Raw genomic sequence first — 57,671 nt, 5'->3', positions numbered from 1 at the left:
CGCATCAACAGCGCCCTCGACCCGCAGCGTTTTGCCCACGCCTGGCAGGCCGTGGTGGCGCGGCATGAAGCCTTGCGTGCGTCGTTTTGCTGGAACGCGGGCGAAGGCATGCTGCAAATCATCCATCGCCCAGGGACTGCCGACATTGACTACCAGGATTGGAGTTGCGAGCCCGAAACGGGGCACGAAGAGCGTTTGCAGGCGTTGCTCAAACGCGAGCGCGAAGCCGGTTTTGATCTGCTCAATCAGGCGCCGTTTCACCTGCGGCTGATTCGTCTGGGGCAAGCGCGCTATTGGTTCATGATGAGCAACCATCACATCCTGATTGATGCGTGGTGCCGTTCGTTGCTGATGAGCGACTTCTTTGAAATCTACAGCGCATTGGGCGAAAACCGTGCGCCGCAACTGGCCACGGCGCCGCGCTATCGCGAGTACATCGGTTGGTTGCAACAGCAAGACTTGCAGCAGGCCAACCACTGGTGGCAACGCAACCTGCAAGGGTTTGAACAGACCACTCATATCCCCAGTGACCGGCCTTTCTTGCGCGAACATGCGGGCGAAAGCGGCGGCATGCTGGTCGGCGATTGCTACACCCGGCTTGAGGTCAGCGACGGCGTGCGTCTGCGCGAACTGGCGCAGCAACACCAACTGACCATCAACACCTTTGCCCAGGCGGCCTGGGCGCTGGTGTTGCGTCGTTTCAGCGGCGAGCGTGACGTGGTGTTTGGCGTCACCGTGGCCGGGCGCCCGGTGCACATGCCGCAGATGCAACAGACCGTCGGGCTGTTTATCAACAGTGTGGCACTGCGGGTGCGGATGCCTGACGACGACCAGCCGCTGAGCGTACGGCAATGGCTGAGTGCCTTGCTGGAACACAACATGGAACTGCGCGAGTACGAATACGTGCCGCTGGTGACTATTCAGGAGCGCAGCGAACTGCCTAAAGGCCAGCCGCTGTTTGACAGCCTGTTTGTGTTCGAAAACGCCCCGGTGGATATGTCGGTACTGGATCGTGCACAGAGCCTGAACGCGACCTCGGACTCGGGCCGCACCCACACCAACTTCCCGCTGACCGCCGTGTGCTACCCCGGCGATGACCTGGGCTTGCACCTGTCTTACGATCAACGCTTCTTTGATCGCAGCAGCGTCGAACGCCTGTTGAGTGAATTCAAGCGCTTGCTGCTGGCCTTGATGGATGGCCTGCATGGCGACATAACCGAGCTGCCATTGCTGGGTGAAGCCGAACAGCAATTTCTGATCGAGGGGTGTAACCAGAGCCTGCGTGCGTACCCGTTGCAGCACAGCTATGCCGAACTGTTTGAGGCGCAGGTGGCGGCGCATCCGCAGCGCATCGTGGCCCGTTGCCTGGATCAACACTGGAGCTACAACGAACTCAACCAGCGCAGCAACCGTTTGGGCCACGCATTGATTGGCGCGGGTGTGCGGGCTGATCAGCCGGTGGCCCTGCTGGCTGAGCGCGGATTGGACTTGCTGGGCATGATCATCGGCAGCTTCAAGGCCGGGGCGGGCTACTTGCCGCTGGACCCGGCGCTGCCGGGCTCACGCCTGAGCCGCATCCTGGAACTGAGCCGCGCGCCGTTGCTGGTGTGCACCCACGCTTATCGCGAGCAGGCCGAGGCCTTGCTCGACGAATCGGGTTGCGCCGTGCGCCCGCGTTTACTGGTGTGGGAAGACGTACAGGCGGGCAGGTTGGGTGAACACAACCCGCAGGTCTATAGCCAGCCGGACAACCTGGCCTACGTGATTTACACCTCGGGCTCCACCGGGCTGCCCAAAGGGGTGATGGTCGAACAGCGTGGCATGCTCAATAACCAACTGAGTAAAGTGCCGTATCTGCAATTGAGTGAGCACGACGTCATCGCGCAGACCGCGTCCCAGAGCTTTGACATTTCGGTGTGGCAATTCCTCGCTGCGCCGCTGTTTGGCGCGCGGGTCGACATCGTCCCCAACGCCATCGCCCATGACCCGCAGGCCTTGCTGGCGCAGGTCAACGCCCATGGCATCAGCGTGCTCGAAAGTGTGCCGTCGCTGATTCAAGGCATGCTGGCCGTCGAGCGGATTCAACTCGATAGCTTGCGCTGGATGCTCCCGACTGGCGAAGCCATGCCGCCTGAACTGGCGCAGCAATGGTTGCAGCGCTATCCCGAGATCGGACTGGTGAATGCCTACGGCCCGGCCGAGTGCTCGGATGATGTGGCGTTCTTCCGCGTCGACCAGGCATCGACCCAGGGCAGCTACTTGCCGATCGGAACCCCGACCGACAACAACCGCTTGTACCTGCTCGATGACGCGCTGCAACTGGTGCCGCTGGGCGCAGTGGGTGAGCTGTGTGTGGCGGGCACTGGCGTTGGCCGCGGCTACGTCAGCGACCCGCTGCGCACCGCCACCGCTTTTGTACCCCACCCGTTTGGAGCACCGGGCGAACGCTTGTACCGCACTGGCGACCTGGCGCGCAGGCGTATGGACGGGGTGCTGGAATACGTCGGGCGCATCGACCATCAAGTGAAAATTCGCGGCTACCGGATCGAACTGGGAGAAATCGAAGCGCGTCTGCACGAACAGCCGGAACTGCGCGATGCAGCGGTCAGCGTGCAGGAAGGCCTGAACGGCAAATACCTGGTGGGGTATCTGGTGGCGTCACAATCGGCCCTCAATCCAAATGAGCGACTGGATCGGATCAAGCAGCGCTTGCGCAGCGAATTGCCGGAATACATGGTGCCACTGCATTGGCTGTGGCTGGAAAGGCTGCCGCTCAACGCCAACGGAAAACTCGACCGCAAGGCATTGCCCGAGGTGGAAATCGGCCAGTTGCAGCGCGACGACTACCTGGCACCGCGCACGGAACTGGAACAGACCTTGGCCCACATCTGGGCGCAAGTACTGAACGTGGAGCAGGTAGGGGTGAACGACAACTTCTTTGAGTTGGGCGGGCATTCATTGCTGGCGACACAAATTGCTTCACGGGTGCAGAAAGTGCTGCAACGCAATGTACCGCTGCGGGCGATGTTCGAATGCAGTTGCGTGGCCGAGTTGGCGGTGTATATCGAAGGGCTGGAAAGCAGCGAAATCAACGAGGAGAAAGTTGATCGGTTGAATGATTTGATGGCCGAGCTGGAAGGGTTGTGATGCTTTTAAAGCCTCTCTCGCCAAGGGCACAGGTACTACTCTCTGACACAGCGCAGTCATCCTTTGTGGGAGCGGGCTTGCCCGCGATTGGAGCGCCACTGGGCCGGTTACATATCCGTTGCTGCGGTAACGGCGACTTAAGGTTGCGCCCTTACGGCACGTCCCTTTTGGAAGGCCTGTACGGACCGGAGACATGGTTGACGGGGCCTTTTTCAACTGCACGTTGCAAGTTGTTCGCTTCTCGCTACGCTTGGCATCTCGACAGCAAGCCAACGGAATTGTGAATGGAACACACTTATTACAGTGGCGGATGCGTTTGTGGCTCGATCCGTTATGAAGCCCGGGGCCCTGCAGAAAACGCTCATACCTGCTCATGCAAAACCTGCCAGCGGCATACCGGCTCACCGACCGTCGTGTGGGTGGAGTTTGCGCAAGAACGGGTCAAGTGGGTAGGGGCTGGAGGTGTTCCTTCGGTCTTCAGAACCTCTGATTACTCCAGCAGAGCCTTTTGCCCAACGTGCGGAAGTTCGATTGGCGCAATCGATGATGAGCCAACGATTGCATTACTGATTGGCGGCTTTGATGACAACAACGGCGCCGCGCTGGCGCCGTTGTACCACTCGTTCGAGGATATCCGACCACGCTGGTGGCGTTTGACGTCATTAACCCCGTAGTCGCTGTCGAGGTACGAGGCTGCGATAGTTACTTTGGCCCCAAAATCTTCACCAATTTATCCGGCGATGGTGCGCCTTGCTGCTGTTGCAGGTTGCCGTCTTCATCCAGATAGAAAATCGCAGGCGTTGCAGAGACATCCAGGTCAGTCATCAACTGGGCGTTGGCATCCAGTTTGGCCTGTACATCTGCCGGGATTTTGCTCAGTGCCTTGAGGGTGCTGGCCTTGCCGGCTTTCTCATGTTCATGCAGGGCTTGTTGCGGGTCTTTGGCGGCCAGCAGCGCGGCAGATTTGCCCGGGCTGTCTTCGCGGATAATTCCGACCATGATGTGGCGCAACTGCACCTTGCCCGAGTCTACCCATGGGCGGGCCTGTTCCCAGAACATGTTGCAATATGGGCAGTTCGGGTCGCTGAACAGGTAAACGATGCGCGGTGCATCCTTTTTGCCATCTTCGATCCAGTTGCTCTTTTCCATGTTGGCCCAGACTTGCTTGGCCATTGGCTCATACACCAGCTTTTGCAACGGGGCCAGGCTCAGGTCTTTGCCGTCGGCGTCATACAGGTTGCCCACCAGCACATTGCCGTCCGGGGTCAGGTACAGCGCCATGCCTCGGTTTTGATATTGCGCCGCGTAACCTTTCAAGCCGCTCGGAGCATCAAAGCTGCCGACGATTTTTGCCCCCTTGGCTTCGATTTTCTTGATGGCCGCAGGCAATTCTTCGGCCTGCAGCAAGGGCGATTGCAACAGGGCCGCTCCGAGCAGTGCGGTCAGACTGAGGGTTAACAGTTTGCGGTCAGGCATGTTTGCGTATTCCTTGCTGGGTCAGCCTGCTGGGCTGACTTTGAGTGTTCTTTATTAAAGCTTTCCATCGCCTGTGCCAGGCTGGCGTCAGACAACTCGCCAAGGTGGCTGCGCAGCAGACGACCGTCAGCGCTATAGAAAAGAGTCGTCGGCAAGGCCATGGAGCCGACTTTTTGCGCCAGTTGGCCACCGCTGTCGAACAGCACGTTGCTCAGGTTAAGCCCCTGGGTTTCAAGAAACGTGCTGACGCTTTGCATGCTTTCGCCCTGGTTGACGAAGAGGAACGTCACATCTTGATTCTGATTCTGCGCGTTTTGCAGCACTGGCATTTCCCGCCGGCACGGTGGGCACCAGGTGGCCCACAAGTTGATGACCAGCGGGCCGCCCTGATAACTGCTCAGTTGCACGGACTCGCCATTGGCGTTGCGCAAGGCGATTTCAGGCAGGCGCGTACCTTGTTCGTAGAGGCTTGAAGAAATGCTGGCCAGCAACCAGAACACCAAGCCGCTGCTCAAGCCCCAGGCCAAGGGTCGGCGCAAGCCCGCGCGGCGCCAGCCCCAGAGCACGGCACCGGCGACCACCGCCAACAGCCCCGGCCAGACCATAAAGCCGCCGTCGCGCAGATCGAGCATTTTTAGCGGGTTGTTTTGAAAGTGCTGCCAAAAGGCGAGTACAAACCCGATACGCGCCACCAGCAAACCCAGCAAAAACAGACCGAACAGCACTGACTCAGGGTTCTCGCCGCCACGTTTGGCGACCTGCCAGCCCACCAGCGTCGCCAGGGCGAGAGCCAGAATCAGCAGCAGGTGGTGAATTGCCAAGGCAAACGAACCGATGGTCAGGGTGAGCATTTAAGGAAGTTCCCGAGTGGCGTTCCAGTTTTTCAAAAAGGTCTCGGCGTTGACTTCGCCGGTAATCCGCTGTCCGCGACGCTCAATACCGTTGGGTCCGATCCAGACAAAGCTGGGCGGGCCAGGCACTTGATAACGGCTGAGCAGTTCGCGGCTGGCGACATTATCGGCGGTCACGTCGAGACGCAACAGCCGCACGCCTTGCAAGGCTTCTTGCACCTGCGGTTTGGAGAACACCTGTTTTTCCATGACTTTGCACGACACGCACCAGTCGGCGTAGTAGTCGAGCAATACCCATTGCCCTTCGGCCTTGGCGCTGGTCAGTTCACGCTCAAGGCTGGCCGGATTGCTAAGGGTCATGAAGTCGCCATGGGCCGGGCTGACAGTGCTGCCGACTACGGTTTTGGCGGTATACACCTGCAACGGTTGCCACAGGTCAGTACCGCCTCCTGCCGCGCCCACCAGCATCAGGCTGCCCCAGATCCCGGCCAGCAGACTCAGCGGACTAAACAACGGTTTGGCCCGCAGAAAATGCTGGGCTTGTTGCCACAGGCTGCTGGCGAGAATAATCAGCAGTACGCCCCACAACCCAAGCCACAACGCTTCACTGAGAACCGGGCGCACCAGCAGCAAGGCGGTGCCCAGGAACAGGAAGCCGAACAGACCTTTCATCAGGTCCATCCAGGCCCCCGGCTTGGGCAAGAAACGGCTGCCCACGGTTACCAGCAACAACAACGGCATACCGATACCGACACCCATCACAAACAGCACCAGCCCACCCTCGACGGCATTGCCGCTTTGCGCGATGTAGAGCAGGGCGCCAGCCAGTGGGGCGGTCATGCACGGGCCGACCAGCAGGCCGGACAAGGCCCCGAGAATGCCCGCACCCAACAGGCTGCCGCCTTTGCGGCCCCGGCCAGCGCTTTCGAGGCGGTCGCGCAGGGCTGAAGGCAGCTGCAATTCAAAAAAGCCAAACATGGGCAACGCCAGCACCACGAACAGTGCGGCAAAACTGCCGAGCAACCAGGGTTGTTGCAGCAGTGCCTGCAAGTTGGCGCCGAGCAAGGCCGCCAGTACACCCAAGCCTGCATACACCAGCGCCATGCTCACCACATAGCTGCCCGCGACTGCAAAACCACGTCCGGCGCTGGCGCCGCTGCCGACTACCAGACCTGCCAGAATCGGCAGCATCGGCAGTGAGCACGGGGTGAAGGCCAACAGCAGGCCTAGACCGAAAAACAGCAATAAACTCCAGCCCAGTGAACGTTGTTGCAGGCTCGCTGCCAGTGACTGGTCCTGGGCCTGGCCTTGCGCGGCAACGGGCTGTGCCCCGCCCAAATCAACCATCTGGCTTTGCGGCGGGTAGCACAACCCGGCATCGGCGCAGCCTTGCCACGTCACTTTGACCTGGCCGCTGGCACCTGCCGGAATCACGACCTCGACAGCATCGCGGTACACCTGCGAGGCGCCGAAAAACTCATCACTGTGCTCCTGTCCCTGGGGCAGGACCGGCGTGTGCGCCTCGTCCAGCCCGTCGAACTTGAAGCGTTTTTGGTACAGGTAGTATTTATCGGCAATCTGCCATTGCAGGCGGGTTTCGCCCGAGGGTAAGGGTTCGGTGCTGAATGCAAAGGCCTTGGCTACGGGCAAAAAATCGGCTTGTTGTCCAAAAGGGTCATTATTGGCTTGGGCATGGCTTAATGCCGCCACCCACAAAAATACAAAAGTAAACAAACGATACATGCGCGCAGCCTTGATCTTTACGAATAGGCAATACCTTGGGGGCCATTGATTAACCGAGTGTTAATACGGGCGCGAAACTGACAACAGCTTTAGGCTCTCTACGATATATCTGCGCTTGGTTCTGCGGCGTTGAAGACAGGTTCGGAATGCTCATTTACAACACGTAAACCCCACTTCCTCGCCTGTTTCGCCTTGCCTAACCTTCGCTCGAAAACATTTCGTACAGAACCTAAACAAGGCACGCCCGCATACGGAATTCGGAAACCAGAGGGAACTCGCTATTCCAGTCATGGGCAAGTGCTTTGGCTGTTTCTATCTGCTCAAGGGTCAGGTTTTTGCTGAGCCGCTGGACAATGCCTTGAACATCGTACGGGTCATGTTCGCGACCCTCTATCTGGCTGATGAGCCATAACAGACCAAACCCCTTCAGTTCGTCGGCGGCAAACCCGCTATCGAGGTCATTGTGTTCTGCATCGCCATTGAACCCGCAAAGTGCCATAGCATAGCGGGCCACAGCATTCACACTGCCCGCTTGCGCCTCTTTAACACGCCATAGCTGAATCAGGTCGAAGTTGGCGCGGTGTTCTATGCGGTTGGCGTACCAGAACATGGCCGGTGGATAGCCGCCCAAGGCAGAGGCTTTCAAAGAATCAGTGATGTGTACGTGCATGTCGACAGGCGTGTTAGACGGGGCAGGGCTGTTGTCGTAGAACTCCGCAATCAAGTACAGCGCGACGGCATTGCCCGTCTCTGCTGAGCGCTTCAACCAATGGGTATTTTTGGTCAGCGCGTACATGTTCAGCAGGGCTTCGGGATCATCCTTTAGTACTCCGCTATCAAGTTGCAGGGCGGCTCTTTCGTTCCAGACCGCTCCACCAAGGCGCAGCATGGCGTCAATGTTGCCTTGCTCGGCAGCCGCTTGGTAGTGAGTCATGTATTGCGCTTTGAAGGCGTTTTGCAGTTCGAGGATCTGGCTATTTGCCTGGGCAATAAACAGTTCGCTTTCAGGCCCCTTAAGGTCAGCTTGTTCAGTCTGCTTGATGCTGTGTTCTAACGCTTCGATGCTGACCAGCATGGCAGACGGGTCGCGCTCAATAATGCTGCCAAGGACGAACAGGGCTTCGTCATCGAGTTTGGCGTCCGGTGCTTGCAGAAAATGCAGCGCTTGTTTATAGCTGCCCAGCTCATAGAGACGCATGCCTTTGTCGCGAGGTGTGTCCGCAGGCGAAAGCCCTTCAAAAAGCCATGCAGAAAGATTATTTGGTAGCGACATGAAAAATACCCTTTAAGAAGATCAAGTCCGATTTGCGTTATGCAGGACGTAGGGTAGGGTTCTTGTCCAAAGGGTGTGCACTACATATATATGGCACCAAGCGTTGCAGTGCCCTACATAATCCGCCCTTAATCTCATGGTTTCTTAATCGGCACATTTACGCGGGTATCAGCATGCACGTACTGGTTTGTGAAGACGATGAACTGATTGCCAGCGGCATTGTGGCTGGGCTTACGGCGCAGGGGCTGACGGTTGAACGTGTCGGCACTGCCAGCGCCGCACGGGCCATGCTCAAGGCTGCCGAATTCGATGTGATGGTGCTGGACCTGGGCTTGCCTGACGAAGACGGTCTCAAACTGTTGCAACAATTGCGTCAGCAAGGCTTAGAACTGCCGGTGCTGGTGCTGACGGCCCGGGACTCGGTGACCGACCGCGTTAATGGCCTGCAAGCCGGGGCCGATGACTACTTGCTCAAACCCTTTGATCTGCGCGAACTGGCCGCCCGCTTGCACACCCTATTGCGCCGCGTGGCCGGACGGAGCGTCAATTTGATCGAGCATGGCCAGCTCAGCTACGACCCCAGCAGTCGCGAGACCTTGCTGGCAGGCCAACCGGTGGACTTGTCGCGTCGTGAGCAGGCGCTGCTGCACGCCTTGCTGCACAACCGCGGGCGGGTGCTGTCTGCCGAGCAACTCAAAGACAGCATCTACGGCTTTAGCGACGAACTGGAGAGCAATGCCCTGAACGTTCATATCCACCACCTGCGACGCAAGTTGGGCAATGGCATCGTTGAAACCGTGCGCGGCCTGGGTTATCGCCTGGGCGCTGCTGACGGTGCCAAGCAGCCATGATGAGCATGCGTCTGCGTTTGAGCCTGACCATCGGCTCGGCGTTTGTGCTGATCTGGGCATTGGCGGCTGCCTGGATGCTCAGCGACTTGCGTCAACAAATGATGTTCTCGCTCGATCAGCGTCTGGTGGCTTCGGCACGCATGGTGGCGGGGCTACTTGAGCAGTTGCCGCAATTGCCGGTCAAAGGCGAGGGCACCCATTTCAGTGCCGAACAGTTGACCATCCCCGGCGGCATGGCGTGTCAGGTCAGTTCGTTGCGCGGCGAAGTGCTGGCCCGCAGCCACAACACCCCCGACCAGCCAATGAAATCGGAGGCGGCCGGATTTCATGACCAGATGATTGACGGTGCGGTCTGGCGAACCTTCACTCTGGACCGTGGCGATGTGCGCATTACCACGGGCGACCGGCAGGTCGAGCGCGAGGCCTTGAATCTCTCGGTGCTGCTTGCGGCCTCGGTGCCGGTGGGCATGGCGCTGATTGTGTGTTTGCTGCTGTTGTGGTTCGGCATCGGGCAGGGGCTGGCGCCGCTTAATCGCATGCGCGATGCCTTGATGCGCCGCGATGCCGACTCGCTGCAACCCTTGCAGATCAACCCGTTACCCAGCGAGTTGAAACCCTTGCTGGACTCGCAGAACCAATTGTTTGCCCGCATCGCCAACGCCATCGAGCGCGAACGGCGACTGACCGGTGACGCGGCCCACGAGTTGCGCAGCCCGCTGACAGCGATCAAGACCCATCTGCAAGTCGCGCGCATGACCGACGGCGCGGCGCGCGATCAATCTCTGGCTCACGCCGAAGCCGGGGCGGATCGTTTGCACCGCACTCTCGAACAGTTGCTGCTGTTGGCGCGGGTTGAAGGCAGCTTGTCGTTTGATGACGGCGTGCAGTGTTCAGCCGAGCAAGTGGCGCGTCTGGCGATTCACGATGCTGCGAGTGGCGCATCTGATCGGGTTCGTTTGCAACTGGCCGACAACGTGCCGGACAACGCCCTGAAAGTGCCGTCGGTGCTGGCGATTGCCGCTCTGCGCAATTTGCTCGACAACGCCTTGCGCCATACTCCAGCAGACACTCAGGTTGAACTCACCTTGCGCGCAGAAGGCAGCAACGTATTTTTCGTGGTGCGCGACCACGGCCCCGGCCTGACGCCCGAAACCTTGCAACATATGACTCAGCGCTTCTGGCGCAATGGCAACAGCAACGGTTGTGGTTTGGGGCTGGCGATTGTGCAGGCGATTGTTGAGCGTTGCGCGTGTGATTTGAACTTCGACAGCCAGCCCGATGGCTTACGGGTTGAATTGCGTATGCCATTGCAAACAGCCTGAACGGGGTTATTACCTGAACTAACTCGCAGTCTTGGTCGTGCGATGGCGACGCATCCAGTCAGGGCCCGGCACGCCGGTTCGATTGCGCTCCAATGGCATGATTTCACGCCATGGAGCGCAAACCCCATCTCTACCAGCCTCGCATCTCGCTGAATCCTTTGAAAAAAGCGCTTTTCTGGAGTGATTTCATTCCGCTAGCATGCACCCCTCTGATGGAAAACCGTCGCCCCAACCGTGTTTGCAGGCTTGGCATAGAACATGCCGGTATCCCTTGTCCGAAGCGCTAAACCCTGTGTTTAGGGCTTAGAGGATTCGCGCACAAGAGCAAGATGAGGAAGCACCATGAAGCAATCCACGCTTGATCACCGACCTGACGGTGAAGAGCCTGAGCTCAAACGCAGCTTGTCCAATCGCCATATTCAGTTGATCGCCATTGGTGGCGCCATCGGCACTGGCCTGTTTATGGGGTCAGGCAAAACCATCAGCCTGGCCGGTCCTTCGATCATCTTTGTCTACATGATCATCGGCTTCATGCTGTTCTTCGTCATGCGCGCCATGGGCGAATTGCTGTTATCCAACCTCAAGTACAAGTCATTCATCGACTTCTCGGCTGACCTGTTGGGGCCAATGGCGGGATATTTCACTGGCTGGACCTATTGGTTTTGCTGGATCGTCACCGGTATCGCCGATGTGATCGCCATTTCCGGCTACACCCAATTCTGGTTCCCGGATATCCCGCTGTGGCTACCGGCACTCGGCTGCGTGGCGGTGTTGCTGTCGCTGAACCTGATTACTGTGAAGATGTTCGGTGAGCTTGAATTCTGGTTCGCCATGATCAAGATCGTGGCCATTTGCGCACTGGTCTGCACCGGCCTGTACATGGTGATCACTGCTTACCAGTCGCCTGCCGGAAATACGGCGGCCTTGAGCAACCTATGGACCGACGGCGGCATGTTTCCCCACGGCGTCATGGGTTTTTTCGCTGGCTTTCAGATTGCCGTCTTTGCTTTTGTCGGGATTGAACTGGTCGGGACAACCGCCGCCGAAACCAAGAACCCGGAACGCAACCTGCCACGGGCCATCAACTCCATTCCGCTGCGCATCATCATGTTCTATGTCTGTGCGCTGATTGCCATCCTGGCCGTGACCCCTTGGCGTGACGTGGTCGCCGATAAGAGCCCGTTCGTTGAATTGTTCGTTCTGGCTGGCTTGCCTGCCGCTGCGGGGATCATCAACTTTGTGGTGCTGACGTCTGCCGCGTCTTCGGCCAACAGCGGGGTGTTTTCAACCAGCCGCATGCTGTTCGGCCTGGCGATTGATGGCGATGCGCCGAGCACGTTCAAGAACCTGTCCAAACGCGCTGTGCCTTCCAACGGATTGATCTTTTCCTGCACGTGCCTGTTAGTGGGTGCGCTGGTGATTTATCTGGTGCCGAACCTGATGGACGCGTTCACCCTGATCACCACGGTCTCGGCAACCCTGTTCATGTTCGTCTGGACCATGATCCTGTTGTCCTACCTTGCGTACCGCAAACGCAGCGATCACCTGCACCGTGCATCGATCTTCAAAATGCCGGGCGGCAAAGTCATGGTCTGGGTCTGCCTGGCCTTCTTCGCCTTCATCCTTGCGTTGCTGGCCCTTGAAGACGATACCCGTGCTGCGCTGTACCTGGTGCCGGTATGGTTTGTGGTGCTGGGCGTGGCTTATCGCTTTGTACGCCGCAATAAGTTGTAACGCCTACAGGAGATTTGCGCTGGCTCGCTAAATCCTCAGTGCGCTGATGCGTTTCCAAAACAGGAAAGTTTTGGTCAATCTCATCAGCGTATTGAGGGTCCCAGGAATGTCAGTCGCTACCAGCCTTGTTGAAGATCATTCGGTTGAAACGCTGTACACGTTTGAAGAGTCCCCGTTGCTGGCTCGACAGAGCCGTCAGGAGTCCAACGCTCGCAGCTATCCTCGACGCCTGCCACTGGCCCTCAAACGGGCCAAGGGTTTGTACGTCGAGGACGTCGAAGGCCGACGCTTCATTGACTGTCTGGCTGGCGCTGGCACCTTGGCGCTGGGGCACAACCACCCGGTGGTGATCGCGGCGATCCAGCAAGTGCTGACCGATGAGCTGCCGCTGCACACCCTTGACCTGACCACGCCGGTCAAAGACCAGTTTGTACAAGACCTGTTCGGCCTGCTGCCTGCTGCTTTTACCTGCGAGGCGAAAATCCAGTTTTGCGGGCCGACCGGCACCGACGCCGTGGAAGCCGCGCTGAAACTGGTCCGCACGGCGACCGGGCGTAACACCATCGTGTCCTTTTCGGGCGGCTATCACGGCATGAGCCAAGGCGCCCTGAGCCTGATGGGCAGCTTGGGCCCGAAAAAACCATTGGCTGCCTTGCTCAATAATGGCGTGCAATTCATGCCGTACCCCTACGACTACCGTTGCCCGTTCGGGCTGGGCGCAAAGCCGGGTGTGCAAGCCAATTTGCACTACCTGGAAAACCTCTTCAGTGACCCCGAAGCCGGGGTGCAATTACCGGCCGCGGTGATCGTCGAAGTGGTGCAGGGCGAGGGCGGGGTCATCCCGGCAGACCTCGACTGGTTGCGCGGTTTGCGCCGCATCACCGAGCAAGCGGGCGTGGCGTTGATCGTTGACGAAATCCAGAGCGGTTTTGCCCGTACCGGCAAGATGTTCGCCTTTGAGCATGCGGGCATCATTCCGGACGTGGTGGTGCTGTCCAAAGCTATTGGCGGTAGCTTGCCGCTGGCGGTGGTGGTGTATCGCGAATGGCTCGACACCTGGCTGCCGGGGGCGCATGCCGGGACCTTCCGAGGTAACCAGATGGCCATGGCTGCGGGTTCTGCGGTGATGCGTTATCTCAAGGAGCACAACGTTGCCGCGCACGCGACGGCCATGGGTGATCGTCTCAGCGAACACCTGCATATCCTGCAACGCGATTTTCCGCAGTTGGGTGATATACGCGGCCGGGGCCTGATGCTCGGGGTCGAACTGGTGGACCCGGCGGGCAAGCTCGATGCCCTTGGCCACCCGCCAGCGTTTGCCCGACTGGCGCCGCTGGTGCAGCGAGAATGCCTCAAGCGCGGATTGATTCTGGAACTGGGCGGGCGTCAGGGCAGCGTGGTGCGTTTCTTGCCGCCGCTGATCATCACGGCCAGTGAAATCGACCAGGTGGCGGCGATCTTTGGCAATGCCATGGCGGCAGCCATTATCCAGCTCTAATTTCTGGCCGTGATCAAACGTTAGATTGATACCCCTTACAGCGACGGAGACCCGCACATGAGTTCAGTATTTGACCGCGACGACATCCTCTTTCAGGTAGTGGTCAACCACGAGGATCAATACTCGATCTGGCCTGATTACAAGGCCATCCCCAATGGCTGGCGAGCGGTGGGTAAAAGTGGCCTCAAGCCTGAGTGCCTGGCGTATATCGAAGAAGTCTGGACCGACATGCGGCCGCTGAGCCTGCGCCAGAAAATGGATGCAGCGGCCACACACTAAAGACACGCCTGCTGTCTGCTCTTTGTAGGAGCGAGCTTGTCTCGCGATCTTTTGATCTTTTAAATGATCGCTCGCAAGCTCGTTTTTATAGCTGGAAGTAAGGCCTGTTTCTTCCGCGAATTACAGACGTGTCCTACATCCGCTCCCGCGCCCATCCTTTAGCGTTCACCCCTTTGTGTCGAGGCTGCTTCCTTTGAAGTAAGCCCGTACGTCAGAGGAGTCATGGATGCCCGCAATTGCTCGCGACACTACGTTCAGTCTGACCCTCAATGCAGACGTTCACCCGGTCCAGGTGCTGGCATTCAGCGGTGACGAAGCGATCAGCAGCCCCTTCTCGTTTGACGTTGAACTGGTGTGTGATCGCGCTGATCTGGACCTCGAAGCGTTGCTGCACACCTCGGCCTTTCTGGGGTTTGATCGACAGGGCCATGGCGTCCACGGGCAGATCTATCGCATCGCTCAAAACAGCCCCTGCAAGCGCTTGAGTGTCTATCGTCTGACGCTGGTCCCGCGTTTGGCTTACCTTGAGCACCGCACTAATCATCGTATTTTTCAGAACAAGACCGTGCAGCAGATCATCGAAACCCTGCTCGAAGAGCACGGCATTCTCGGCACGATTTACGGCTTTACCCTGCAATCGACCTACACGCCGCGTGAATACTGCGTGCAGTACGGCGAATCAGACCTGCACTTCATCCAACGGCTGTGCTTTGAGGAGGGTATTCACTATCACTTCAAGCATTCGTCCGACGCCCATTACTTGCAGTTCGGTGATGGACAGGCGGCTTTCACTCCGCTGGCGCGGGCGACGCCCTTCGTGCAAAGCGGTGGCATGGTGGCCGAAGAAGCGGCAGTCGACCGCTTTGATCTGCGCCTGAAGACCTGGACCAACAGCACCCTGCGTCGCGATTACGATTTCAAGACGGCCAGTCGCACGCTGCAAGCCGATAGCCGCGCCGACTCCAATCGGCGCCCGCTTGAGCATTACACCTACCCCGGCCGCTTCAACAACGACGCACACGGCGAACGCCAAAGCCAGAGAAGCCTGGAGCAGCATCAGAGCGATGACCGTCAGGCCAGCGGCCACAGTGATCAGCCGAGCTTGAGCAGCGGCCATTTTTTAACCCTGAGTGAGCACCCTTACAGCGACTGGAATGCGCCGTGGTTGTTGACTCACGTCCATCACGAAGGCAAGCAGCCGCAGGTGCTGGAAGAGCAGGGCGGTCAATCGCAGATCGAGCATTCACTGGACTTTGCCCAGGGCTACCGCAACCGCTTTCTTGCCACTCCCGAGAACGTGACCTACCGCTCGGCTGTCGTTTTCGACAAGCCGCGCCTCCATGGCAACCAGACGGCTCGGGTTACCGGGCCAGTTGATCAGGAAATCCACTGCGATCAGTTCGGCAGAATCAAAGTCAGCTTTCATTGGGATCGCAGCGGGGCGGACGACGACAGCAGCAGTTGCTGGCTGCGTGTCGCCTCCAGTTGGGCAGGTGACAGCTACGGCGCGGTGACCATCCCCCGAGTGGGGATGGAAGTATTGGTCAGCTACCTCGAAGGAGACGTCGACCAGCCGCTGGTGTCGGGCTGCCTGGTGTCGAGCATGACCCCGAGCGCACTCAAGTTGCCGGCCGAGAAAACCCAAAGCGTCTTTCGCAGTCGCAGCACACCGGGCGGTGGCGGCTACAACGAGTTGCGCATCGAAGACCGCACAGGTCAGGAAAAAATCTACCTGCACGCCCAGCGCGACATGGCGCAACACATCGAAAACGACAGCCACGTGCAGGTCGACGGCAAGCGTGAAGAGACCATCGTTGGCAACAACGTGGTGGAGCTTGGGGCAGAAGACCAGCAGACCATCAGTGGCGACCGCAAGGTTGAAATCCAGAGCAATGACTTCACTACCGTCGCCATGACCAGCCACACCCGCGTCGGTCTGGTGATGGCGATTGAAGCCGGGGTGCACGCGCACATCAAAGCCGGGGCCACGCTGGTGGTGAACGGCGGCGCGAGCATGACCCTGATGGCGGGTGGGCAACACCTGATGCTGACCCCGCTTGGTATCTATAGCAGTACGCCAATCTTGCCCGGCGGCGTGCCGATACCGGGCTTACCTGCGTTGTTGGCGGTGACAGATTCGGTGGAAGAAATGACCGCCGCGGCGCTCGAGTCTCAGCAACAAGCCTTTCTCAGCGCAAGTGCCAAAAAAGCACCCGTGTGCCTGGCCTGCCAAACACTCAAGGAGGGTCAAGCATGACTCGCGCCTACCTGTTGCTCGACAGCAACCTGATCCCAAATCTCTATCCGCGCCTGTTTGAGCTGGCCAAAATCACCGTCACACATTCGCTGTATCTGACCACCTGCTACGCCGAGATGGCTTCTTTTGGCCCGGTGTTAGTCCCCGTTGAGCCGGGCAGTGCCCTGGCGAGCACCTTTGTCGACGAATGGGAGACCAGGGCAGGCATCTGGCTGGAATCTGACGCCAATGAGATCCACGTGGTTGAGCATCTGCGCAGCCTGATCCATGTCCGGCTGGAGGGCGATGTCAGCGCTTTTTTCCGCTACTACGACCCGTGCATTACCCGGCTGTGGCTGGCGGATATGGCCGAGGCCGAGCGTGATCGGCTGATGGGGCCTGTGCGCTGTATCCGATTGCCCGATGGGTTTGTTATCCATCAAAAAAAACCTGATCAGCCGTGCGGCCACTATGCGGCAACGCCTTGGCTGAGTTTGAGTGCACAAACGTTGGAACACCTTTGTAAAGCCCAGCGTGAACTGTTCACGCAACACCTTGTTGCCCATTGTCAGCGTTACTTTCCCCATTGTTTGCAGGGCCTTGATGCGCAGGCACAGCAGGCGTGGGCGCAGGGTTGTCAGCGTAATGCGGCGCGTCAGGGCTACAGCGCAGACGACGAAGTGATGGCCTGGGCAAGTGTATATGCGGCCTTTGGCGATGAGTTTCCCGACGGGCAGGGCCACGAAGTGTATCGCCAGTTGCTGAGCCAGCGCGATGCATCGCCTGAGCGGCGTCTGGAACAGGTGTTGGACGAATTGATTTCGCAGTTTTCGCCCAAGGAGAGCGCAGTATGAGCTTCGATAAAAGCCTTGCCACAGTGGTCAATCTGGCTGAAGCCAGACGCGCAGCCAGTGCCCGCGAACACGTCGACATCAACAGCACCGTGCAGCAATGTCCGGCCAGTCAGCCGCAGATCTTTGTCGTCCCGGTGCGTTACGCCCTCAGCGAAGAGCCCGTCAAACACTCGGAGTTTCAGTTTGGGGTCAAGGCTGTAAGCCATCCGGCTTTCCAACCGGGGGTAGAGACCCAAAGCCACCCGATGGCCGCCCGTCTATTACGGTCGGGCTTTGTCTATGTGTGGCAGGGCAAGGGGCCACTTCAGCGCTACACCATGGCCCAAAACCACCTGCTGCGCGTACAAGAGCTGGAAGACGATGACACCGTCGTGAATTTTGGCACCTTGAGCGGTATCGCGTTGGACAAGCACCAGGACGCCTGGATGCTCTACAGCGAAATTCCGTTGAACTCGACCTATTGCGAACAACTCACCGAGCCAGAAATTCGCGCCCAACGCATGCGCCGTCTTGATTTACGGCAGGTTGCGAACACCCTGCAAGCGCCGCACTGCGTGCCGCTTAAAGATGCCAAAAGCGTGATGGGCGAGTTGATCCCCGAGCTATATGACATGGCGCTGGCGATCGATTACCAGCGCAATCAGTCCACACTGCAAACCTGTGCGGATGAACTGGGCAAGGAGGCGATCAAAGACCCAACGCCCGACACGATCAAAGCCTATACCGACACCCAGCGTTGGCTCAGCGAACGCGCGAAAATCGCCGCCAAGTACCCTCCGGTTCCGGCTGAAATACCCGCGCCGGGCGAGTGGAGTGCCGTGCCATGGGCACCGACCACAGCCCAAAGCCTGATGGAAATCGCCCATACCCAATCACGCGGCTTGTACACCGTGCTGGCGTGCTTGGACGATGATCTCGGGGTACTGCGCGACATTAACCACGAACAAGAACAAGTAGAATCGCGGCACGAAAAATGGCAAGCCGATAACAACTTGCGGCTGAGTATTGGCGGCTTTGTTCGCAGCTTGATTACAGAAGATCCCAGCGAAGTTGTCGGGATGTTGATTTACCGCTACCGAGAGCAGGACATTGAACTGACGCGTGAGCAAGCGCAAATGCTGCTCAATGCGCGCACCCGACTGGAGCAACTGGCGAGAGAGCGCTACACCGCCAACATCCGACGCGGCACCACCCACAGCAACGCAGAAGCCGACACCCGACTGGCTGAAATACAACTTCGCGAACAAGCGGCAGTCGCGCCGATCCGCGGGTTTATCCCCCTTCACTTGCACGACGAAGTGCTGCAAGTGGTGCGCGATTACCAGGAAAGCAAAGTCAACAACCTGAAAAACAAACACACCTCCGACAAGGTTGAGCAATACATCGACTTGCCTGCCATGAATCATTGGCTCGACCAAACCGCCCCGAAGCATTTTTCACACCTGCAACAACGACACGAAGCTCTATATACCGACCGTGGCGTGTACTTGCTGCGACACCACAGCGGCACGTGGTTTGTGGATTACCACGACAGCGAACACCGCCAATGGCTTGATGAGTTGGCCTTGGCCTGCCTCAGCGCGCAGTGCTTGCGCAAAGTCGGCGCTGAACAATACGCAGAGTACGTGCGCAGTGCGGATGACGGGGCGTTGCGGCAATTGTTTTACGGCTGGAGCCCCACACTTGAGGGCGCGGTCAATACCAGCAGCCGTGCGACTGAATTGATGGCAGCGCTGGAAATTGAAAATCAGGCCAATGCAATGGCTGCTATGAGTAAGGTGCTGGGGCCACAGGGTATCAACATTCTCTCTGGCCTCAGTACGATGGCTGGCAACACCAATAGCCTTTGGAACACGCTTGTAAAACGCCTGAGCGCATCTTTGTTGTTGCTCAGCAGCAAAGCAGGAGAACCGCTGAAAGGGCCGTGGCTGGCCATCATGACTGCCACCCGAGCCGCTCACCAAATTGGCCTGCGGTTAATTAGCCAAGGCAAATATCAGGTGTTGCAGCAATTTGGCAAAGCTGCGGAAGACCTTACTCAATGGGTCAATACCACGGGTAAAGCCATCGGCCGTGGCCAGGTTTCAAAAATTGTCGACTCTGTGGCAGTTAAAAACAGTGGAGGTTTAATCGCTTTGACAGCGTTGCTGCTCAATAGCTGGAATGCCAGTAATTATTTGGGGCAGGTCGAAGTGCTGGAAGGGATGGATGAACAACGGATATATGACACAGCATCTGCGACGTTATATACCGGGGCAGCGTTGGTGGCGGTGATTGATAGTCAGGTGAGTAAGACTGCTCGGTTTTCGATAGGTTTATCTGTAACGCCAGTAAGGACTCTTTTAGGCGCGATTATTGGTGGATTATCAACTGTTGCTGCCTTAGCAGAGTATTTATCACTGCAAGAGCAACTTGAAAATTCGCAAGATTCTATCGATCCGTGGCTAGAGATGCGTAAAAACGTAGTCGGTGGTCAAATTGCTACTTTTGGGGCTGTAACACTCAATGGAGTGATTTACACTTTGAGAGCTCTCAGTGGAAATTTAAGTTCTGCAGTTGCGCTTTCACGATTCTTATTTTGGATGGGGCCGCTTAATTTTCTGATTGCTGTGCTGGGTGTGCTTTACCTGATCGCTTGGTACTTGCAGCAAACACCTATGCAGAACTTTCTGAATTATTGCTGCTGGTCAAAATCTCGCGCTAACGATCTTAGCTCAATAACATTTGATGCCCAGCAAGACGAACTTAATCGTTTATACGGCATTCTTTACACCCCTAGAGTCAGCTTTGAATCCGTAGAGCCAAAGAGTGTGATGAATTCTTTGCAGTCAGGTGTAATGAAAAGTGCGATCAAGACACTCACCATAGACCTACCAGGGGCCGAGCCTAGTAATGTTTATCTAGATATCACCATGATTGGTAACCCGCTGGATACTCTGGCGATGCGCGAGCGGATAAAAAGTGGTGAGGGGAAATACTCTCGCGAAGATCCTATGCAAGACATTGGTGACTGTTGGATACACCACAGTCGTTGCGATTGGATTCCGTATACCCAAGGCCAGGGTTTACGATTGAGCGGCCCATTCAACACGGTGCCCAACTTGTTCGGTTCGCAACTCACTAAAGTCTCTTTGCGCTTGCGATACCAAACCCCATTGACCTCAATGCTTGGCGCCCTCAATTTTGTGGGGGGAGAACGAGGTGTCGCGTTCACATTGAGCGCTGCCACTGGAGTAATCGCCTTGCGTAATGACCCAACACCGGAGTTGGACAGCACAAAGCGTTATCCATTGGGGGGGCAACAAGGTTCAATTTTCTTGCAGCCAAGGATCAAACGATGAGCGTGCCAACTGCAGGTACGAGCAAAAAAGGCCTGTTTTCTCAACAAGATTACCTGGCACCTCTAGCTATACCTACGGGTGAGGCGGCTGTTGACATGGTTAATGTTATTTGGCGCAAGAATGATGTGTATTTAGATATTGGGAGTTACAGCGTTGGCTCTGGATTAATGGTGTTATGGCCATTGGTGATACTTTTTCTGGGGTTAGGTATAGGATTTAAAGATGTTTCACCGCAACTCAGTCATTACATATTTCTGCTTGGGGGGATAATTGTGGGTATACCTATATTGATGTTGATCTACAGTTTATTTCAACCAACCCCATTACCCATTCGTTTCAATCGCCAGCGCCGAGAAGTCTGTGTTCCTCGTGAAAATGGTAAATGCTGGATTGTGCCGTGGGAGTCGGTAACCGCCGTAACGTCTGAGCACTCAACTGTCAGCCAAGTAGGCCCGCATTCAATGGGGATGCTATTTGTAGGTTTTGATAATCCGGATTTAAATGCCGAGCAAGAAAATAAGAACTTCTTTTTTGGATTTAACTGCGGCAAAAGTGAGGGAGCGATGGCGCAGTGGGAGTGTATGCGCAGTTACATGGAGATTGGACCGCAGGTTGTAAAAGATAATAGCGCTAGGTTTCATCACCCCAAAGGCATACTGGCTACTTATGTGGACAGTCTGTTTATCGCTGCTGAACGTAAAGGCTGGTTTATGACGTTGGTGTGGGAGGGTTTCTGCGGAGTATTTATCTTCAATACCTTTCTTATCGATGCGCTTGAACGATTAAAGCTATATCCACTCCCTGAATTTTCTAGCCCAGAAATCATCGAATGGTCAAAACCCCTCCCTCCCGAGCAATGGGCCAAACGCTCTCCTGAGTTAGAACGCGCCATCGCCGCCCGCGAAGCGGAACTGGCTGCCCGGGGGCCTTAACCTCAAACCCACCGACAAAAAAAGGCGGCCATCTCTCGACAGCCGCCTTCTCTAAACCCAGTTGTAAAACTCAGCCAGCTTTAATGCAACCCCCAGATTGCGCTACAGAGCTTCGACAATCGCATCAATAGCGCCCTGCAACTCAGCCACCGGATCTGCACCTTCAGCGTTCACCACCACGATTTGGCTGCCGCCCTCAGTAATCGCCGCTTTCAGTTCTGGCGGGGGCTCGCGATGGTCCAGCACCAGCGCGACATCATTGTCCTTGAGCGTTTGCGTCAGGGCTTTCAACGCTTCAGGCGTCCAGGGCTCATCGCTTTTGTGCGCCACTTCAACCCGCTCCAGGTTCAATCCGCTGATCAAGTAGTCGAGTCGATCCGAGACACTCACCACGCTCAAGTTATCGGCCTTGGCCAGCTGTGCTTCGCTGTTGGCACTGAGTTTGAGCAGGCGCTGTTTCAGGTTGGCGAGGTTGGCCTCAATCTTAGGTTTTGCCGCCGGGGCCAAGCGCACCAGGTCTGCGGCGATCACGTCGGCCATGCGCCCCATGTTGTTGCTGGCCAGCCACGGCTGGCTGTTCAGGCCATCGCTGTGTACGCCGGGTTGCACAGCAATGCCCGGCAAGCTGCCGTCTACCGGGCGTGCCGCGTCGACTTCAACGATGCGAATGTTGCTGCGTCGCGCCATTGGGTACAGCGGGTCGTCGCTCCACAGCGAGCGCAAACCCACCACAGCATCGGCGTTTTCGGCCATTTTTTGCAGCGCCGGGGCGCCGCGCCCGCTGAAGTAGGCACTTTGTCGGCTGCCGGGCAGGTTGGCGGCCGCCGCGCGTTCGAGGGTCACGCCACTGTCCTTGAGCAGCAAATCGCTCAAGCCGTAGGTGATCGGCAAGCTGGCGAGTATGCGCACCGGCTGTGCGTTGGGCGTGGCCGCCAGCAGCGGGGTGCTGAGCAGGCCAGTGATGGCGATTGCCAGGGTCAGTTTGCGCAGAGTGAACATTTATCCAATATTCCCTTTCAGGCTAGGCACCACGCCACGGGCAATGGCGGCCAGGGCGAAGGCGATACCGGCCACCAGAATGATCGCGGCGCCGGACGGAATCGGTAGGTCGAAGACGATGGGCAGCAAGATCCCGCACAAGGTGCTGATCGTGGCGATCAGCACCGAGATCCAGAAAAAGCCCTTCAGTGACTGGCTGAGCAAGCGCGCCGCCGCCGCCGGAATCACCAGCAGTGCGCCGACCAGGATCGCGCCAATCACCTTGACCGCAGCGACGGTGATCAGCGTCACCAGAATCACAAACAGGTAGTCCAGCGACTTCACTGCCACCCCGCGCACGGCGGCCAGTTGCGGGTTGAAGCTGGCGAGCATGATGCGGTTGTACAGTGGCAGGCTGAGGCCCAGCACCAGAGCACCGACAATCGCCAGCACCAGTAAATCGTTGCCGTTGACGGTTAATACCGAGCCGAACAGGACGTTTTCAAGGATGTGCACGTTGATCTTGCCCGCCAGCACCAGCAACAGGCTGGCACCCAAGGCAAGCGACACAGAGAGGAAGACGCCGATCAGGGTGTCTGGCGCCAAACCGGTGCGATTGCGCAGGTAATTGAGCGAAATCCCGAACAGCAGGCAATAGCCGAACAGGCTGCCGTACGGCCCGGTATAGGGTTCGCCAAGCAAAATGCCAATGGCCACGCCCGTCAGGGCGGCGTGGCCCACGGCTTCGGAAAAGAACGCGAAACGCTTGACCACCACCAAGGTTCCGAGCCCGCCCAGTACCGGGCCGATCAGCAGGCCTGCCAGCAGCGCGTTGACCACAAATCCGTAGGCCAGCACTTCGGGCAGATACCCGGCCGTGGCCCAGCCCTGAACCATCAAACGGAAGGCTTCATAGCTCATGACAGGGTGCTCCCGTTGGCCTTGGGATGGGTCGAAAACAGCGTCAGCAAGCGTTCCGGGCTAAGGGTTTGTTCAGGCGGACCATCAAACAGAATCTGCCGATTGAGCCCGGTCACGCGCTCTGCCAAGCGTTTAACGGCGGCCAGGTCGTGCTCGATCCACACCACCGTGACCCCAGCTTGGCGCCACTCATTGAGCAGGCGTTCAAACACGTGCGCACCGGCCTCGTCCAGCGCAGACATCGGTTCGTCCAGCACCAGCAATTGCGGGGCCGGGATCAGGCCTTGGGCCAACAGCACTCGCTGGCGCTCACCGCCCGACAACGCACCCATGCGCCGTTTGCGTTTGTCTTGCATGCCGACTCGTTCCAGCGCCTCGCCAATCTGTGGAGCGACCTTGCGCGACAGGCCCATGAAAGCCGGGCGCCGCTGGCACATGGCGGCCATGAAATCGTCCACGGTCATTGGCAAGCCCCGGTCAAACTCCAGCGCTTGCGGCACATAACCGATCAGCCCTGGCTCGCTGGCCCAGTTCAGGCGCAATTGGCCTTGATGCGGCATTTGCCCGAGCAGGGTTTTGATCAGCGAACTTTTGCCGCCGCCATTGGGGCCGACCAGCGCATGCACGCTGCCTGCCCGAATGCTGAAACTGACGCGGTCCAGAATGGCAGTACGGCCCAGGGTCAGCGACACCTGATCAAACTCGACCCCTGGCCCGGTTGCCTGTACGGCGATATGTTCTGCCGCCGTCATGCGCCGGACTCCTGAATGGCCCTGACCACGGTATTGAGGTTGTTGGTCATTTCTTTTTCGTACTTGTCGGCGGTGTAGTCGCCATACGAAATGTGCGAGAGCGGGTACAGCTTGACCCCGGATTCGCGCTGGATGGTGTCAACGTAAGTGGACGGGAAGTCCATCTCCGAGAAGATCACTTTCACATCCAGTGCCCGCAGTTGGTCGATGGTTTTCTTCAACTGGCTAGGGCTTGGCTCAATACCATGCGCGGGCTCAACCACGGCGGTGACTTCGAGGCCGAACTCACGCAACAAATAGTCATAGGCCGCATGCACTGTGGCCACGCGCAGGTCGGGGTTGGGTGCTTGAGTCAGCTTGGCCAGGGCATCGGCGCGCATCTGGCGCAGACGCTTGCCGTAGGCGCGGGCATTGGCGGTGTAGGTTTTCGCGTTGGCCGGGTCGAGTTTGCCCAGTTCGCGAGCGATGTTATTGACCTGGGCAATCGAGGCGCTGATCGACAAAAAAGTGTGCGGGTTGACCACCTTGCCTGCGCCACGCGCGGCGGTGCCGGTGGCTGCCAGCAGCGGCACGTTTTCATTGGCTTCGATCACCGGGATGTTCGGCTTTTCACTGGCTTCGATCATCTTGTCGGCGAAATCGTCATGACCGACGCCATTGAGGACGATCACATCCAGCGTGCCGATACGCTTGATGTCTTCAGCGCGTGGCTCGTAGGCATGCGGGTTAAAGCCTGCCGGAATCAGCGGCACGACTTCGGCCTTGTCGCCAACGATATTGGCCACGTAGCTGTAATACGGGTGCAAGGTGATGCCAATGCGCAGCGGCTTGGCCAGCGGAGCCGGGGTGTCAGCATTAGCCAGTGGCGAAAGGCAAAGAGCCAACAGGCTAGCCAGCAGCAAGGTGCGGCGGCGCAAAACAGATGAAATGGACATGGCGAGCAGTCTTCTCTCAGGTAAAGCGGTGGGTTCAGTGCCGATGCTGGCGAGTCACCCCGGCATCGAATTGCGCGATCACTTGCTGCCAGCCGGCCTGATTCAGCGCAGCATCGCTAAAGTCGGTGGGGGCGCTGACAGTGCCGTTGCGGTTGAGCCAGACATCGGGCTGCGCGCTGATGCGCATTAAAAACGAGCCCGCGACCTCAGGCTTTGGGCTCACGCCCAGGTACGCCTGCTCGCCCAACAATTGCCACGCATGGTTGCCGCGGCTGACCGAACTGGCGTCGCTGGCAAAGGGCGCAAAGCCTTCTTCGGCCAATTGCTCGGGCTGGGGCAGGGCGCTGGCCTCTTCGCGCAGCAGTTGGATCTCGTCGAGCGTGACCCGCAAGTCGGCATAAATGCCTTGCTCGGCGGCATTCAAGTCGCGCCGGGCATCCAGTTGATGGGCCGCGACCGAGGTGGTTTCTTGCGACTCATGACGCCAGGCCACCACCGAGCCCGCCACGCACAGAATCACCAGGCACAACAGCAGCACATACAGGGTTTCATGCCCAGCTCCGGCCGGGCGCACGACTTGAGTACTCATGGGGCCTCGATGTCGGCTTGGTCGATTTCAACGATGTGGCCGGGGCCTGCGTCAAACAGCACATAAAACTCGGAAGCCGGGCGCTCGAACGTGAGGGTTGAATCCGCCCCCAGCTTGCCCGGCACCAAAATGGTTTCGTCGTAGCCGATCACGTCCAGCGTCACACCGGGTGCGCCGCTGCCATCTGAAAATCCGCCGGTACAGCGGATCTGTCCGCTTTCGATTTCCTTGCACTCACACATCGGGTTGTGGGCCATGGCTTGCCCGCCGAAGCCCAGCAAGGCTACGGCGATTGCCAGGCGCACAGGGTGTTTAAACAGGTGCGAACTCATCGTTTGCCTCCTTGTTGAGCCAGCCAGGCGAGGGTTGCCGGTGACGCTTCGCTCAGGGGAATGGATGCCTGATGCATCGAGCCGTCCCACCCTTCAAGGGTGATCCACAGTTCGGCATCGGCTTTAGTGCGTTCCGGGATCGGCAGCGTGGCGCCCATGCGGTATGGGGTGCCGAAGAAAATCACCCCGGCGGCGCGCAGGCTGCGGGGCTTGCCGATGCGCAAATAAGCGGCTTTGACCTGCTCGATGCAGGTCTCGCACAGCGCTGCGTTAAAGCTCTTCATATAGCCTGCCGGGCCGTCAGGGCGTGGGGCTTCGTTGCGCAGTTCTGCCAGTTGCAGGCTCCATGGGCCGACTTGCACCGTACCGATTTCGCGCTCGCCCAAACCGCTGTCCCCGCGAAACAGCGACGCATCGGCAAAGTACTTGGGCATAAACCCGAGCGGCACCAGCAACAGCAAAATATTGATGTGAAAACGCCATTTGAGCCACCAGCGACCGAGTGCGGAAGAAGGCTGTACTGCTGCGGCCTTACTCATACATTGGCCTCCTCGGGCTGAGCGCTGCGGGCCGTGACGGTCTGGGTATTGACCGGCACCCGGGCAGGCTTGTTGCTGCGTTTAAGGGCGTTGGCCGTGGCCAGCGCGGTGCGTTTGGTCCAGATCAGCAAGCCGCTCAGCACCATCATGCTCAGCACCAGGCCGAAGAAGAACCAGATCAGCTTGACCCACAGCCCGCCAAAATCGCCGGTGTGCAGTGGCCGCATGGATTCGGTCACCAGCTCCAGCCCCGAGCGGTCGGCAATCATTCGCGAGCCTTCAATGACGCCGTTGTACGGGTTGATGTCAGCGGTCTGGAACAGCAGCGGGTACCAGCCTGGCCCGCCCACTTCGATATGCCCGTAAGCATTGCTCGGCAGGCTGACAAAGCTCGCTTCAAGCCCGGGGATTTTCTCGGCGGCAATCTTCACCGCCTGATCGAGGCTGATCTGCGGAGCGGGAGTGCCGTCCGGCATGATCGGTACATCTTCGCGGGCGACTACGGGCGGGTTGCCCGTGGTCGAGATTGAAATCTGGTTATCGAACATAAAGGCCTGAATCAAAAACCACAGGCCAGTGATGGAAATCACCGCGATAAACCAGATTGACCACACCCCGCACAAACGATGGAAGTCGCCCCAAAAAATCCGCGCGCCGTGGTTAAAGCGCAGATTGGGTTTAAAGAAGCCTTTCCAGAATTTCTTGTAGACCACCAGTCCGGTAATCAAGGAGCCCAGCAATGGCAGACCGAGAAATGACACCAGGTACCAGCCCCAGCTGTAGCCATTGGTGAACGGCACCAGCCACCAACCATGCAGGGCACGGGTGAATTGCTGGAAATTAAAGCTTGGGCTCTCGCCCTGAATGGCCCCGGTGTAGGGGTTGATATACAGCGACGGCGAGCGCCCGTCCGGGTACACCACGCTGGCCACCAGGGCGAAGTGCGACTCGTCCGGGCGGCTGATCGACTGTACCGCCAATGCGGGTTCGGCCTTGTGAATGGCAGTCAACACCTGCTCATACGTGAGCAACGGCGCGTCATCCGACGGCTGCGTGGCACGGGCTTCAGGGGTGGCCAGCCACACAATCTCCTGGCTGACCACTGCCAATGTGCCGGTGACGCAGACAATCAACACGAAGAACCAGATCGGCAGCGTTAACCAGCTGTGGACCAGGAACCAGACCTTGGAACGGGATTTTTTGGACATGGGGGACGACAGACTCACGGCTGAGCAGGTGTGTAATCGCGATTGAGAATGCGATTGCTATCCATGTAGGACGTATGAGATGTCGAAAACCCGAAGATTGAGTTGTAAAAAAATGTTACCGCTAAGGGGTTGGCCGCTTCAGCGCAATGGGTGTCTCTTATAGACGCACAGGGTCCGCAACAATTTATGCCTCATCCTTGCGCGGCAACACTCAACGCATCACCTCGTTGAGGTGCTTGAAACTCAGGGTGTCCTTCATAAAGTCCAGCCCGTCCGGCTGCTCAAGCCCCTGCAACACCTCTGAAATCTGCGCATAAGCGGCTCGAAACAACGCGCTGCCAAGGCTGATCCTGCGCACGTTTGCGCCCTTGAGCTGCTCAATACTCATGCCCGGCATGGGCAGCACATTCAAGGGTTTGGTCAGCATGCGTTGAACCGTGTTCACGTCCTCAATCGACCTCAGGCCTGGCGAAAACAAGCAGTCGGCGCCGGCTTGTTCAAACGCACACAGGCGCGTGATGACCTCGCTCAACGAGTAGTGTGCGCCGAGCAGGTAGTCTGTTCTGGCCGTCACAATGAAACTGCGATCAAGACTGTGAGCGGCTTCGCACGCGGCCTGTACACGGTCACAGGCTTCATTTTGGCCATAGAACAATGGATTGGCCGAATCCTCATAGCTGGCGATGTCTTCAATCGAGGCGCCAGCACAGCCTATTTCAACAGCGCGTTTGAAGGTGCGTTCAACGCCTTCAAGACTGTTCGCCAACCCATTTTCAAGGTCTGCGCTGACCGGAATATCGACCGCACGAACGATTCGCTCAATGCTGGCGAACCTGCTCTCGTCGTCCATCTGCGGTGAAGAATCTCGAAAACCCTGCGCATAAGCGATACCCGCGCTAGTGGTGCCGATGCTGGAATAACCCAAGTGCTGAATCAACCGCGCGCTGCCTTCACACCATGCGTTAGGCATGATGAATAGACTGTCGCGAGCGTGCAGGTCTGCGAATTGCTGGCGTGGGCTCAATGAATGGCTCCCTTCAATAGATTAGGCGCACTCAATGTAGCTGGAACCTAAGGAGCTGTCGCAGGTTGCGATCTTTTGCTCTTTAGTTGCGGTCGAGCATTGCTTTGCGTGCTTTAAATGCCGAGTTCTGAAGCAGATACATGCGCTCTTCAGGAGAGGTCGAAGGTTCAGCCGATTCGTGCTTGACGTCACATAACGAAGCAAATTCGAGTGTCAGTACGTTAGGAAGCGTTTGGTCCAAGGAATAAAGCAAGGCATATCCCACGCCAGTTATTCCAGTCATTAGTCCCATATTGGGTACACGCTCTGTATTAAGAATTGGACTCGCAAAAAAACGGTCGCTCCCGTTGCACTGTGCCTGCTCGACCCGATCAAGCCCGGCTTGGTTGTCGGAGCCCTGATAGAGCATCTGCAAACAGAGCAAATTGCCCATTTTGCCGTGACATAAACTGTAATCGCGGCCCGAATCTGGCTGCCAAAGATTATGCTCGCAGGTTTGAATATCGTTCATCACTTTCTGCTCAAGCGCCGCATTCAATTGCCCTTTGAAAGAAACCAACACTTGTCGACGGGCCAGCAGTATCCCTCCATCTCCGTGGCACCACATGGAAGCATGGCCTGGATTATCGGCCTCCCGCATATCCAACCAAAAACCATCACGTGTTAACTGATTCTCTGCATTAAGAAGTTCTTCAACCAAAGGCATTAGTGAACTGTCTCCCGTGACTTCATAGGCTTTTGATAAAGCATAAATAGCCCCTGATATACCATGGGACAACCCCGTCAGCATCAAAGTTTGATCCGTGTTTTGATAACACTGGCCACCTTGAAATACAGTTTCCTTTTTGAGATAGCGAACCATCGCAACAATAGCCAGGCGCACATCATCTCTGGGGTGTAGTTTGTGCAGGTTCGACAGCAATGTAATAGCGCCGCAGCAGCCTGACAAGAAATCGTAAGAGTATGCACCTTTCGTTGCAGTTATCAGCAGTAACAGGCAGTGCTCTACCGCTTCATCATAGAGCGATTCACCCAGAATTATTTTTCGATTGGCGAGTAGATATAAATAGGACCCTATGCCGTGATAAGAACTAATGCTTATATCGTTTTTCGGGTAGTCCAAAGAGTTTGATAGTGACAATAAAATTCGATCAGTTATTGTCAAATAACGCTGATCACCACTGGATTTAAACAGTGCAAGGTAAAAAACCCCCAGGCCTGCAAGACCTGAATACAGCCCCTCGCTCATCGGCGCTAGATAGCGGCGGTGTGTAGAACCATGGGTGTGGAAAGCCAGCCAATAAATATCACCATCCCTACCCTGTATTGCATGTTCATCCAAGCTGTCAGCAATCTCAATAGCTCTGTGTAGTTGTCGACTTCTACATGAAGAAGCTAGCGTGCTCACAGTACCTTTAGATAAGGACAACTCAAGGGCAGAACTTTCCGAAAATAGACAGGTTTCAAGTACCGTAATTTGCCATCGCTTATCGATTGCGGACAGATTCATTAGCTTTCGCACGCAACACTCCTCAGGCGTATCAATGCCCCCCACATCTATTTTTTCGCCGCGCGAATTTTCTAAATAATGAGTAGTCAGGTCCATGCTGAAGTAGGGAATGCATAATGTTTTCAAATCTTCAATTTCGTGTGCTGGTATTTCAGCCTCTACAAAGCCAGACTTGATGTCTCGCCATTGAGTCGCCAACAATAACTCTCGATCCAACATGTTCTGGGTGAACCGAGGGTGATGGCCCAGCGCAATAAATTTGGCATAACGCTGCGTGTTTTTAATCAATACACGACTTTTTAGATCGGGTGCTTTTTTTCGAAAAAAATTGATAATGCCCTGTCGGTTAATAACTAACGCTTCATAGGCAATGTCAAAGCCACTCATAAATGCTTCGCGATAAGCATCCAGCGCTCTGTACTCTCTTCCAATAATAGGCAAGTGTTTAGAGATAGGTTGATGTTCGCTGGTGACTTTCTTCAAATGATAAAAACCATTCTCCAGAAGTAGAGTATTAACGGAAGAGGAATAAATTTTCTGCCTGCTCAGGCCACTTACATCAGTTCCAGCCCCGTGCGCAAAAGGTACAAACCCACTGGAGAAGACTGATTGGCGAGTGAGCCTGAAAGCTTTCATCAATGCAGACTCGGCAGGCAAGTCAAACAGCAGGTCACTAACAGCGCCCGTGAACAGGCACTCAAGATCGATCATTACCGGACATGAGCCGTGAGCAATAATATTTTCTCGATGAAAATCAATGCCATTCAGGGCGTGAATAACTGCGATTTGAGCCCCCATCTTCTGATAAAAGGCTGCAACGTCAGTGTCGTGTTCACACGCAACATGATCGATTCTTTCAACCCAGGAATGATTGTCAAAACACACCGTGACAGGTGAATAGATATCCAGACATTGCTCAGAGGTTTTTGTATAAAGCATCTTCAACAGCTGATTATAAAATACTCCCTCTCGACCACTTCTTGGCTTGTAAATAATTGATACATCGCCGATATGAACGCTGCACACTGTTTGAGTTTGCCCGTGAGGGTCTCCCAGCCCAAGATGAAGCGCCGATATTTTCCGGGTGACAAGGTCAAATTCACGCACCAGCAGACTCAGGTCCTGGGAGAAATCCTGAATAATTTTATACGTGTACTCAACTATCGCCTCTACAAACTCAATCAAGAGTTTGGCCAGTACAGGGTACGCTTCCATGATGGGGCGTAGAGTTGCTATTTTTAAACGTTCAATAAATTGCGCACATGTGATTGACTGACCTTCAGCAATACAAGTATTCAGCCAGTGAACCAGGCTCTGCTCCGCGGTACCTTGCACGGTACGAACGATGTATTCTTTGATGCTCGCAATAAATGAATCAACGTCAATAGCGTTAGAAATCTTGGGGAATCGCGGATCATTTTTAAACCAATAGGCAAATAAATTATAGAATCTTTGTCCAAACACCTCCAAACCGTAGCCCGGCAATTGATCACTTGTCACATTGTTACAGTTGTCAAGCATGTCCAGCTTTTGTGACAAAAGTGCAATGTGCTCAGAAGCGCTTGCTTCAAGCGTACAAAATGAATTACTTTTATTCAGTTTGCTTTTTAATTCATCCCGCCCAAAGCCGAAATATTTCAACAATGCTGAGTCATCTTGATGAAGCGTCTGCATATTATCAGCAAGCATATGGATGTCTTTTTCGGATAAAAGAAAATGCCCGCCTCGCTGTTTAAATGACAAGGAGTTAATTAGCATGCGGTTCTCCAGGGATAGATAGAGCAGCAATCCTGCTCTATCTATAGTTTGCTTGATGTTAAATGAGAAATTAAACTTAAATTCGTTATGAGAGTTTAAAACCAGTCTGTCATCAAGTGTTTCTGATGCGTGTATTTATCAGCACAGAAGAGCCGTGCAGTTTTCCGATCCGCACTCAACAATGGTTAACATCGCTGCTTCTGTGTTCGCTTCAGTCGTTTGATTGTAGTTCGAAAAATCTTCTTCAAAATCGCCAGACATAATCAATAATGCTTCAGTCATTAAGATATTCCTTGGGTTTGTTGGCGCCTAACTTGGCAGAAAAAAAGTACCATGATCTTTTCTGGTTACCAACAAGGAAGATATTAAACAACGTAACAGGCATATATTATTCGAACACCCGACATGACGTCTCAGGTGTAATCACACACTGTGTACTGATTCTTGGCCTGAACTGTATGGGCAAGTAAACATCCCTCTCGGTAGAAAACCAGAGGGAGAGGGAGCCAATTGGGGGGAGCAACAGATTTTCCAGGGGTTTTAAGCAGGTAACGTAAAAATAACGGAGCGTGTTAGGTCTACTCCAGCGACCTACCCAATTTCCAATACCCCATCAACGTCAGCCCCTTGCGGTCCATGCCGCATTCATTGATTAAAAAACGCCGAATATCCATAACCGCCCCAGATTCTCCGGCAACCCAGGCGTAGAACTCGCTTTGCTTGGCGCTGGCCAGTTCCCACAGGCGCTGGCTGTCCAGGTCCAGCTCTTGCAGCGCGGTGGTGCTGCGCAGGTTACTGCGTACCGGTGGCAGGCTGGCCAGTTCCCGCGCGGCGAGGATCATGCCTTCACCCTGCTGTTTGTGCAGGGTGGCGCGCGGGAGCCAGTGGACTTTGGTGTGCAAGCCGCACACCAGCGCCAAGCAGTCGGACTCCTCGGGGACTTCGATAAAAGCCTGCACCTGCGGGGTGTCAGGGTGATTGGCGAGTTGTTCAAGAATGCCGGCAATCGCTGGCAGGGCGGTTTCGTCGCCGATCAGCAGCACTTTGCGCATGCCTTGCGGCGGTAGCCATTCATAGCCGCCGGGGTCGGCGTGGTAAGCCGCATTGGGCGCGACGATCTGCAATGGGTCACCGATGTTGGCGTGTACTGCCCAGCGTGAGGCGGGGCCGGTTTCGCCGTGCAGCACAAAGTCGATGTCCAGCTCGCCCGTTTCGGGGCGCAAGTCACGAATGGTGTAAGTGCGCATCGGCGGCGTGTGTTCGGGGGCGAGATCGCGGCGGGCGACTTGCCAGTCGCCATATTTAGGTAAATGGGGCGCGACACCGCTGGCGCTGGGGAAGAACAGCTTGACCCGCTGATCGGGTGCCAGCGTGCGCATCAGCGCCACATCCTTGCCGCTGAACACAAATCGCATCAACGAAGGGCTCAAGGCAATGCGTTGCTTGAGCTGAATATCGAACAGTTGATAACCGGTTGGTTTACTGAGTCGTTTGCGCAGGTTCTGAACCAGCGTGGCAGCGGCGGACATAAGCAGCACCCATCAATGAGCAGGAGTCTTAAAGAGAACGAAGTGACGGGCGGGTAATTTAATGCGGCCAGGGGCGAGAACGCTGAGATCCGTTGTGGGAGTGGGCTTGCCCGCGATGGTATCGACGCCGTTCAACAGAAAAACCGCATTGCCTGCATCGCTGGCAAGCCAGGCTCCCACAGGGAGTGTGTCGCTCACGAAACCTGTAGTCCGCCACTTAATTTCCTCCGACTTCATCCGTTCCGTAGGGATAGCCGAGCCAAAGCTCGATAGCCAACGTGTACGGAAGAAGCCAGATGAATGCTGAGAAGTCCCTCAAACTTGCCCGCCGGTTCATCGAATTACCGCTCCAAAAGCGCCGGTTATTCCTCGACGGTCTGCGTGCTGAAGGGATCGACTTTTCGCAATTTCCGATTCCGGCCGATGTGCCCCAGACTGACCGCCAGGTGTTGTCTTACGCGCAGCGGCGCATGTGGTTTTTATGGCAACTCGACCCGCACAGCGGCGCCTATAACTTGCCCGGCGCCGTGCGCCTGACCGGCACCCTGAACATTGACGCGCTGCAACAGGCTTTTACCCACGTGGTGCAGCGCCACGAAACCTTGCGCACGGTGTTCCGGCAGAACGCCGATGACAGCCTCGAACACGTCGGGCATGCCGCACCGCTGGTGGTGGAGCAAGTGGATTTCACCTTGCTGCCTGCTCTCGATCACGATCAGGCAGTCGCCGCCGAGGCGCAGCAGCAATCGTTGCAACCCTTCGATCTGGCCAATGGCCCGCTATTGCGCATCAAGCTGCTCAAGCTGGGCACCACCGAACATGTGTTGCTGTTGACCTTGCACCACATCGTCTCGGATGGCTGGTCGATGAACGTGCTGATCGACGAATTTATCCGCAGCTATGACGCCTTCGAACGCAACCAACAACCTCAACTGCCCGCGCTGGCGATTCAGTACAGCGACTACGCGCTGTGGCAACGCCGCTGGCTGGAAGCCGGTGAGCGCGAGCGGCAACTGCACTACTGGCAAGCCAAGCTGGGTGAAGAGCACCCCGTGATGGCGTTGCCCACCGATTATCCGCGTCCGGCGATGCCCAGTTATCGCGGCACGCGCCATGAGTTCGCGGTGGCCCCGCAGCTGGTTGAGCAGCTAAGAAGCCTGGCGCAACGGCACAACGTCACGCTGTTTATGCTGCTGTTGGGCGCGTTCAATATCCTGTTGCAGCGTTACAGCGGGCAAACCGATCTGCGGGTCGGGGTGCCGATTGCCAATCGCAATCGCCGCGAAGTCGAAGGCCTGATCGGTTTCTTCGTCAACACCCAAGTGCTGCGCACGCAACTCACCGCGCAGACCTCGGTGGCCGAGTTGCTGGAGGCGATCAAAGAGACCGCGCTCGGGGCACAGGCGCATCAAGAACTGCCGTTCGAGCAACTGGTTGAAGCTCTGAAACTTGAGCGCAACCTCAGCCACAACCCGCTGTTTCAGGTGATGTACAACCACCAGCCAAACGTCGCAGATATTGAAGCGGTGAAAACCGCGTCAGGTCTGCAATTGGGTCTGATCGAGTGGGAAGGGCGCACCACCCAGTTCGACCTGAGTCTGGACACCTACGAAAAATCCGGCTGCCTGCATGCCGCGCTGACGTATGCCAATGACCTGTTTGACGGCGCAACCATCACCCGCATGGCGCGGCACTGGAACAACCTGCTGCGGGCGTTGGTCGATAACCCAGAGCGGCGCATTGGCGAGCTGCCGATGCTTGACGCCAGCGAAGTGCAGACCCAAGTGCATGACTGGAACCGCACCCACGCCGAGTACCCGACCCACACCTGTCTGCAACAATTGATCGAAGCTCAGGTTGAGCGCACGCCAAACGCCATGGCCGTGGTGTTTGGCGCGCAGTCCATGACCTACGGGCAACTCAATGCCCACGCCAACCAATTGGCCCATCGGCTGCGCGAGCAGGGCGTTGGCCCGGATGTGCTGGTGGGGATTGCGGCCGAGCGCTCACTGGAGATGGTGATTGGCCTGCTGGCGACGCTAAAGGCAGGTGGCGCCTATGTGCCGCTCGATCCGGATTACCCCGCCGAACGCTTGAGCTACATGATCGAAGACAGCGGCATTCAGTTGCTGCTGACGCAGGAGCATCTGTTGGCGAGATTGCCGGTTCCGGACCACGTGCCGACGCTGCGCCTTGACTCCACTGTAGGAGCGAGCTTGTCTCGCGATCTTTTAAATGATCAAGAGATCGCGAGGCAAGCTCGCTCCTACAGTACGCAGAACCTGCCCATCTTCACGCAGCCCGAGCATCTGGCTTATGTGATCTACACCTCGGGTTCCACGGGCAAGCCCAAGGGCGCAGGCAATACCCATGCAGCGCTGGTCAACCGCCTGAGCTGGATGCAGCAGGCTTACCCTCTGGGTGCCGACGACGCGGTGCTGCAAAAGACCCCGTTCAGTTTTGACGTGTCAGTGTGGGAGTTTTTCTGGCCGCTGCTGACCGGCGCCCGTCTGGTCGTGGCGCAACCGGGTGAACACCGCGAGCCGTTGCGCTTGATCGAGACCCTCCGCGAGCAACAGATCACAACCGTGCACTTTGTGCCGTCGATGTTGCAGGCGTTTATTCATGAGGTCGGGGTCGAGCAGTGCAGCAGCTTGCGACGTATCGTGTGCAGCGGCGAAGCGTTGCCGATAGACGCTCAGCAGCAGGTGTTCGCCAAATTACCAAACGCCGAGTTGTACAACTTGTACGGCCCGACCGAAGCAGCTATCGACGTCACCCATTGGACCTGTGTCGATGAAGGCGCCAACAGCGTGCCGATTGGTTTGCCCATCGCCAACCTGCGCACCTTGGTGCTCGACGCGGACCTGTCGCCGGTGGCGCTGGGTGTGGCCGGTGAGCTGTATCTGGGCGGTGTCGGACTGGCGCGCAGTTACCATCGGCGCCCGGCGCTTACGGCCGAACGTTTTGTGCCGTGCCCGTTTAACGAGGGCGAGCGCCTGTACCGCACGGGCGATTTAGTGCGCCAGCGCGTCGACGGGGTGATTGAGTACCTGGGCCGCCTCGACCATCAGGTCAAACTGCGCGGGTTGCGCATTGAACTGGGGGAGATCGAGGCGCGTCTGGCCGAGCAGCCAGCGGTGCGCGAAGCCGTGGTGGTCGTGCTCGATGGCAAACAATTGGTGGCCTACGTGGTGCTGCAAGACCCGGCCACGACCGATGACTGGCAAGCGGCGTTGGTCAGCCAACTACAGCGCGGACTGCCGGAATACATGGTGCCCAGCCATTGGGTCAGTCTTGAGCGCTTGCCGCTGTCGCCTAACGGCAAGCTGGAGCGTAAAGCCCTGCCACGCCCGGACCTGAGCACCCTGCAGCAAGGTTATGTAGCCCCGACCAATGAGCTGGAGCAGCGTTTGGCCGAGATCTGGAAACAGGTGCTGGGGGTGGCGCAGGTCGGCGTCGATGATAATTTCTTTGCCTTGGGTGGCGACTCGATCATCTCGATTCAAGTGGTCAGCCGCGCGCGGCAGGCCGGGATCGCCTTTAGCCCGCGCGACCTGTTCCAGCATCAAACCATTCGCCGTCTGGCCCGAGTGGCTGCATTGAGCACCCACACCCTGATCGATCAAGGTCTGGCCACCGGCGCAGTGGCGTTGGCCCCGGTGCAGCAGTGGTTCTTTGCCCAGGACATGCCCCAGCGTCAGCACTGGAACCAGTCGCTGTTGCTGCACCCACGCCAGCCGATCGACCCTGCACAGTTGGAGCACGCGCTTAACACATTGCTGAGCCATCACGATGCGCTGCGTTTGCGCTTCGAACAGCGTGACGGCCAGTGGCAGCAAGCCTACGCCGAGCTGCCGACCGACAGCCTGCTGTGGTTGCGGCAGGCGACGTCAATAGACGAACTCAACACCCTGTGCGAACAGACCCAGCTCAGCCTCGATTTGCAAACAGGCCCGTTGCTGCGCGCGCTGCTGGTGGAGATGCCCGATCACAGCCAGCGCCTGTTGCTGGTGGTTCACCACTTGGCGGTGGACGGCGTGTCGTGGCGGGTATTGCTTGAAGACGTGCAGCAGTTTTACACCCAGCCAGCACAGACGCCACACGCCAAAACCAGTGCCTACCAAGCCTGGACTGCACGTTTGGCCGATGAAGCGCTGGCGCGGGTCGATGAACTGGCGCTGTGGCAACGCCAACTGGCCGGAGCTTCCAGCGACTTGCCGTGTGATCGTCCCGGTGCTGGGCTGCAAAATCGTCATGGGCGCACGCTGGCGCTCACACTCGACAGCGAGTTGACCCGCCAGTTACTGCACGTCGCACCCGCCACCTATCGCACGCAGGTCAACGACCTGCTGCTCAGCGCGTTGGCGCGGGTGATCTGCCGTTGGAGCGGGCAAGCCAGCAGCTTGATTCAGCTCGAAGGCCATGGCCGCGAAGCGTTGTTTGCCGAGCTCGACCTGTCGCGCACCGTGGGTTGGTTTACCAGCCTGTTCCCGGTGCAACTGACCCCGGCAGCTGACATGGGCGCCTCGATCAAGTCGATCAAGGAACAACTGCGCAGCGTGCCGGACAAGGGGGTGGGCTACGGCCTGCTGCGTTATCTGGCCGGTGACGAGGTGGGCGCGCAACTGGCCCGGCTGGCCACGCCGCGCATCACCTTTAACTACTTGGGCCAATTCGACCGCCAGTTTGATGAGGGCGCGCTGTTCGTCCCGGCGGCGGAAAGTGCAGGCGTGGCGCAGGACGAAAACGCGCCGCTGGCCAACTGGCTGAGCATTGAAGGGCAGGTGTATGGCGGCGAGCTGAGCCTGCAATGGACGTACAGCCACGAGATGTTTGATGACGCCACAGTGCAGGCGCTGGTCGATGACTATCAGCGCGAGTTGTCAGCGCTGATCGCCCATTGCGTGAACTGCGAACAGGGCGGCATGACCCCGTCGGACTTCCCGCTGGCGCAATTGACCCAGGCGCAACTGGATAACCTCAACGTACCGGCCAGCGCCATCGAAGACATCTACCCGCTGTCGCCGATGCAGCAAGGGTTGCTGGTGCACACCTTGCTGGAGCCGGGCTCGGGCATTTATTTCATGCAAGACCGTTACATCATCGACAGTGAGATCGACCTGCCGCGCTTCACGGCGGCCTGGCACGCGGTCACCCAGCGTCATGATGCGTTGCGCGCCTCGTTCAGCCTCGACGATGACGGCCAGATGCTGCAAATCATCCACCGCGATGCCGCGCCCAACGTGCAGGTGCACGACTGGACGGATCGTGCGGAATGCGAGCATGAATCGGCGTTGCAAGCGCTGCTGAGTGAGGACCGGGCCCAAGGGTTTGACCTGCTCAACACCCCGCCATTCAGCCTGCGCCTGATTCGTCGCAGCGCTGGGCATTACTGGTTCATCCTCAGCAACCACCACATCTTGATCGATGCCTGGTGCCGCTCGTTGTTGCTGCAAGACTTCTTCGCCCTGTACAGCGGTCAGCGCAGCTTGCCGCCCGCGGCGCGTTATCGCGATTTCATTGAGTGGCTGCAAGGGCAGGGTGAGCGTGAGGCGCTGCAAGCATGGACGCTTGAACTGGCCGGTTTTGAACAGCCGACGCCATTGCCGTTTGACCGTGCGGTGCGCCGTCAGGGCGGGTTTTCGCAGATCGGCGATTGCTACGCCGACCTAGACGTCAGCCAGGGCCGGGCCCTGCGCGAACTGGCCCAGCGTTTTCAACTGACCGTCAACACACTGACCCAAGCCGCGTGGGCGCTGGTATTGCAGCGCTACAGCGGGCTCGACGACGTGCTGTTTGGCGTCACGGTGGCCGGGCGCCCGATCAACCGCCCGGAAATGCAAGACACCGTGGGGCTGTTCATCAACAGCATCCCGCTGCGCCTGCGTTTGCCGCGTGCCGGGCACAGCGTCAGCGTGCGCGAGTGGCTGCAAGACCTGTTTGAGCACAACCTGGCGCTGCGCGAGCACGAACATTTGCCGCTGCTGAAGATTCAGGCGTGCAGCGCGCTGGAAAAAGGCCAGCCGATTTTCGACAGCCTGTTTGTCTACGAAAACGCCCCGGTCGAAAGCGCAGTGGTCAGCAGCGCCGAGCAGATCAGCGCCAAGTCGGACAGCGCCCGCACCCACACCAACTACCCGATGACAGTGGTGGTGTACCCCGGCGATGCGCTGGGCTTGCACCTGTCGTATGACCAGCGGTTCTTTGACGAGGCCACGGTCGAGCGCTTGCTGGCCGACTTCAAACGCTTGCTGCTGGCGATTGGCGAACACGCCGATGGCAACTTTGTTGACCTGCCATGGCTGGCTGCCACCGAGCGTGACCACGTGTTGCAGGCGGGTAACCAGACCGCCCGTGATTACCCGCTGGCGCAGGGCTATGTGCGTTTGTTTGAGGCGCAAGTGGCGGCGCAGCCAGAGCAGATCGTAGCCACCTGCCTGGAACAGCGCTGGACCTATCGCGACCTCGACCGTAGGGCCAATCGTCTTGGTCATGCGTTGCTTGCGGCAGGTGTGAGCAGCGATCAGCCGGTGGCCTTGCTGGCTGATCGCAGCCTGGCGCTGCTGGGCATGATGCTCGGCAGCTTCAAGGCGGGGGCCGCCTATTTGCCGCTCGACCCGCAATTGCCGGTTCAACGCTTGCTGGATTTGTTGCAGTTGGGCCAGGTGCCGATGCTGGTGGCCAGCGTCGCTTGCCGCGAGCAGGCCTACAGCCTGCTGGCGCTGCTCAACCCGCAACAGCGTCCTCAATTGCTTATTTGGGACGAAGTGCAAACCGCCGGTTATTCCAGTGAGCAGCCCGGCATCTACACGGGGCCGAACAGCCTGGCCTATGTGATCTTCACCTCGGGTTCGACTGGTACACCGAAAGGGGTGATGGTCGAACAGGCCGGGATGCTCAATAACCAACTGAGCAAAAAGCCGTACCTGGACCTGACCCCGGCCGACGTGATCGCGCAGACCGCGTCCCAGAGTTTCGATATTTCGGTGTGGCAGTTCCTCGCGGCGCCGTTGTTGGGCGCGCAAGTCGACATCGTGCCGAACGCCATCGCCCACGACCCGGCGGCGTTGTTGGCGCATGTCGACGCGCGCGGTATCAGCGTGCTCGAAAGTGTGCCGTCGTTGATCCACAGCCTGCTCGATGAGCCCACTGGCTCGCTGGCCACGCTGCGTTGGATGTTGCCGACCGGCGAAGCCATGCCACCAGAACTGGCGCGCCGCTGGTTGCAGCGCTACCCGCAGATCGGCCTGGTCAATGCCTATGGCCCGGCCGAATGCTCGGACGACGTAGCGCTGTTCCGCGTCGATGCAGCCTCGGCTGAAGGCGCTTACTTACCGATTGGCCTGGCCACCGACAATAACCGTTTGTATGTGTTGGGCGGCGACTTGCAGCCCGTGCCGATGGGCGTGGTCGGGGAGTTGTACGTCGCGGGCACGGGTGTGGGGCGCGGCTATTTCAGCGACCCGCTGCGCACGGCGGCGGTGTTTCTGCCCAACCCCTACACTGAGCAGCCGGGGGAACGGCTGTACCGCACCGGCGATTTGGCCCGGCGCCGCAGCGACGGCCAACTGGAGTACGTGGGCCGTATCGACCAGCAGGTCAAAGTGCGCGGATTCCGCATCGAACTGGGCGAAATCGAATCGCGTCTGCGCGATCTGGCAGGCGTGCGTGAAGCCACGGTGGTGGTGCAAGACGGCCCGACCGGCAAGGCGCTGGTCGCCTGTGTGGTCGCAGACGATGAAACGCAGGTCTGGGATCAACTGCGCGAGCAACTCAAGGCCGGGCTCAAGGCGCAACTGCCGGATTACATGCTGCCGTTGCAATGGCTGCAATTGGACACGCTGCCGTTGAATGCCAACGGCAAGGTCGACCGCAAGGCACTGCCCCAGGCACAAACAGGCGACTGGCAGCGCGAGATGATTGCCCCGCACGCCGGGATCGAAACCCGCATCGCCACGATCTGGCAAGCGGTGTTGAAGCTGGACACGGTGAGTCGCGACGACAACTTCTTTGAACTGGGCGGTCATTCGCTGCTCGTGGCACAAGTGGTGTCACGCGTGCGTCAGCAATTGAACATCGAGTTGCCCCTGAGCAGCCTGTTTGAAAGCAGCGTGCTGAGTGATTTTGCCGCCCGGTGCGCGACCCCGCCGCCCAGCGTCAGCCAGCCACCCTTGCGCCCCAGGGCAGGCGATGAGCCGAGCGTGTTGTCGTATGCGCAACAGCGTCAGTGGATTCTCTGGCAGCTTGATCCAGACAGCGCCGCGTACAACATTCCAGCGGCGCTGCGGCTTAAAGGTGCGCTCAATCGCGAGGCGCTGTTGCGCAGTTTCAACGCACTGCAAAGCCGTCACGCGACCTTGCGCACCACCTTCACCCAAGACGGCGAACAGGCCCGCGGTGTGTTGCACGCGAGCTTGCCGCTGGCGTTGCGCGAGTTGACCCTCGACGTTGCCGATCCGCTGCGGGTTGACGCGTGGGTGGCTGAAGAAATGCGTCAGCCATTCGACCTGCGCAACGGCCCGCTGCTGCGGCTGTTATTGCTCAAGGTCGCGGCCGATGAGCATGTGCTGGTGCTGACCGTGCATCACATTGCCGCTGACGGCTGGTCGATGCAGGTCATGGTCGATGAGTTCAGTGCGCTGTACCTGGGCCATGACTTGCCGCCGTTGGCCGTCAGCTATGCCGATTACGCCAGTTGGCAGCGTGAGTGGCTGCAAGCGGGCGAGGGCGAGCGCCAGTTGAACGCCTGGCGCGAAAAACTGGGCAGCCAGCATCCCCCACTGGAACTGCCCAGTGAACTGACGCGCCCGGCGATCCGCAGCGAGCGCGGTGCGCGTCTGGAACTCGCGATTGAGCCAGCGCTGGCGGCGGGCTGCGACAGGTGGCGCAGCAGCACAACGTGACCCTGTTTATGCTGTTGCTGGCCAGTTTTCAGACCCTGTTGCATCGCTACAGCGGCCAGTCGGCGATCAACGTCGGGGTGCCGAATGCCGGGCGCGGGCGCCTCGAAACCGAAGGCTTGATCGGCTTCTTTATTAACACCCAGGTGCTGCGCGCCGAGATCGACGGCCAGCAGACCTTTGCCAGTCTGTTGCAACAGGTCAAGCGCGATGCCTTGTGGGCGCAGGCGCATCAGGACCTGCCGTTTGAGCAACTGGTTGACGCCTTGCAGCCGCAACGCAGCCTGAGCCACAGCCCGCTGTTTCAAGTGCTGTTCAATCATCAGCGGCAGATGGGCGACAGTGTTGAGCGGGCCTTGCCTGGCCTGAGCATTGAACGCATGGACTGGCAGCAGCACACGGCGCAATTCGACCTGGCGCTGGACACCGAAGAGCAGGGCGAGCAGTTGCACGCCAGCCTGACCTACGCCTGCGAGGTGTATGACGCCGCGACCATTGAGCGCCTGGCCGGGCACTGGCTGAACCTGCTGCAAGCGGTGGTTCGCGAGCCGCAGCAACGCATCGCGCAGTTGCCGTTGCTGAACAGTGCCGAGCAGCAGGCGTTGATTGCCCAATGGAACCCACAGGTGCAGGTGCAGCCCGTAGCGCCCACCCTGCATCAGCTGTTTGAAGCGCAAGTCGCCTTGCACCCGCAGGCGCTGGCGTTGCGCTGCGGCGATGATTCGCTGAGCTATGGCGAACTCAACGCGCAGGCCAATCGTCTGGCGCACAAACTGCGAGAGTTGAAGGTTGGCCCCGAAGTACGGGTTGGCATCGCCACCGAGCGCGCATTGGCGTTGGTGGTCGGGGTACTGGCGATTCTCAAAGCCGGGGGCGCTTATGTGCCGCTGGACCCGCAATACCCCGCAGAGCGCTTGAGTTACATGATCGAAGACAGCGGCATTCAGTTGCTGCTGACTCAGGCGCATGTGCAGGTAAACCTGACACTGCCGGAGAGTTTGCCGGTTATGTGCCTGGAACCCATGACTGTAGGAGCGAGCTTGCCTCGCGATCTTTTAAAAGATCAAAAGATCGCGGGGCAAGCCCGCTCCTACAGGGATAGTGATTGCGCTGAAAATCTGACTAACCTCAGCCAGCCGGACAATTTGGCCTATGTGATCTACACCTCCGGCTCCACCGGGCGACCGAAAGGCGCGCTGCTGAGCCACGCCAACGTCAGCCGTTTGCTGAGCGCCACGGCCGATGAATTTGGCTTTGGACCGAGCGATGTGTGGACGCTGTTTCATTCCTGCGCGTTCGATTTCTCGGTGTGGGAATTGTTTGGCGCGCTGTGCACCGGCGGGCGTCTGGTGATCGTGCCGTATTTCATCAGCCGCGAGCCGCACGCGTTCCATCAGTTGTTGTGCGATGAACAGGTGACAGTGCTCAACCAGACCCCGACCGCTTTCCGGCAATTGCTGCCCATCGCTTGCAACAGCCCACAAACACTGGCCTTGCGCTGGGTCATTTTCGGCGGCGAGGCACTGGACGTGGCGAGCCTGCGCCCGTGGTACGAGCGTTTTGGCAACGATCAGACCACCTTGGTCAACATGTACGGCATCACCGAAACCACGGTGCACGTGACCTATCGCGCCCTCAGCCCGCTGGATCTCGACGCCAAGGTGCAAAGCCCGATCGGGCGGCCCGTCAATGACCTGAGCTGGTACTTGCTCGACAGCCAGTTGCAGCCGGTGATGCCTGGCTGTGCGGGCGAACTGTACATCGCCGGGGCTGGCTTGGCGCGGGGTTATCACGGCCGCGCCGGGCTGAGTGCCGAACGCTTTGTGCCGAGCCCGTTTGCGCCGGGCGCGCGGCTGTACCGCAGCGGCGATCTGGCTCGCCAGCGCGCAGACGGCAACATCGACTACCTGGGGCGTATCGACCAGCAAGTGAAGATCCGCGGGTTCCGCATTGAGCTGGGTGAAATCGAAACGTGCCTCAAGCAGCAACTGGGCGTCAGTGATGCGGTGTTGAGCGTGCATCAAGGCCAGCTCTGCGCCTATGTGGTGGCCGATGAAACGACTGCCGATGCGCGGCTATGGCGTGAGCAACTGCGTGCAGCGCTCAAGGTCGATCTGCCGGATTACATGGTGCCGAGCCATTGGCTGCTGCTCGATGCGCTGCCGCTCACCAGCAACGGCAAGCTGGACCGCAAGGCTTTGCCCTTGCCCGCAACCGACCTGTATCAACGCCCGTACAGCGCGCCAGTGGGAGCGCTGGAAACCCGGCTGGCAGCGATCTGGGCGCAGGTGCTTGAGGTCGAGCGCGTGGGCCGCCACGACAACTTCTTTGAATTGGGCGGGCATTCGCTGCTCGCGGCCCAGGCCAGTGCCCGGGTCGAACTTGAATTAGGCCTCGACGTGGCGCTGCGTGCGCTGTTCGAAGCGGCTGACCTGCAAGCCTATGCCGCCCTGGCACAGGCACAAACGCCTGCGGATAACGATGTTCGTCTGAGCGCCCTTGAATCGCTGCTCGACGAGATGGAGATCAACTGATGGAACACTCAACCGCGTGGCGCATTGCCAACCGTTTCGCCAGCCTTGCGCCCCACCAGCGCCGGGAGTTTTTGCAAAAGATGCAGGAGCAAGGCGTCAGTTTCGGTCAGTTACCGATCCCGGCGACCGCACCCCAAAACGCGCCGTGTGAGCTGTCGTATGCCCAGCAACGGCAATGGTTCTTGTGGCAACTGGACCCACAAAGCGCGGCGTATCACATCCCGGCAGCCTTGCGTTTGCGCGGCGCGCTGAATGTGCCTGCCTTGCAGCGCAGTTTTGATGCCCTGCTTGAACGGCATCACAGCTTGCGCAGTGTGTTTACTGAGCAGGACGGCGTGGTTCGCCAACAGATAACCCACTGTGGGAGCTGGCTTGCCAGCGATGCAGGCAACGCGGTGTCTCTGGAAGTTAGCGGTGAAGCTATCGCTGGCAAGCCAGCTCCCACGGGGTTTGCAGTGTCTTTGGAGGAGTATGATTTACGCGACTTTGCGCAGGCCGAGCGCCTGACCCTGGCGCTGCGTCAGGTCGAGCAAGACATCGCCCAACCCTTCGATCTGCAACACGGCCCGCTGCTGAGAGTCAGTCTGTTGCAACTGGACGCGGACGATCATGTGCTGGTGCTGACCTTGCACCATATCGTGGCCGATGGCTGGTCGATGGGCGTGCTGGTCGAGGAGTTTTCACAGTTGTATGCGGCCCACGCGCAAGGCCAGACCCTTGAGCTTCCCGCCTTGGCGATTCAGTACGCCGACTATGCCGTCTGGCAGCGGCGCTGGATGGAGGCCGGAGAGCTGGAGCGCCAGCTGGACTGGTGGCGCGAGCAATTGGGCAGCGAGCAACCGGTGCTCGAATTGCCCGGCGACCGTTCGCGCCCGGCCCAGCCGACGCAACACGGTGCGCGACTGGATTTTGCCCTGCAACCCGCACTGGCCAAAGGCTTGCTGACGTTGGCCAAGCAGCGCGGGGTGACGCCGTTTATGCTGCTGCTCGCCAGTTTTCAGGCGCTGTTGTATCGCTACAGCGGTCAGGAGGACCTGCGCATCGGGGTGCCGGTGGCGAACCGCAATCGGGCCGAAACCCGTGGCCTGATCGGTTTTTTCGTCAACACTCAAGTTATGCGCGCCGCGCTGGATGGGCGCATGCCGTTCAGCCAGTTGCTGAGCCAAACCCGCGATCGTTCGCTGGATGCCCAAGGCTATCAAGACGTGCCTTTCGAACGGCTGGTCAACGCACTGCAAGGCGAACGCAGCCTGAGCCACAGCCCGCTGTTTCAGGTGATGTTCAATCACCAGCAAAGCCGCCCCGGCACTCTGGGCGGGATGCTGGCCGGGTTGCAGGTTGAAAGCCTGGAATGGCAAGGCCGTACCGCGCAATTTGACCTGCAACTCGATACCCACGAAGAAGGCGAGCAACTGCTGGCCAGTCTGACCTATGCCACCGATCTGTTTGACGCGGTACGTATCGAAGGCATGGCCGAGCATTGGCGCACGCTGTTGGCGGGCATCGTGGCAGATCCCGACTGTGTGATTGGCGAGTTGCCGATGCTGGCGCCCCATCAAATTGAAGCAACGTTGTACGGGCTCAATGCCACGCAACAACGCTATCCCGGCCCCGAGTGCGTGCACGTGCTTATCGAAGCGCAAGCGGTGGCCACGCCAGACGTTTGCGCGTTGGTGTTTGGCGAGCACACGTTGAGTTACCGCGAATTGAACGAGCGGGCCAATCGCCTGGCGTGGCAGTTGCGCGATCTGGGGGTTGGCCCGGAAGTGCGGGTGGGCGTTGCCTGTGAGCGTTCGCTGGAACTGGTGATCGGCTTGCTGGCGATTCTCAAGGCCGGAGGCGCTTATGTGCCGCTGGACCCGCAATACCCGGCCGAGCGGTTGGCGTACATGGTTGAAGACAGTGGCATCAGCGTGCTGCTGACCCAGGCACATGTGCAGGCGGGGTTGCCGTTGCCTGCGGATTTGCCGAGGCTGTGCCTTGACATTGAAGATCAACAGGACCGTGTTGAGAACCTGCCGAATCTGGCTTGTGCGCAGAATCTGGCGTATGTGATTTATACCTCGGGCTCCACGGGTCGCCCGAAAGGCGCGGGCAACAGCCATGGCGCGTTGCACAACCGTTTGGCGTGGATGCAAGACGCTTATGGTCTGAACGCCGCAGACCGGGTGTTGCAGAAAACCCCGTTCAGTTTTGACGTCTCGGTGTGGGAGTTTTTCTGGCCATTGATGCACGGCGCAACCTTGGTGGTAGCGGCTCCCGGCGCCCATCGCGACCCGCAGCAATTGGCCGCGCTGATCGTCGAGCAGGCGATTACCACGCTGCATTTTGTGCCATCGATGCTGCAAGCCTTTATCAGCGCGGAAGACGCCGTGCAGTGTCATTCGTTGCGGCGCATTGTGTGTAGCGGCGAAGCGTTGCCGATGGCGTTGCAACGTCAAACCCTGCGCAGCCTGCCGCAGGCGACGCTGTACAACCTGTACGGCCCGACCGAAGCGGCCATCGACGTGACCCATTGGACGTGCGTAGAAGAAGGCCGCGACAGCGTGCCGATCGGGCGGCCGATCGCCAACCTGCGCACCTACATTCTCAGCCCTGAATTGTTGCCGTTGCCGAACGGTGCGATTGGCGAGTTATACCTGGCGGGCGCAGGGTTGGCGCGGGGCTATCACGACCGTCCGGCGTTGACCGCCGAGCGTTTTGTGGCCGACCCGTTTGGCAGCGGCGAACGCGTGTACCGCACCGGCGATCTGGCGCGTTATCGGGCAGACGGCGCCATTGAATACTGCGGGCGCATCGACCATCAGGTAAAAATTCGTGGCTTGCGCATCGAATTGGGTGAGATCGAAGCGCGCCTGCAAGAGCACCCGCACGTGCAGGAAGCTGTGGTGCTGGCGCTGGACAATCAACTGGTGGCGTATCTGGTGCCCCGCGACGTGCAGGCTGGATGGCGTGAAGCCCTGAACGCGCATTTGCTGGCGTGCCTGCCGGATTACATGGTGCCGACGTACCTGGTGCTGATCGAGCGCATGCCGCTCAGCCCCAATGGCAAGCTGGAACGCAAGCTGTTACCAGCGCCGCAGGTCAGCGCCAGCCAGCGGGTTTTCGAGGCCCCGCGCAGCGACAACGAACGCCAATTGGCGGCGATTTGGCAAGCGGTGCTGGGGCTGGAGCAGGTAGGCCGCCAGGACAATTTCTTTGAGCTGGGCGGCGATTCGATCATCTCGATTCAGGTGGTCAGTCGGGCGCGGCGTGCCGGTCTGCGCTTGCAGCCCCGCGATCTGTTTCAACAGCCGACCTTGCAGGCGCTGGCCGCTGTGGCCAGCCACGAACAGGCGCCGCAAATCGCCCAAGGGCCGCGGGTTGGCCTGCAAACCCTGACCCCGGTGCAGCAGTGGTTCTTCGCCAATCAGACGGTGCAGCCGCAGCACTGGAATCAGTCGGTGTTGCTTGAGGTGCGCGAGCCACTGGACTTGCTGCGCCTGCAAAGCGCCGTGCAACAGCTGCTGGCGCAGCATGACGCGCTGCGCTTGCAGTTTCGCGAGCAGGCCGGGCAGTGGACGGCGCGCTATGTGCCGCTGGACAGCGCAGCGGCCACCGATTTGCTGTGGACCGCCCAGGTGCAAAGCGATGAAGCGTTGCAAGCCTTGTGTGATGAAGCGCAACGCAGTGTGTCGCTGCACGACGGGCACCTGCTGCGCGGTGTGCTGATTGACCATGAGGACGGCGTTCAGCGTTTGTTGCTGGTGATCCACCATTTGGTGGTGGATGGCGTGTCGTGGCGGGTGCTGCTTGAAGACTTGCAGGCCGCTTACGCCGGGCAGGCGCTGGCGGAAAAAACCAGCGCGCTGCAAGACTGGGCCACGCAGCTTTCGGCCTATGCCAACAGTGAAAAACTGGCGACTGAACAACGCTGGTGGTTAGCGCAGTTGCAGGGGGTGAGTGCTACGTTGCCCCACGCTCGGGCGCATGCCAGCCAGGCGTTGCGCCATCGCCAAGTGGTCAGCTTGGGACTGGATCGCGAGCAGACCCGCCAACTGCTGCAACAGGCCCCTGCGGCCTATCGCACGCAGATCAATGACCTGTTGCTGACGGCTCTGGCCCGAGCCTTGTGTGACTGGACCGGCGAGTCGGCGGCGCTGATTCAACTGGAAGGCCACGGCCGTGAAGAACTGTTTGCGGACATCGACCTGACCCGCACTGTGGGTTGGTTCACCAGTGTGTTCCCGGTCAAGCTGACCCCGGCAGCAGGCGTGGCCGAGTCCATCAAGGCGATCAAGCAGCAACTGCGCGATGTCCCGGGCAAAGGCCTGGGCTTTGGGTTGTTGCGCTATCAGGGCGATGCGCAGACTCAAGCCCGCCTCGCGGCCTTGCCGCAGGCGCTAGTGACGTTCAATTACTTGGGCCAGTTCGATCAGAGCTTCAGCGAAGACGCGTTGTTTGTCCCGGCCAAAGAGGCCAGCGGCGCAGCGCAGAGCCTGGATTCGCCGTTGGCCAACTGGTTGTCGGTGGACGGCCAAGTGTTTGGCGGTGAGCTGAAACTGGACCTGAGCTTCAGCCAGGAATGTTTCGACAAGGCTGACATCGAGGCTTTGGCCTTGGGCCTCAAGGCGCAGGTGCACGCGCTGATTGAGCACTGCCTGAACCCGCAACACAGCGGCGTGATCCCGGCGGACTTCCCGCTGGCCAGCCTGACGCAAGCGCAACTCGACCAGTTGCCCGTGGCGCCACGGCAGATTGAAGACCTGTACCCGCTGTCGCCGATGCAACGCGGTTTGTTGTTCCACAGCCTGTACGAGCCGCAGGCCGGGGCGTACGTCAACCAGCTCAGCGTTGAAGCGAGCGGGCTCGACGCCGACCGATTGGCGCGCGCCTGGCAAGCCACGCTGGAGGCGCACCCGATTCTGCGCAGCGGTTTTCATTGGCCCCAAGGCGCCAGTGAACCGGTGCAGGTGGTGCAGCGAACACTGACGTTGCCGCTGACAGTGCTCGACTGGCGCGGGCGCGTGGATCAAGCCGCTGAGCTGCAATTGCTGGCGCGCAGTGAGCGTTTTCAGTTCGACCCGGCGCAGCCGCCGCTGCTGCGTTTGGCGCTGGTGCGCCTCGATGAGCAGCGTCAGCAACTGATCTACACCCATCACCATTTGCTGCTGGATGGCTGGAGCAATGCGCTGTTGCTGGGTGAGGTGTTGCAGCGCTATGGCGCTGTGGAGGTGACGGCTCATCAGGGGCGTTTTGCCGACTACATCGGCTGGCTACAAGCTCAGGATGCCCAGGCCGATGAAGCGTTCTGGCGCGCGCAACTGGCGACGCTGGATAACCCGACCCTGCTGGCGCAAAGCCAGGCGCATGGTCCTTCGCACAGCAGCGAGTATGCGGACCATCGGCAGGTGTTCGATGTCGCCAGCAGTCAGGCGTTTAATACGTTTGCGCGTCAGCACAGCATTACCCTCAACACCTTGGTGCAGGGCGCGTGGGCGCTGTTGTTGCAGCGCTACAGCGGTCAGCAGACGGTTGCGTTTGGCGCCACCGTGTCGGGTCGCCCGGTGGATTTAGCGGGGGCAGAAAACCAGCTCGGGCTGTTTATCAATACCTTGGCGGTGATCACCCAGCCGCAGCCGGTCGAAAGCGTGGTGCAGTGGTTGAGCCGTTTGCAGGCGCACAACCTGGCACTGCGTGAGCATGAATTTACGGCCTTGAGCGACGTGCAGCGCTGGGCTGGACGCGCTGCTGAGCCGTTGTTCGACAGCTTGCTGGTGTTTGAAAACTTCCCGATTGGCGAGGCCTTGCAGCAGGGTGCGCCGGACGGCTTGAGCTTTGCTGTGCCGGACAATCACGAACGCACCAACTACCCGCTGACGCTGGCGGCCGTCAGCGAAGGACAATTGAGCCTGACCTGGAGTTTCTTGCTCAGCCATTTTGACCCGGCCGCGATTGCGCGCATGAGTGAGCATTTGGCGTGCCTGCTGCATGCCATGGTTGCCGCGCCGCAGATCAGTCTTGGTGAATTGCCACTGCTCAGCGCTGCCGAGAAAACGCGCCAATTGCACGACTGGAACCCGCCTGCGGGCGCGGCGACCGAGCAGTGTGTGCATCAGTTGATCGAGGCGCAGGCGGCGATTCGTCCTGACGCCACGGCGCTGATCTTTGACACCAGCCGCTTCACCTACGCCGACCTCAACCAGCGTGCCAACCGGCTGGCCCACCGCCTGCGTGAACTTGGTATTGGCCCCGAAGTACGGGTCGGGCTGGCGGTAGAGCGTTCGCCGCAGATGATTATCGGCCTGCTGGCGATTCTCAAGGCCGGAGGTGCCTATGTGCCGCTGGACCCGGCGTACCCGGCTGAGCGCCTGAGTTACCTGATGCACGACAGCGGCATTGCGTTGCTGCTGAGCCAGTCGTGGTTGCGCCCGAGCTTGCCGCGAATCGACGGCTTGCCCGTGCTGGAACTGGACCGCGAAAACGTCAGCTACCTGCCAACCAGCAACCCGCTCAATCTGACAGACGCGCAGAACCTGGCGTACCTGATTTACACCTCGGGTTCGACCGGACGCCCCAAAGGTGTGAGTGTGGCCCACGGCCCGCTGGCCATGCATTGCCTGTCGATCGGCGCCCTGTACGGCATGACTCCGGATGATCGCGAGCTGCAATTTGCCTCCATCAGTTTTGATGGCGCTCACGAACGCTGGTTGACCCCGCTGGTGTTTGGTTCGGCGCTGATGCCGCGTGATGATGAGGTCTGGAGTGCCCAGCGCACCTGCGAAGAGATCGAGCGCCACGGCATTACCATTGCCTGTTTTACCCCGAGTTACCTGCTGCAAATGGCCGATTACATCGGTGAAGCGGGGCGCACGTTGCCGATTCGTTCCTACACCGTAGGCGGCGAGGGCATGCCCAAACACGCCTTTGATGAAGTGCAGCGGGTGCTGCAACCGCCGCGCATCATCAACGGCTATGGCCCGACTGAAACGGTGATCACGCCGCTGATTTGGTGCGCCTACCCGGACACCCAGTTTGACTCGGCTTTTTTGCCCATCGGGCGACCTGTCGGCGCGCGCAGCGCGTATGTGCTGGACGCCAGCTTGCAGCCGCTGCCGGTCGGGGTGGCCGGTGAGCTGTACTTGGGCGGCGAAGGTATCGCCCGTGGTTATCACCAGCGCCCGGCATTAACCGCTGAACGCTTTGTGCCTGATCCGTTTGTGCCTGGCGCACGCTTGTATCGCAGCGGCGACTTGGCTCGCCTGCGCGAAGACGGCGTTGTCGAGTACCTGGGGCGGATTGATCAGCAGGTAAAAATTCGCGGGTTCCGTATCGAACTGGGCGAAATTGAAGCCTGTTTGCTGGAGCACGATGCGGTGCGCGAAGCCTTTGTGGTGGATCGCGAAGGCCCGCTCAGCCGTCAGTTGGTGGGGTATGTGGTAGCCCGCGATCCGCTGGCCGACGAAGCGGCGCTGCGTGAAAGGCTGATCACTCATCTGCGCAGCCGTTTGCCGGCGCATATGGTGCCTGCGCACGTGATGTGTCTGGCCGCGTTGCCATTGACCCCCAATGGCAAGCTGGACCGCCAGGCGTTGCCTGCGCCTGAGGCCAGCCGAAAGGGTACAGAGCGTGTGCTGCCGAGTACTTCGGCCGAAACGCTGCTGGTTGAGATCTGGCAGGAACTGCTGGGGCTGGACGCGATTGGGGTCACCGAAAACTTCTTTGAACTGGGCGGCGATTCGATTATTTCCCTACAGGCAGTAAGCCGCGCCGGGGCACGCGGACTGGCCTTTACGCCGAAGCAGTTGTTCACCGCGCAGACCATTCGCGCCCTCGCGGCACTGGCGATCAATGCCGAGCCGCAGGTGCTGGACGTGTTCGAAACACCGGCGTTTGCTCACATGCCAGGCCATCTGAATGTAGATCGTAGCCAGTTGGAGGATGTGTACCCGCTGTCGCCGATGCAGCAGGGCATGCTGTTCCATTGCATCGAGTCGCCGGAGCTCAATCTGTACGTCAACCAGCTCAGCGTGGCGGTTGAGGGGTTGCAGGTGGAGCGTTTTCGCGCCGCCTGGCACACCTTGTTTGAGCGCCACGAGGTGCTGCGCGCCGCCTTTATGTGGCGCGATGGCGTGGCCGACCCGTTGCAGGCTGTGTATCAGCATGCCGAAGTGCCGATCGTCGAGTGTGACTGGCGCGATCATGCCGATCCGCAAGCGGCCTTGTCGGGGTTGGCGGCGGATGATCAAGCGCGAGGGTTTGATCTGAGTTGTCCGCCGTTGATGCGCTTTACGCTGGTGCGCCTGGGTGAGTCGCAGTTCCAAATGATCTGGACCTATCACCACTTATTGCTCGATGGCTGGAGCGCCTCGCGTCTGCTGGGTGAAATGTTGCGCGTGTATGCCAAACAGCCTCTGCCGGTGCTGACCGGGCGATATGCCGACTACATCAGTTGGTTGCAGCGTCAGGATGCTGCGGCCGCCGAAGGCTTCTGGCGCGAGCGTTTACAGGCGCTGGAAGCGCCAAGCATGTTGGCCAATGCCGCCAATACCCAAGGCCGCGGGCATGGGGTGCTTTATAGCTATCTCGACAGTGAAGCGACCCTGCGTTTGCATCGTTTTGCCAATGCCCAGCGTGTGACGTTGAACACGCTGATTCAAGCGGCCTGGTTGTTGCTGTTGCAGCGTCACACCGGGCAACGCAGCGTGGCCTTCGGTGCAACGGTGGCAGGGCGCCCGACTCAGTTGGCCGGGGCGCAAGACATGCTCGGGCTGTTTATCAACACCTTGCCGGTGATCCAGACCCTGGATCCGCAGCAGACATTGGGCGATTGGTTGCGCCAGTTGCAGGACGACAACCTGGCGATCCGCGATTTTGAACACACGCCGCTGGCCGATATTCAGCGTTGGGCCGGGCAGGGTGGGCAAGGGCTGTTCGACAGCATCATCGTGTTCGAGAACCACCCGGTGGATCGGGCCTTGCGCGGCGAGCAAGAGGGCGAGCTGACATTTGCCGAAGTCGGCAGCGGCGGCGTGACCAACTTTCCGATGGACCTGATGGTCAGTGCCACCGATCAAGGGCTGGAAGTGGAGTACCTGTACCTGCGCGAACGGTTTGATGCGCCTTCAGTAGAGCGCATTCGCGAGCAACTGGAAGGCTTGTTGGCGCGGTTGCCACACGACGCTGATTGCTTGCTGGGTGAAATCGGCTTGCCGACAGGCCGTGTCGAGTTGGCGCATGACGCCAGATTGGTACGTGATCTGATGCAGGACTTTAGTGATCAGGTGGCGCGTCAACCTCACGCCAGAGCGCTTAGCTGTGATGGACGTGAACTGAGCTACGCGGAGCTTGCGCGTCAGGCCAATGGCTTGGCCGTGCAGTTGCAAGCGCGTGGCATGGGGCCTGAACAGGTGGTGGCGGTGGCGCTGCCACGTTCGGAGCAAACGATTGTGGCGTTTTTGGCCGTGCTCAAGGCGGGTGCGGCCTATCTGCCGCTGGACCTGGATTATCCCGCTGAGCGACTGGCATTCATGCTGGCGGATTCGGGCGCGAACCTGCTGCTGTGTCACCACGATGTCGATCAGCGGGTGAGGTTTGATGCGCCGATCCCACGGCTGGTGCTGGATCCGTTGGCTGAGCTGCAAGGCGTACCCCGCGAGGTGGCGTCACTGCCCGGGCACTTGGCGTATCTGATTTACACCTCGGGTTCCACGGGCAAGCCCAAAGGCGTGGCGGTGGCCCGCGAGCCGATTGCGCGGCATTGCCAGGGGATTATTGAACGCTATGAGTTGAGCCCGGCGAGCCGAGAGCTGCACTTTATGTCGTTCGCCTTCGATGGCGCGCAAGAGCGCTGGCTCAGTGTGTTGCTGGCCGGTGGCAGCCTGGTGATTCGTGACGACAACCTGTGGACCCCGGAGCAGACCTTGCAGGTGCTGCATCAGCAGCAGGTGACGGTGGCGTGCTTCCCGCCTGCCTACCTGCAACAACTGGCCGAGGTGGCGCTGACGCAGGGCAAGTCTCCGTCAGTCCACACCTACTGTTTTGGCGGCGATGCGGTGCCGGATGCCAGCTTTGAGCTGGTCAAGCGCGCCTTGCGGCCGCAACGACTGGTCAATGGTTACGGCCCGACCGAAACCGTGGTCACGCCGCTGCTGTGGCGCGCTGAGGTGACTGAGCGCTGTGACGCGGCCTACGCACCGATTGGTCGTGGTGTGGCCGGGCGGGGTGTGTACGTGCTGGATGCGGACATGAACCCGTTGCCCGCGGGCGTCAGTGGGGAGTTGTATCTGGGCGGCAAGTGCCTGGCTCGCGGCTACCATCAGCAGCCGGGCTTGAGCGCCGAGCGCTTTGTGCCGGACCCGTTCGATGGCACGGGCGGGCGCATGTATCGCACCGGTGATCGGGTGCGCCAGCGCGAGGACGGGGTGATGGACTACCTGGGACGGTTAGACCAGCAGGTGAAAATTCGTGGTTTCCGTATCGAACTGGGCGAAATCGAAGCGCGTCTGCGTCAGTGTGAGGGCGTACAGGACGCGGCAGTCAACGTGATTGAAGGCGCCACCGGCAAGCAGTTGGTGGGGTATGTGGTCGCCCCGCACAACGCAGCGCTTGAGCGCGAGTTGAAGGCGCACTTGCAGACACAACTGCCGGATTACATGGTGCCTGCGCACATCGTACAACTGGCGAGCTTGCCGTTGTCTGCCAACGGCAAACTGGATCGTCGTGCCTTGCCAGCGCCGCAACTCGCCCTGGGCCATTACCGTGCGCCACGCTCTGCACTGGAGCTGGCGCTGGTTGAAATCTGGCAAGACGTGCTGGGGCTGGAACAGGTGGGCATCGACGATAACTTCTTCGAGCTGGGCGGCGATTCGTTACAGGTGCTGAAAGTTATCTCGCGGGTGCGCAATCAGCCGGAACTGAGGTTCAGCCTCAAATTGCGCGACCTGATGCAAAAGCCGTGTATTGCCGAGTTGAGCGGGTATGAGCCGGTGGTTGCTGTCAGCGCGCCCGACCCGCTGCTGGCACTGAACAGTCGGGTGGCTGAAGTGCCGCCGTTGTTTTGTCTGCACGCGGGATTTGGCACGGTGTTCGACTATGAGCCGCTGGCCCGTCAATTGGACGGGCGCCGCAGCGTCTATGGTGTGCAGTGCCGGATGTTGCTTGATCCAGCGTGGCAGGACGATTCATTGCAAGCGATGGCCCAGGCCTACGCCGAGCGCATTCGTCAGCAACAGGCGCACGGCCCGTATCACCTGCTCGGCTGGTCGCTGGGCGGGGCGTTGGCCTTGCTGGTGGCGCAGGTGCTGGAGGCTCAGGGTCAAGAGGTGGCCTTTGCAGGCTTGGTCGACAGTTACGTGGCAGGGACGGCCGAAGCCAGTGATGGGCGTGAAGACTTGCAGGACTTTTTGCGCTTTGTACTGGGCGTGACTGAGGCTGAGGCGCAGGGGCTGATGCGCGATGAGCAGAGGGGCGCGGAGCAGGTGATTGAGGCGGCAACGGCGCTGAACGAACACGGTGTGTTAGGGGCGGCGGAGTTGAGTCATATCTTTGCTGTCGGTGCACGGCTCAAGTCCTTGGCCCTGGGGCAGCACTCATTGCCGCAGACCCGCGTGCAGGCGCATCACTGGTGGGTGGCCGGGCGCGAGGCTGAGCGCCGGGTGCATGCCGCGCAAATCGGTGCCGGAGCCCGTCACACCGTGTTGAGCGGTGGGCATTATGAATTGCTGCGCCATGCAACCTTGCTGGCGCAGCTGGATGAGTTACAGCTAGAGCTGGCCTGATCGCGTGGCAGCTCCCACGCTGGTTTTTCACAAGGAAATTGCGATGTCATTGTTACCGGATCTTGAAGATTTTCTAAGCCTTGCCGAAATGGGTCGCATGACCGGCAAGAGCCTGCCGATGCATGCGTTGACCCCGGCCCAGGCCCGCAGTGAGTTTGAGCAAAGCGCCAGCGTATTCGATATGCCGGTGCCGCAGGTGGACAGCTACGACCTGCGCATCCCGGCGCGCGATGGCTTTAGCCTGCGGGCGCGGCTTTATCGTCGATCGGGGCTTGAAGTCGGGCCGCTGCCGGTGGTGGTTTACTTCCATGGCGGCGGTTATGTGATTGGCAGCCTCGACAGTCACGACGCGCTGTGTCGACGATTGGCGGCGCTCGGAAATTTTGCCCTGCTGGCGGTGGATTATCGGCTAGCCCCGGAATGGGTGTTTCCCACGGCGGTGCATGACGCGTGCGATGCAGTGAACTGGCTGCTGCAGGACGGCGCCAACCATGGGCTGGATGCCTCGCGGGTGGCGTTTGCCGGAGACAGCGCGGGCGGGACCTTGAGTGCTGTGCTATCGATTCTGGCGGTGCGTGAGCCGCAGGAAGTGCGCATTGTGCCGCGTGCACAAGTGCTGCTGTACCCGGTGACCGATGGCAGCTGCAAGCGTGATTCCCATGTGCGTTACGCCGAGGGCTACTTGCTCGAAACCGCGACCATGGACTGGTTTTATGGGCATTACACCCGCGCAGAGGGTGAACTGCGTGACTGGCGGATTTCACCTTTACTGGCGGCGGATGTCAGTGGTTTGGCCCCGGCACTGGTGTATTTGGCGGGGTATGACCCGTTGTATGACGAAGGGCTGGCCTATGTCCGCACGC

The 57,671-nt window shown here is 59.0% G+C and carries 30 protein-coding genes and 2 pseudogenes (2 of these 32 only partly in view); 16 read left to right on the top strand and 16 right to left on the bottom strand.

The window, feature by feature from the left end:
* Window positions 1-3,147, top strand: partial view of a non-ribosomal peptide synthetase gene (locus tag RHM56_RS16090; protein WP_322233826.1) — the 3' portion only. The gene continues 9,834 nt to the left of window position 1, outside the view; 3,147 of the gene's 12,981 nt are visible here — the last part of the coding sequence; its start codon lies off the left edge, out of view; the stop codon is at window positions 3,145-3,147.
* 284 nt (window positions 3,148-3,431) lie between these two features.
* Window positions 3,432-3,821, top strand: a complete 390-nt coding sequence (locus RHM56_RS16085) for a GFA family protein (protein WP_322233822.1) — start codon at window positions 3,432-3,434, stop codon at window positions 3,819-3,821.
* Between the two features lie 28 nt (window positions 3,822-3,849).
* On the opposite strand, the gene dsbG is transcribed toward RHM56_RS16085, so the two are convergent.
* The 4 genes from dsbG to RHM56_RS16065 form a co-directional block, all read right to left on the bottom strand.
* Window positions 3,850-4,623, bottom strand: coding sequence for a thiol:disulfide interchange protein DsbG (gene dsbG / locus RHM56_RS16080; protein WP_322233819.1), 774 nt, complete (start codon window positions 4,621-4,623; stop codon window positions 3,850-3,852).
* Complete coding sequence (locus tag RHM56_RS16075) at window positions 4,602-5,474, bottom strand: TlpA disulfide reductase family protein (protein WP_322233817.1); 873 nt, start codon at window positions 5,472-5,474, stop codon at window positions 4,602-4,604. Before RHM56_RS16075 ends, dsbG begins: the two co-directional genes overlap by 22 nt.
* On the bottom strand, window positions 5,475-7,217 hold the full coding sequence (gene dsbD, locus RHM56_RS16070) for a protein-disulfide reductase DsbD (protein WP_322233814.1): 1,743 nt from the start codon (window positions 7,215-7,217) through the stop codon (window positions 5,475-5,477).
* A 229-nt stretch (window positions 7,218-7,446) separates the two neighbouring features.
* Window positions 7,447-8,490: a hypothetical protein gene (locus tag RHM56_RS16065; protein WP_322233811.1), complete on the bottom strand. Its 1,044-nt coding sequence runs from the start codon at window positions 8,488-8,490 to the stop codon at window positions 7,447-7,449.
* A gap of 173 nt (window positions 8,491-8,663) precedes the next feature.
* On the opposite strand from RHM56_RS16065, the gene RHM56_RS16060 reads away from it, so the two are divergent.
* From RHM56_RS16060 to RHM56_RS16020, 9 genes are all read left to right on the top strand, one after another.
* Window positions 8,664-9,341: a response regulator gene (locus RHM56_RS16060; protein WP_322233809.1), complete on the top strand. Its 678-nt coding sequence runs from the start codon at window positions 8,664-8,666 to the stop codon at window positions 9,339-9,341.
* On the top strand, window positions 9,338-10,663 hold the full coding sequence (locus RHM56_RS16055; RefSeq protein ID WP_322233807.1) for an ATP-binding protein: 1,326 nt from the start codon (window positions 9,338-9,340) through the stop codon (window positions 10,661-10,663). Before RHM56_RS16060 ends, RHM56_RS16055 begins: the two co-directional genes overlap by 4 nt.
* A 342-nt stretch (window positions 10,664-11,005) precedes the next feature.
* A complete protein-coding gene (gene cycA / locus RHM56_RS16050; protein ID WP_322233803.1) occupies window positions 11,006-12,397 on the top strand; it encodes a D-serine/D-alanine/glycine transporter in 1,392 nt (463 codons plus the stop codon).
* A gap of 106 nt (window positions 12,398-12,503) precedes the next feature.
* A complete protein-coding gene (locus RHM56_RS16045) occupies window positions 12,504-13,895 on the top strand; it encodes an aspartate aminotransferase family protein (protein WP_322233801.1) in 1,392 nt (463 codons plus the stop codon).
* Window positions 13,896-13,952: 57 nt separating this feature from the next.
* On the top strand, window positions 13,953-14,174 hold the full coding sequence (locus RHM56_RS16040; protein WP_322233799.1) for an MbtH family protein: 222 nt from the start codon (window positions 13,953-13,955) through the stop codon (window positions 14,172-14,174).
* A gap of 226 nt (window positions 14,175-14,400) precedes the next feature.
* The gene (locus RHM56_RS16035) at window positions 14,401-16,431 is read left to right on the top strand and encodes a type VI secretion system tip protein VgrG (protein WP_322233796.1); all 2,031 of its coding nucleotides are present in this window, start codon (window positions 14,401-14,403) and stop codon (window positions 16,429-16,431) included.
* A complete protein-coding gene (locus RHM56_RS16030; protein ID WP_322233793.1) occupies window positions 16,428-17,264 on the top strand; it encodes a DUF4123 domain-containing protein in 837 nt (278 codons plus the stop codon). Before RHM56_RS16035 ends, RHM56_RS16030 begins: the two co-directional genes overlap by 4 nt.
* Window positions 17,261-20,605, top strand: coding sequence for a toxin VasX (locus RHM56_RS16025; RefSeq protein WP_322233789.1), 3,345 nt, complete (start codon window positions 17,261-17,263; stop codon window positions 20,603-20,605). Before RHM56_RS16030 ends, RHM56_RS16025 begins: the two co-directional genes overlap by 4 nt.
* On the top strand, window positions 20,602-21,537 hold the full coding sequence (locus RHM56_RS16020; protein ID WP_322233785.1) for a DUF6708 domain-containing protein: 936 nt from the start codon (window positions 20,602-20,604) through the stop codon (window positions 21,535-21,537). The genes RHM56_RS16025 and RHM56_RS16020 overlap by 4 nt, the downstream gene beginning before the upstream one ends.
* A gap of 102 nt (window positions 21,538-21,639) precedes the next feature.
* Here RHM56_RS16020 and RHM56_RS16015 read toward each other — a convergent pair whose 3' ends face one another.
* From RHM56_RS16015 to RHM56_RS15960, 12 genes are all read right to left on the bottom strand, one after another.
* Entirely contained in the window at window positions 21,640-22,536 is an 897-nt protein-coding gene (locus tag RHM56_RS16015; protein ID WP_322233781.1) for a metal ABC transporter solute-binding protein, Zn/Mn family, read from the bottom strand.
* The gene (locus RHM56_RS16010) at window positions 22,537-23,436 is read right to left on the bottom strand and encodes a metal ABC transporter permease (RefSeq protein ID WP_322233779.1); all 900 of its coding nucleotides are present in this window, start codon (window positions 23,434-23,436) and stop codon (window positions 22,537-22,539) included.
* Window positions 23,433-24,188, bottom strand: coding sequence for a metal ABC transporter ATP-binding protein (locus RHM56_RS16005; protein WP_322233776.1), 756 nt, complete (start codon window positions 24,186-24,188; stop codon window positions 23,433-23,435). Before RHM56_RS16005 ends, RHM56_RS16010 begins: the two co-directional genes overlap by 4 nt.
* Entirely contained in the window at window positions 24,185-25,123 is a 939-nt protein-coding gene (locus RHM56_RS16000) for a metal ABC transporter solute-binding protein, Zn/Mn family (RefSeq protein WP_322233773.1), read from the bottom strand. The genes RHM56_RS16005 and RHM56_RS16000 overlap by 4 nt, the downstream gene beginning before the upstream one ends.
* A 34-nt stretch (window positions 25,124-25,157) precedes the next feature.
* Window positions 25,158-25,712, bottom strand: a complete 555-nt coding sequence (locus tag RHM56_RS15995; protein WP_322233771.1) for a DUF6162 family protein — start codon at window positions 25,710-25,712, stop codon at window positions 25,158-25,160.
* The gene (locus RHM56_RS15990; protein ID WP_322233769.1) at window positions 25,709-26,044 is read right to left on the bottom strand and encodes a hypothetical protein; all 336 of its coding nucleotides are present in this window, start codon (window positions 26,042-26,044) and stop codon (window positions 25,709-25,711) included. Before RHM56_RS15990 ends, RHM56_RS15995 begins: the two co-directional genes overlap by 4 nt.
* Entirely contained in the window at window positions 26,041-26,583 is a 543-nt protein-coding gene (locus RHM56_RS15985; protein WP_322233767.1) for a thiamine pyrophosphate-binding protein, read from the bottom strand. Before RHM56_RS15985 ends, RHM56_RS15990 begins: the two co-directional genes overlap by 4 nt.
* Window positions 26,580-27,791, bottom strand: coding sequence for a PepSY domain-containing protein (locus tag RHM56_RS15980; RefSeq protein ID WP_322233765.1), 1,212 nt, complete (start codon window positions 27,789-27,791; stop codon window positions 26,580-26,582). The genes RHM56_RS15985 and RHM56_RS15980 overlap by 4 nt, the downstream gene beginning before the upstream one ends.
* A gap of 211 nt (window positions 27,792-28,002) precedes the next feature.
* The gene (locus RHM56_RS15975) at window positions 28,003-28,815 is read right to left on the bottom strand and encodes an isocitrate lyase/phosphoenolpyruvate mutase family protein (RefSeq protein ID WP_322233763.1); all 813 of its coding nucleotides are present in this window, start codon (window positions 28,813-28,815) and stop codon (window positions 28,003-28,005) included.
* Window positions 28,816-28,897: 82 nt separating this feature from the next.
* The gene (lanM, locus tag RHM56_RS15970) at window positions 28,898-32,083 is read right to left on the bottom strand and encodes a type 2 lanthipeptide synthetase LanM (protein WP_322233761.1); all 3,186 of its coding nucleotides are present in this window, start codon (window positions 32,081-32,083) and stop codon (window positions 28,898-28,900) included.
* A 138-nt stretch (window positions 32,084-32,221) separates the two neighbouring features.
* Window positions 32,222-32,365, bottom strand: a complete 144-nt coding sequence (locus RHM56_RS15965) for a hypothetical protein (protein WP_322233759.1) — start codon at window positions 32,363-32,365, stop codon at window positions 32,222-32,224.
* Window positions 32,366-32,661: 296 nt separating this feature from the next.
* A complete protein-coding gene (locus RHM56_RS15960; protein ID WP_322233757.1) occupies window positions 32,662-33,612 on the bottom strand; it encodes a siderophore-interacting protein in 951 nt (316 codons plus the stop codon).
* A gap of 296 nt (window positions 33,613-33,908) precedes the next feature.
* Between RHM56_RS15960 and RHM56_RS15955 the strand changes: the two genes are divergently transcribed.
* From RHM56_RS15955 to RHM56_RS15940, 5 genes and pseudogenes are all read left to right on the top strand, one after another.
* A complete protein-coding gene (locus tag RHM56_RS15955) occupies window positions 33,909-42,518 on the top strand; it encodes a non-ribosomal peptide synthetase (protein WP_322233755.1) in 8,610 nt (2,869 codons plus the stop codon).
* Window positions 42,519-42,526: 8 nt separating this feature from the next.
* Window positions 42,527-43,060, top strand: a pseudogene (locus RHM56_RS25970) (condensation domain-containing protein); the annotation flags it as partial.
* Window positions 43,052-44,971: pseudogene (locus tag RHM56_RS15950) on the top strand (amino acid adenylation domain-containing protein); the annotation flags it as partial. The pseudogenes RHM56_RS25970 and RHM56_RS15950, both read left to right, overlap by 9 nt.
* A gap of 77 nt (window positions 44,972-45,048) precedes the next feature.
* Window positions 45,049-56,808, top strand: a complete 11,760-nt coding sequence (locus RHM56_RS15945; protein ID WP_322233751.1) for a non-ribosomal peptide synthetase — start codon at window positions 45,049-45,051, stop codon at window positions 56,806-56,808.
* Between the two features lie 43 nt (window positions 56,809-56,851).
* Window positions 56,852-57,671, top strand: the 5' portion of a protein-coding gene (locus tag RHM56_RS15940) for an alpha/beta hydrolase (protein ID WP_322233749.1). 143 nt of this gene lie beyond the right edge of the window; only the first 820 of its 963 coding nucleotides appear in the window; the start codon lies at window positions 56,852-56,854; the stop codon falls past the right edge of the window.

It is taken from the genome of Pseudomonas sp. CCC3.1 (assembly GCF_034347405.1).
In the GTDB taxonomy this organism is placed as follows: domain Bacteria; phylum Pseudomonadota; class Gammaproteobacteria; order Pseudomonadales; family Pseudomonadaceae; genus Aquipseudomonas.
Note: the sequence above shows the minus strand (reverse complement) of the source record. Positions and strands in the feature narration are given on the sequence as shown.

Bases quoted from the DNA above. Each gene is read 5' to 3' on its own strand.
- cycA (WP_322233803.1), top strand. From the start codon at position 11,006: ATGAAGCAATCCACGCTTGATCACCGACCTGACGGTGAAGAGCCTGAG.
- RHM56_RS15985 (WP_322233767.1), bottom strand. From the start codon at position 26,583: ATGAGTAAGGCCGCAGCAGTACAGCCTTCTTCCGCACTCGGTCGCTGG.
- RHM56_RS16005 (WP_322233776.1), bottom strand. From the start codon at position 24,188: ATGACGGCGGCAGAACATATCGCCGTACAGGCAACCGGGCCAGGGGTC.
- RHM56_RS16010 (WP_322233779.1), bottom strand. From the start codon at position 23,436: ATGAGCTATGAAGCCTTCCGTTTGATGGTTCAGGGCTGGGCCACGGCC.
- RHM56_RS16065 (WP_322233811.1), bottom strand. From the start codon at position 8,490: ATGTCGCTACCAAATAATCTTTCTGCATGGCTTTTTGAAGGGCTTTCG.
- RHM56_RS15965 (WP_322233759.1), bottom strand. From the start codon at position 32,365: ATGACTGAAGCATTATTGATTATGTCTGGCGATTTTGAAGAAGATTTT.
- RHM56_RS15990 (WP_322233769.1), bottom strand. From the start codon at position 26,044: ATGAGTTCGCACCTGTTTAAACACCCTGTGCGCCTGGCAATCGCCGTA.
- RHM56_RS16020 (WP_322233785.1), top strand. From the start codon at position 20,602: ATGAGCGTGCCAACTGCAGGTACGAGCAAAAAAGGCCTGTTTTCTCAA.
- RHM56_RS15945 (WP_322233751.1), top strand. From the start codon at position 45,049: ATGGAACACTCAACCGCGTGGCGCATTGCCAACCGTTTCGCCAGCCTT.
- dsbG (WP_322233819.1), bottom strand. From the start codon at position 4,623: ATGCCTGACCGCAAACTGTTAACCCTCAGTCTGACCGCACTGCTCGGA.
- lanM (WP_322233761.1), bottom strand. From the start codon at position 32,083: ATGCTAATTAACTCCTTGTCATTTAAACAGCGAGGCGGGCATTTTCTT.
- RHM56_RS15995 (WP_322233771.1), bottom strand. From the start codon at position 25,712: ATGAGTACTCAAGTCGTGCGCCCGGCCGGAGCTGGGCATGAAACCCTG.
- RHM56_RS15960 (WP_322233757.1), bottom strand. From the start codon at position 33,612: ATGTCCGCCGCTGCCACGCTGGTTCAGAACCTGCGCAAACGACTCAGT.
- RHM56_RS16075 (WP_322233817.1), bottom strand. From the start codon at position 5,474: ATGCTCACCCTGACCATCGGTTCGTTTGCCTTGGCAATTCACCACCTG.
- RHM56_RS16045 (WP_322233801.1), top strand. From the start codon at position 12,504: ATGTCAGTCGCTACCAGCCTTGTTGAAGATCATTCGGTTGAAACGCTG.
- RHM56_RS16025 (WP_322233789.1), top strand. From the start codon at position 17,261: ATGAGCTTCGATAAAAGCCTTGCCACAGTGGTCAATCTGGCTGAAGCC.
- dsbD (WP_322233814.1), bottom strand. From the start codon at position 7,217: ATGTATCGTTTGTTTACTTTTGTATTTTTGTGGGTGGCGGCATTAAGC.
- RHM56_RS16040 (WP_322233799.1), top strand. From the start codon at position 13,953: ATGAGTTCAGTATTTGACCGCGACGACATCCTCTTTCAGGTAGTGGTC.
- RHM56_RS16000 (WP_322233773.1), bottom strand. From the start codon at position 25,123: ATGTCCATTTCATCTGTTTTGCGCCGCCGCACCTTGCTGCTGGCTAGC.
- RHM56_RS16015 (WP_322233781.1), bottom strand. From the start codon at position 22,536: ATGTTCACTCTGCGCAAACTGACCCTGGCAATCGCCATCACTGGCCTG.
- RHM56_RS16030 (WP_322233793.1), top strand. From the start codon at position 16,428: ATGACTCGCGCCTACCTGTTGCTCGACAGCAACCTGATCCCAAATCTC.
- RHM56_RS15980 (WP_322233765.1), bottom strand. From the start codon at position 27,791: ATGTCCAAAAAATCCCGTTCCAAGGTCTGGTTCCTGGTCCACAGCTGG.
- RHM56_RS16085 (WP_322233822.1), top strand. From the start codon at position 3,432: ATGGAACACACTTATTACAGTGGCGGATGCGTTTGTGGCTCGATCCGT.
- RHM56_RS16035 (WP_322233796.1), top strand. From the start codon at position 14,401: ATGCCCGCAATTGCTCGCGACACTACGTTCAGTCTGACCCTCAATGCA.
- RHM56_RS15955 (WP_322233755.1), top strand. From the start codon at position 33,909: ATGAATGCTGAGAAGTCCCTCAAACTTGCCCGCCGGTTCATCGAATTA.
- RHM56_RS16060 (WP_322233809.1), top strand. From the start codon at position 8,664: ATGCACGTACTGGTTTGTGAAGACGATGAACTGATTGCCAGCGGCATT.
- RHM56_RS16055 (WP_322233807.1), top strand. From the start codon at position 9,338: ATGATGAGCATGCGTCTGCGTTTGAGCCTGACCATCGGCTCGGCGTTT.